A 47,963-nucleotide genomic window follows, 5' to 3' on the forward strand; every position below is an offset into this window, starting at 1 on the left:
CAGCGAGGCCTGACACACCCCTGTCGCCGCAGCCACAACAGGGCGCTGGTGGGTCCCCCAACCCCCGGTGTCCCACTCATAGCTCCATACGACGGGTGCCCGCCCCAACGGGTGCCATGCCTGTGACATGCGGGTTCGTCGTTCGATCGCGCTGGACTCCGCCGGGTCCAGCGCGATTTTTTTGTGCCCGGACAGGTGCGCAGGGCGACCTGGGGGTGCGCCCGCCGGGGCGCGGCAGGTGCCCGAACGGTGCGGGTGGCTGCCCGAACCAGCCGACGGGTCGGTTTGCGGGTGGGTTCGTGTGCGACTCCGGGCGGGCCTGTTCGGGGCTGTTCGCCCGGGTCCCGGATGCCGTGGGAGGGCTCGGGCGGAACGGTCCGGGATGTACGTCCAAGGCAGTGCAATTGCACATATTAAATTCGCCAGTTGTAGGAAGTGCGTAAGGTCCCCCCTGCGCAAAACTGATTCGGTGACTCCCGTCACACCGGCATGGTCTTGCCAACTACGAGCCTGCCACTGCATGGGGGCGCCCGGCTGCGGGAGATGGTCATGTCGCGGGAGGACTTTCGTCCCCGGGGCGGGCCTCCGGCCGGGCTTCGAGGAGGGTCTCGGGGCGGCCCGCGCGGCAGTCCGTTCCGGTCGCCCCGTCGCCCGCCGGCCGCCGAAGCGGGAGGGGTGCCGCCCCGGCGTCCGCTGCGGGGTCCCCGGCGCCCGTCTCCGGGGCGCGCGCCGCCTCCGTCGAGTTGCCGGGCTCCACGGGCGTACGAGGGGCCTGTGGGGCCGTCAGGGGCTCCATGGCGAGCCGCAGCAGGCGATGGCAGATCGGACAGTGCCGGGTGAGGTGGCGGTAGCCGGAGGCGGCCGCCAGGTGGGCGCGCAGCAGCGCGCGGGTCTCGTGCCTTTCCGTGGGCGCAGGCATGCGTGCGGCCTCCCGGTGGACCCGCCGCCCCGGGCCGAGGGAAACAGGGGCGGACTCCGTCCTACGGAGTTACCCGCGGCGGGAGCCGGCGTCAAGACGCACGAAAGCCCGGATCCAGGGGATCCGGGCTTTCGTCTACTGCGGTCCTGACGGGATTTGAACCCGCGGCCTCCACCTTGACAGGGTGGCGAGCACTCCAAACTGCTCCACAGGACCAGGTTTTCGCTTCCTGCCTTGCGGCGGGCTGCGAAGACAGACACTACAGGAGGTCCGAGGGCCAGGTCGAACTCACTCACCGTGCGGAGGCCGTCACCGCCCGGTGGGGGGTCGTTCCACGGTGCGGCCGCGCCGACTTCACGGTGCGGCCGCGTCGATCGCCTTCACGATCCGCTTGTCGGAGACGGGCTGTGCGGTGCCCAGCGCGTGCGCGAAATAGCTCACCCGGAGCTCCTCGATCATCCAGCTGATGTCCAGGACCTCCTGGGGCACGGGCCGTCCCTGCGGCAGCTGTTCGAGCAGCCAGGCGTACTCGTCCTGCATCTCGTGGACCTTCTCCATGCGCGTGGTGTCGCGCTGGACGTTCGTCGGCATCTGCTGCAGCCGGCGGTCCTCGGCGACGAGGTAGCGCATCAGGTCGGGCAGCCTGCGCAGCCCGGTCGCCGTGACGAACCCGGGAGGTACGAGGCGTGCCAGGTGGTCCCGTACGTCGGTGACGTTGTTGATCAGGACCAGGCTGTTCGTCGACTTCAGGCGGCGCTCGCAGGCCTGCCAGGCGGCCAGGATCTGCTGCACCTGGCCGATCGTGCGGACGGTGAGGTCCACCAGGTCGGCGCGCACCTTGTCGTAGAGCTTCCGGAAGGACGCCTCGTCCCAGGCCGGGCCTCCGTGCGCGGCGATCAGCCGGTCGGCAGCCGCGGTCGCGCAGTCGTCGAACAGCGCCTGGATGGAGCCGTGCGGATTGCGGGACAGGGCCAGCTTCTGCTGGTTGGTGAGCTTGTCCGAGGCGAACTTGGCCGGGTTCACCGGGATGTTCAGCAGGATCAGCTTCCGGGTGCCGCGCCACATCGCCTGCTGCTGCTCGGCCTCCGTGTCGAAGAGGCGTACGGCGACGGTCTCGCCCTGGTCGGCGAGGGCCGGATACGCCTTCACCGGCTGGCCCGCCCGCCGGGTCTCGAAGACGCGGTTCAGGGTGCCGATCGTCCAGTCGGTGAGGCCCGAGCGCTCGATGGACTCGCCCGACGGCCCCGCGGTCGCCGCGGCGGCCTGGGAGAGGGCCTGGCGGGCCTTGGGGCGCAGCTGGATCTTCAGCGCCTCCAGGTCCTTGTCCTCGGCGACCTTGCGGCGCCGTTCGTCGGTGATCCGGAAGGTGATCTTCAAGTGGTCCGGGATCCGGGACAGGTCGAAGTCGTCGGCCGTGACCGGGACACCGACCATCCGCTGGAGCTCGCGGGCGAGCGTGAACGGGAGCGGCTCCTGGAGCGGAACGGCCCGGTCGAGGAACTTGTCCGCGTAGTTCGGGGCGGGCACGTAGTGCCGGCGGATCGGCTTGGGCAGCGAGCGGATCAGCTCGGTGACCACCTCTTCGCGCAGGCCCGGGATCTGCCAGTCGAAGCCCTCGGAGGTGACCTGGTTGAGCACCTGGAGCGGGATGTGGACGGTCACCCCGTCGGCGTCCGCGCCCGGCTCGAACTGGTAGGTCACCCGGAACTTGAGCTTCCCCTGCCGCCAGGAGTCGGGGTAGTCGTCCTTGGTGACCGCCGAGGCCTTCTCGTTGATGAGCATGGAGCGCTCGAAGTCGAGCGTGTCCGGCTCGTCGCGGCGCTTGTGCTTCCACCAGGAGTCGAAGTGCGCCCCGGAGACGATGTGCTCCGGAATCCGCTGATCGTAGAAGTCGAAGAGCGTCTCGTCGTCCACGAGGATGTCGCGGCGCCGGGCGCGGTGCTCCAGCTCCTCCACCTCGCCCAGCAGTTTGCGGTTGTCGTGGAAGAACTGGTGGTGCGTGCGCCAGTCGCCCTCGACCAGGGCGTTGCGGATGAACAGATCGCGCGACGCCTCCTGGTCGATTCGGCCGAAATTGATCTTGCGCTGGGCGACGATCGGTACTCCGTAGAGCGTGACCCGCTCGTACGCCATCACCGCGGCCTGGTCCTTCTCCCAGTGCGGTTCGCTGTAGGTCCGCTTCAGCAGGTGCTGGGCGAGCGGCTCGATCCACTCCGGTTCGACCTTCGCGTTGACCCGGGCCCACAGCCGGGACGTCTCGACCAGCTCGGCCGACATCACGAAGCGCGGCTGCTTCTTGAAGAGCGCGGAGCCCGGGAAGATCGCGAACTTGGCGCTGCGCGCGCCGACGTACTCGTTCTTCTCGGTGTCCTTCAGCCCGATGTGCGACAGCAGCCCCGCCAGCAGCGAGGTGTGCACCGCCTGCTCGGGTACGCCCTCGTCGCCCCGGGGCTCCTCGACGGCGATGCCCATCTGCTTGGCGACCGTGCGCAGCTGCGCGTAGATGTCCTGCCACTCACGGATCCGCAGGAAGTTCAGGTACTCCTGCTTGCACATCCGGCGGAAGGAGGACGAGCCGCGCTCCTTCTGCTGCTCGCGGACGTAGCGCCAGAGATTCAGGTACGCCAGGAAGTCGGACGTCTCGTCCTTGAACCGGGCGTGGTTCTGGTCGGCCTGCGTCTGCTTCTCGGAAGGGCGCTCACGCGGGTCCTGGATGGAGAGCGCCGCGGCGATGACCATGACCTCACGGGCACAGCCGTTCTTGTCGGCCTCCAGGACCATGCGGGCCAGGCGGGGGTCCACGGGCAGCTGCGAGAGCTTGCGGCCCAGCGGGGTGAGCCGCTTCTTCGGATCCTTCTCCTCCGGGTCGAGCGCGCCGAGCTCCTGGAGCAGCTGGACGCCGTCGCGGATGTTGCGGTGGTCCGGCGGGTCGATGAAGGGGAACTTCTCGATGTCGCCGAGGCCGGCCGCGGTCATCTGGAGGATGACGGAGGCGAGGTTGGTCCGCAGGATCTCGGGGTCGGTGAACTCCGGGCGGGTCAGGAAGTCGTCCTCGGAGTACAGCCGGATGCAGATGCCGTCCGACGTACGGCCGCAGCGGCCCTTGCGCTGGTTGGCGCTGGCCTGCGAGATCCGCTCGATCGGCAGCCGCTGGACCTTGGTGCGGTGGCTGTAGCGGGAGATGCGGGCGTTGCCCGGGTCGATCACGTACTTGATGCCGGGGACGGTCAGGGAGGTCTCGGCGACGTTCGTCGCCAGAACGATCCTGCGCCCCGTGTGGCGCTGGAACACCCGGTGCTGCTCGGCGTGCGAGAGCCGGGCGTAGAGGGGGAGCACCTCGGTGTGTCTGAGGTTGCGTTTGTTCAGGGCGTCCGCGGTGTCACGGATCTCCCGCTCCCCGGAGAGGAAGACCAGGACGTCGCCGGGGGCCTCGCGGTCCAGCTCGTCGACGGCGTCGCAGATCGCGGTGATCTGGTCGCGGTCGGAGTCATCTGTGTCGTCCTCCAGGAGAGGCCGGTAGCGCACCTCCACCGGGTACGTGCGCCCGCTGACCTCCACGATCGGCGCCGCGCCGAAGTGCTTGGCGAAGCGCTCCGGGTCGATGGTCGCCGAGGTGATGACGACCTTCAGATCGGGGCGCTTGGGCAGCAGCCGGGCCAGATAGCCCAGCAGGAAGTCGATGTTCAGCGAACGCTCGTGGGCCTCGTCGATGATGATCGTGTCGTAGGCGAGGAGCTCGCGGTCCGTCTGGATCTCGGCCAGCAGGATGCCGTCCGTCATCAGCTTCACGAAGGTCGCGTCCGGATTCACCTGGTCGGTGAAGCGCACCTTCCAGCCGACGGCCTCGCCGAGCGGGGTCTTCAGCTCGTCCGCGACGCGCTCGGCGACGGTGCGGGCCGCGATCCGGCGGGGCTGGGTGTGCCCGATCATGCCCCGGACGCCGCGCCCCAGCTCCATGCAGATCTTGGGGATCTGCGTGGTCTTGCCCGAGCCGGTCTCACCCGCGACGATCACGACCTGGTGGTCGCGTATCGCCTCCAGGATCTCGTCCTTCTTCTGGCTGACCGGAAGCTGTTCCGGGTACGACAGGGCAGGCATCCGCGCGGCGCGTCCGGCGAGCCGCTCGGCTGCCTTCCCGGCCTCGGCCGAGATCTCGTCCACCACGGACTGACGGGCCTCGGGCTTGCGGATGCGGCGGGCACCCTCGAGACGACGGCCGAGCCGGTGCGCGTCGCGGAGCGAGAGCTGCCCGAGCTGGGTCTGGAGATCGGCGAAGGAAGTAGACATACGGATCCCAGGATCTCACCCGGGCGCGAGGAGTGGCGAACGTATTTCGCCCTGGCCGCGTCGCACCGCGTCCCCGACGGCTCCGCGAGTGCTCCGCGGACGACGGTGGTGACGGAGCGGCACCGAGGGTCACAGCACGTACCATTCCGGGCAACCGACCACCCGTCCCCTGCTGGGCGGCTCCACGTTCCGGGAGACGACCGCTGCCGCCGAACGCTCCGCGCCGGGGGCGCAGGCGGGCCCCACGTACCCGCAACGTCCTGCTCACCCCCCACGCACTCGCACGGAGCGCCGCATGACCATGCCTGCCCGCCGTCCCCCGCCCTCGGCGAAAGAACCGTCCTCCGTGAGGAAGCCGCTGCTCTACGGCCTCGTCGTCGCGGTCGCCGCCGGGCTGCTCGGCTTCGTCTCCTACCGGGCGACCGCCCCGGACGCGTCCCCCTCCGGCACCCCGGCCGCCGCCACGGCCACCGGGCCGGACCCGGACGTCTACCGGGAGCTGGCGGAGCTCGCCCGCCGCGACGCCGGCGACAAGCTGGCCCGGGGGAGCACCGACGCCCCGGTCGTCCTGATCGAGTACGCCGACTTCCAGTGCGGCTACTGCGGGAAGTTCGCCCGGGACACCGAACCCGAACTGATCAAGAGGTACGTCGACGACGGCACCCTGCGCATCGAGTGGCGGAACTTCCCGATCTTCGGCAAGGCCTCCGAGGCAGCCGCCCGTGCCTCCTGGGCCGCGGGGCGGCAGGACCGTTTCTGGGCCTTCCACCGGGCCGCCTACGCCGAGGACGCCAAGGAGAAGGGGTTCGGCGCGGACCGCCTCAGGGCCCTCGCCCGGCAGGCCGGAGTGAAGGACCTCGACCGCTTCGCACGCGACGCCGGCAGCGCGGCGGCCACCGCCGCGGTCGCCGAGGACAGGGAACAGGCGTACGGGATCGGGGCCACGTCCACCCCGTCCTTCCTGATCAACGGCCGCCCCCTGGCCGGGGCCCAGCCCATGGCGGTCTTCACCCAGGCCATCGAAGCGGCGGCCGCGGAGGAAGCGAACGTCGGCAGCGCCGGGGACCCGGCGAAGTGACCCCGGGCATCGGTTACTTCGCCGCCCTGCTCGGTGGCCTGCTCGCCCTGGTCAGCCCGTGCAGCGCCCTGCTGCTCCCGGCCTTCCTCGCCTACTCGGTGGACTCGGCCTCACGGCTCCTGGCGCGCACGTGCATCTTCTACACCGGTCTCGCCACCACCCTCGTCCCGCTCGGGGCCGCCGGCTCCTACGCAGGCCGGCTCTTCTACGGGCACCGGGACGCCCTCGTCCTGGGTGCGGGCTGGCTGATCATCGGGCTCGGTCTCGCCCAGATCGCGGGGCGGGGCTTCGCCTTCCGGCGGATGACGGAGCTCAGTGGCCGGATCCGGCCCACGACGGCGTTCTCCGTCTACGCCCTGGGCGCGGTCTACGGGCTGGCGGGCTTCTGCGCCGGTCCCGTCCTCGGCAGCGTCCTCACGGTGGCGGCCGTCAGCGGCAGCCCCGTCTACGGCGGTCTGCTGCTCGCCGTCTACGCCCTCGGCATGGCCGTCCCACTGTTCGTGCTCGCCCTGCTCTGGGAACGCTTCGACCTCGGCCGCAGGGCCTGGCTGCGCGGCAGGCCGCTGCGTGCCGGCCGCTTCGCGGTGCACAGCACCTCGCTGCTCTCGGGCCTCTTCTTCGCCGGGCTCGGTGTGCTCTTCCTCGTGTACGACGGGACGACCGCGCTCCCCGGACTCCTGGACGTGGACGATTCGTTCGCCGTCGAGCAGTGGGCCCGGCGCGTCGGCGAGCAGGTGTCGGACGGGGCGATGCTGGGGGCCGTGGTGGCAGTGGTGCTGCTGATTCTCGCGGTGCAGGTGTGGCGGAGGCGTACCGGCCGAAAGGAGGAAGGGGCGGCCTGAGCACGACGAAGGCCCCGTCCGTGGACGGGGCCTTCGGGTGGTGGCTGGGGCCGGGATCGAACCGGCGACCTATCGCTTTTCAGGCGATCGCTCGTACCAACTGAGCTACCCAGCCACGCAGCTCATACGGGCTGCAGCGGTCCTGACGGGATTTGAACCCGCGGCCTCCACCTTGACAGGGTGGCGAGCACTCCAAACTGCTCCACAGGACCTAGCTAGTGTGCGAGACAAGTCTCGCACACGGTAAAGCGTGCCCCCAACGGGATTCGAACCCGTGCTACCGCCTTGAAAGGGCGGCGTCCTGGGCCACTAGACGATGAGGGCTAAGGGCCCACCTGCGCGCTTTCCAGCGCGTCGGGGACGTGAGAAGCATATGGGATGCGGGGAGGTATCGCCAAAACGGTTTACGGGGAGGTCGTCGAGGCGCTCGGCGAAGGGGACGGGCTCTTCAGGTTCTCCTCCGGAAGATGGCGGCTGACCTCGGCCGTCGTCAGGCCGAGACCCCCGAGGGTGATCTCGTCCCAGGCCTGCAGATGCCGGGTGGAGCGGTCCAGATAGAGCACCGAGGCGCGCACCTTCTCGGGCTTCTCGTTCTGCACGGCGCGCAGTCCGCCACCGCCCGCGGAACCCTCGACCTTCAGCCGCGTCCCCAGCGGCAGCAGTTCGTTCACCCGGTGGTGCACATGGCCGGCCAGGACCAGCGGAACCGTTCCGTCCGTCTCCCGTGCCGCGTTCGGGTCGTGGGCGACCGCGATGTCCACCGGGGTGCCCGCCCGCCTCTGGTCGCGCAGCGCCGAGGCGAGGCGCATGCCGGCGAGCTGCTCGGCCGCCCTGCCGCCCGTGGGGCGCGTGCGGTCCGGCGTGAACTGGGGGTCCCCGGTGCCCGCGATACGCACACCGGCCACGGTCACCGCGGCCCCCTCGTCCAGGACGTGCACGTTCTTCATCTTCTCCAGGTAGGCCTGGGTCTCCTTCGAGTCGTGGTTGCCCCGCACCCAGACGTAGGGGGCGCCGAGGCTGCGGGCCGGGTCGAGGAAACCGTTCTCCGCGGCCGTCCCGTGGTCCATCGTGTCCCCGGAGTCGATGATCACGTCGATCTCGTACTGCTCGACGAGCGAGCCGATGATGTGCCAGGCGGCGGGGTTGAGATGGATGTCGGAGACCTGCAGGACCCGGATGGTCGCCGGATCGGGCTTGTACACGGGGAGCGTGGACGTGGCGTCGTACAGCTTGGTGACGTTGGTGACGAGCCGGGCCAGTTCCTGCTGGTAGACGTCGAATTCGGTGACGATCGAGCGGGCGTCCCCGACGACCGACGGGGCGCTGGAGAGCAGCCCCGAGAACTTCGGCTCCAGGACGGACTTCGGGTTCCAGGTGGCGTAGGCGCTGACGCCCGAGGCGGCCAGCAGCGCCAGGGCGAGGCCTCCGGCGGCCAGGGCGCGGCGCGGACGCCGGTAGACGACGAGGCCGAGGGCGGTGGCGCCGGAGACGACAGCCACGCAGGAACGGACGGCCAGCTCCCGGGTACCCGCGGCGACGTCCTCGGTGACCTCGTCCTGGAGACCGGAGATGCGCTCGGGGTGTTTGACCAGGGCCTGCGAACGCTCAGGGTCCAGCTGATCGACGTCCACGTCCAGGCGCACCGGGGCGTGGTGGGAGTCCAGCTCCAGGGCGCCGAGCGGTGACACGTTGATCTTGGTGCCGCCGCTCACGGACGGCCGCAGGGTCATGGTGGTGTCCATGGGCCCCACCGGCGTACGCACGCTGCCGACGACCAGGAGCCCGAGCCAGGCGCCCAGGACGACGACGGCCAGCAGGCCGAACGCGCGTCGCCAGGGGTGCGTGGCGGGGACGAGCCCGCCGGCGGGGGCGGTGGCGCGCGGGCGGCGGAGGCGGCGGACACGGGCGGCTGCGGCGTGGAACGGGCGTGCCATTGGGCGCGTATGCCCCGTTCGGGCGGCGGGCATGCGGGCGGACGTGCCGCTGTGGGCCGGGCGGGTGCCCCCGCGGTGGGTACGGCCCGCCCGTCCGGGCCGGGGGTGCGTGACAATGGCGGGGTGCTGGAGATGACGCGCGAGGAGTTCGAAGAGCTGGTGAGCCTGGCTCTTGACCGGGTCCCGCCGGAGCTGATGCGGCTGATGGACAACGTCGCGGTGTTCGTGGAGGAGGAGCCGGAGGACCCGGAGGACCGGGAGCTGCTCGGCCTCTACGAGGGCACACCGCTCACCGAACGCGGTGAGTGGTACGCGGGGGTCCTGCCGGACCGGATCACCATCTACCGGGGGCCGACGCTGCGGATGTGCGAGACCCGCGAGGACGTGGTCGCCGAGACCGAGATCACCGTGGTCCACGAGATCGCCCACCACTTCGGCATCGACGACGAGCGGCTGCACGAGCTGGGATACGGGTGAGCACCCAGGAGCCGCCGCCCGCCCGGCCGTCCGCCGGCCCCGACCTCTCCGTACCCGCCCGGCGTGCCGGGACCGCGGGCGCCGGGCGGTGGCGGGTCCTGGCCGTGATCGCCGCGGGCGGAGCCCTGGGGGCGACCGCGCGGTACGCGGCCTCCCTCGCCTGGCCGGCGGCCGAGGGCGGCTTCCCCTGGGCGGTCTTCGCCGTCAATGTCACGGGCTGTGCCCTGATCGGCGTACTGATGGTGCTGACCGCCGAACGGGGCGTGGTGAAGCATCCCCTGGCGCGGCCTTTCCTGGGGGTGGGCGTGCTCGGCGGGTTCACCACGTTCTCGGCGTACGCCGGTGACGTGTCCCGTCTGCTGGCGCGTCAGGAGGCGGCGACGGCCATGGCGTACGCGGCGGCGACCACCGTGGCGGCGCTCGGCGCGGTGTGGGGGGCGGCCGTGCTCACCCGGGCGCTGGTGGACAGGAGGGGGCGGACGTCGTGAACTGGCTGCTGGTCGTCCTCGGTGCCGCCGTCGGGGCCCCCTTGCGCTATCTGACGGACCGTGCGGTGCAGGCGCGGCACGGCGCCGGGCTGCCGTACGTCTTCCCGTGGGGGACCCTCACCGTCAACGCGGCGGGCAGTCTGCTGCTCGGGGTCCTCACCGGGGCCGCGGTGTCCACGCCTCTGTACGCGCTGCTGGGCACCGGCCTGTGCGGGGCGCTGACGACGTATTCGACGTTCTCCTACGAGACCCTGCGACTGGCCGAGACGGGCCGCGGCTTCCTCGCCGGGGCCAATGTGCTGGTGTCCCTGCTGGTGGGGCTCGGGGCGGTGTTCCTGGGAGCGGAGCTGGCGGGCGGGCCCGGAGGCGTCGGCGGGTGATCCGGACGGACGGCGCGTGTGCGGGTGTTGTGGGCGGGCGTGTCCCCGGCGGGTGCGGGGGAGTTGAACACATCGCTCTCCCGTCCGCCGTCTCTCCTCCCCGGAGGTGCCACCCCGTGCGCCAGTTGTCCGCCCGCGTCCGCTGGGCAGCCGTCACCGCGCTGACGATCGCCGCGTCCACAGGCTGTGTGAGTGTCGGCGACGACGCCGGGGAGCCTTCACCCTCGCGTTCCGCGGGCCGGGAGGGGGCCTCGGCCCGGCCGGACGGCACCACCGTGTCCGGCACCGGCCGGTCCGGTTCCGGCGGCGGCCGGGCCGAGGCGCAGTCCGACCGGGGCTCCTCCCGGAAGCCGGACGGCAAGGCCCCGGGGCGGGCTCCGTCCGCCGGCGCCGAGGACGCCCGGCCCGCGCCCGGCGGCCCCGGCACCCCGCGGCCGACCCTGGGCGGCCCTCTGCCCACCCCCGAGCCCAGCGCTCCGGGCCCCGGCGAGCCGCCGCCTCCGGCGGCCAGTCCCGAGCCGCCCCCGCCCTCGCCCGAGCCGGAGCCCTCGCCGCCGCCGGAGCAGCCCTCGGCCTCGCCGGCCGCGCAGCTCCGCACGGACGCGATGAGGGCTCCGGGGCGGGTCGAGGTGTGGCCCACCCCGCGGGTATCACCGCAGGTCGCGCCGGTGTGAGCGGGCTCCTGACCGGCCCGGTTTGCGCGAAGTGGGGGAGGGTGCGTATGGTAGTAGATCGTTTGATCCCATTGCCCGGCGCCGACACAGAAGAGCGCCGTGTGGCGCGTACTCTCCCTTGCCGTGGCTGGACCGCATTGAGGCGGTCGAAATTGCGAAAACACGGAGTTACGGGCGCGTGCCGAGACTCCGGAAGGTTTCGCATTTCGCATGTCAATTTCCAGTTCTGACAACACCGTCATGTCCGAGAACGACGTCGAGAACATCGAGGTCGTCGAGGCAGCCGAGGCCGTAGTGGCCCAGGCAACCGACGAGACCCCCGCCGCGGAGTCCCCCGCCGCGGAAACCTCCGTCGTGGAGACCCCCGCCGACGACACCTCCGTCGTGGAGACCTCCGAAGAGGTCGCCGAGGACGCCGAGCCGAGCGTCACGTTCGCCTCGCTCGGACTGCCCGAGGGCATCGTCCGCAAGCTCGCGCAGAACGGTGTGACGGCCCCCTTCCCGATCCAGGCCGCGACCATCCCGGACGCCCTGGCAGGCAAGGACATCCTGGGCCGTGGCCGTACCGGCTCCGGCAAGACGCTCTCCTTCGGTCTTCCGACCCTGGCCGCGCTGTCCGGCGGCCACACCGAGAAGAAGAAGCCCCGCGCGATCATCCTCACCCCGACCCGCGAGCTCGCGATGCAGGTCGCGGACGCGCTGCAGCCCTACGGCGACGTGCTCGGCCTCAAGATGAAGGTCGTCTGCGGCGGTACGTCGATGGGCAACCAGATCTACGCGCTGGAGCGCGGTGTCGACGTCCTCGTCGCCACCCCGGGCCGTCTGCGCGACATCATCAACCGTGGCGCCTGCTCCCTGGAGAACGTCCAGGTCGCGGTCCTCGACGAGGCCGACCAGATGTCGGACCTGGGCTTCCTGCCCGAGGTCACCGAGCTGCTCGACCAGATCCCCGGTGGCGGCCAGCGCATGCTCTTCTCCGCCACGATGGAGAACGAGATCGGCACGCTCGTCAAGCGCTACCTGAGCAACCCGGTCACCCACGAGGTCGACAGCGCCCAGGGCAACGTCTCGACCATGTCGCACCACGTCCTCGTCGTGAAGCCGAAGGACAAGGCGCCCGTCACGGCCGCCATCGCCGCCCGCAAGGGCCGCACGATCATCTTCGTCCGCACCCAGCTGGGCGCCGACCGCATCGCCGAGCAGCTCATCGAGTCCGGCGTGAAGGCCGACGCGCTGCACGGCGGCATGACGCAGGGCGCCCGTACCCGCGTCCTCGAGGACTTCAAGAAGGGCTACGTCAACGCCCTCGTCGCCACCGACGTCGCCGCCCGCGGCATCCACGTCGACGGCATCGACCTCGTCCTGAACGTGGACCCGGCCGGCGACCACAAGGACTACCTGCACCGCTCGGGCCGTACCGCCCGTGCCGGCAAGTCCGGTGTCGTCGTCTCGCTGGCGCTCCCGCACCAGCGCCGCCAGATCTTCCGCCTGATGGAGGACGCGGGCGTCGACGCCTCGCGCCACATCGTGCAGGGCGCGGGCGTCTTCGAGCCCGAGGTCGCCGAGATCACCGGTGCCCGTTCGCTGACCGAGGTCCAGGCCGACTCCGCGAACAACGCGGCCAAGCAGGCCGAGCGCGAGGCCGCCGACCTCACCAAGCAGCTGGAGCGCATCCAGCGCCGTGCCGTCGAGCTGCGCGAGGAGGCCGACCGCCTGGTCGCCCGTGCCGCCCGCGAGCGGGGCGACGACCCGGAGGCGGCGGTGGCCGAGGTGGCCGCCGAGGCCGAGGCCGCGCTGGTGGCCGCCGCGTCGGTGCCGGAGCAGCCGGCAGCCCGCGAGGACCGTCGTGACGAGCGTGGCAACTACGGCCGTCGTGACGACCGCGGTGGCGACCGGGGCGGCGACCGCGGTGGGTACCGCGGTGGCAACGACCGGGTCGGCGAGCGCAGTGGCCGTCCTGCCGGCAGCAACGGCTACCGCGGCAGCAGCGACCGTCCGTCGTTCCGCGGGAGCAACGACCGCCGCGAGGACCGTCCGGTGGGCGGTGGCTTCCGCTCCGGTGGCGGCGACCGTCGTGACGACCGGGGTGGCCGTCCGTTCGAGCGTCGTGACAACGACCGCCCGTCGTTCAACCGCGACCGTCGTGACGACCGTCCCTCCGGTGGCTTCCGCTCCGGTGGCGGCGACCGCCCGTTCAACCGTGACCGTCGTGACGACCGCCCCTCGGGTGGCTTCCGCTCCGGTGGCAGCGACCGCCCGACCGGCCGTCGTGACGACCACCGCGGTGGCACCGGCACGGGTACCGGCACCGGCACCTTCGGCCGCCGTGACGACAAGCCGCGCTGGAAGCGCAACGGCTGAGTCCTGCTGACTCACTGAACGGTCCTCGGGGCCCGTACAACACTTCGGTGGTGTACGGGCCCCGAGGCGTTTCCGGACAGTCCCCGAGGGCATCGCTGGGGGCATGACAAACGACGAAGCCGCTGTGGCGGCACCACCGCCGGACGCACACCCGGGCAGGCCCGCTCCGACGACGGACGAGGAGCGGCTGGCCGAACTCGGCTACACCCAGGTCCTCGCCCGCCGGATGTCCGCCTTCTCCAACTACGCGGTCTCGTTCACGATCATCTCGGTGCTCTCGGGCTGCCTGACGCTGTACCTGTTCGGCATGAACACCGGCGGTCCCGCCGTCATCACCTGGGGCTGGGTCGGCGTCGGACTGATGACGCTGTTCGTCGGCCTGGCGATGGCCGAGATCTGTTCGGCGTACCCGACGTCCGCGGGCCTGTACTTCTGGGCCCACCGTCTCGCCCCGCCACGCTCCGCCGCGGCGTGGGCCTGGTTCGCCGGCTGGTTCAACGTGCTCGGCCAGGTCGCCGTCACCGCCGGGATCGACTTCGGCGCGGCGTCCTTCCTCGGGGCGTACCTGAACCTCCAGTTCGGCTTCGAGGTCACACCCGGCCGCACGATCCTGCTCTTCGCGGCGATCCTGATCCTGCACGGCCTGCTCAACACCTTCGGTGTGGGCATCGTCGCCGTCCTCAACAACGTCAGCGTCTGGTGGCACGTGGTCGGGGTCGCCGTCATCGTGGGGGCGCTCACCTTCGTGCCGGACTCGCACCAGTCGGCGTCGTACGTCTTCACCGAGTTCGTCAACAACACCGGCTGGGGCAGCGGCTTCTACGTCGTGATGATCGGTCTGCTGATGGCGCAGTACACCTTCACCGGCTACGACGCCTCCGCCCACATGACGGAGGAGACCCACGACGCGGCCGTGGCCGGGCCGCGCGGCATCGTGCAGTCCATCTGGACGTCCTGGATCGCCGGCTTCGTCCTCCTGCTGGGCTTCACCTTCGCCATCCAGTCGTACGACGGCGCCCTGAACTCCCCGACCGGCGCCCCGCCCGCCCAGATCCTCCTGGACGCGCTCGGCGCCACCACGGGCAAGCTCCTGCTGCTCGTCGTGATCGGGGCCCAGCTCTTCTGCGGGATGGCGTCCGTGACCGCGAACAGCCGCATGATCTACGCCTTCTCGCGCGACGGGGCACTCCCCTTCTCCCGCGTCTGGCACACGGTCAGCCCCCGCACCCGCACGCCCGTCGCCGCGGTCTGGCTGGCCGCCCTCGGCGCCCTGGCGCTCGGCCTCCCGTATCTGATCAACGTCACCGCGTACGCCGCCGTGACGTCCATCGCCGTCATCGGCCTCTACATCGCCTACGTCATCCCCACGCTGCTCAGGCTGCGGCGGGGTGACGACTTCGTCCGAGGGCCGTGGCACCTGGGCCGCTGGTCCCGGCCCGTCGGCATCGTCGCCGTGACCTGGGTCGGGGTGATCACGGTGCTCTTCATGCTGCCCCAGGTCTCGCCGGTCACCTGGGAGAGCTTCAACTACGCCCCTCTGGCGGTCCTGGTGGTGCTCGGCTTCGCCGCGATCTGGTGGCTGGTGTCGGCACGCCACTGGTTCCTGAAGCCTGCCGCACCGGATCGCGAGGGCGCGGTCACGGACGATTCCACAGGCTGACCCGCCCCGCTCGGGGCGCGACGAGGCCCGGCACCCGATACCCGATCGGCTGCCGGGCCCGGTGCGGCTATGCTCGGGGGGTGATCCATCAGGGGCCGTTAGCTCAATTGGTCAGAGCAGCGGACTTTTAATCCGTTGGTTGTGGGTTCGAGTCCCACACGGCCTACCTGGTGCAGGGCGGAGCGTTCCTCCTCGACCTGCGGCTTTGCGCCTCGACCGGCTTCGGCCGGCCGGGGCGCTCTGCCGTTCGGGTCCTTCACGCGAAGGCGTGACGGACTCCGCGCACACGGGAGGGCGCCCCGGACCGGGGTGCCCCCTGCCGTGCGTCCGGCTCAGGGCCGCGGCCAGGGGCGGCCGCCGATCCGTTCGATGTCCGAGTTGAAGCGGCGCAGGTAGCCGGCGAAGGCGGAGATGTCCTCGTCGGGCCAGTCGGCCATGACCCGCTCCAGCGAGCCGACCATGCCCTCCCGCTCCGCGTCGAGGGTTCTGGCTCCCTCCTCGGTGATGCGGAACTTGCGGGCCATGCCCCCGTCCGGATCGGGGATGCGCTCCACGAATCCGGCGCGCATGACCGCGGCGGTCTGCCGGTTGAGGGTGGAGGCGTCGAGGTCGAAGGCGTCGCTGAGTTCACCGACCGACATGGGGCCCTGGACGCGGATGCGGCTGAGCAGGACGTATGCGCTGCGCTCCAGGAGGCCGTCCTTGCGGCGCCCCTTTCTGTGGGTCAGGAGCCCGTGACGGCTGAGGAGCATCTGCTCGTACTCGACCTCCTGCGTTGCCCTGCTCATGCTCGGGCACCTCCTGCTTCCTGCCGGGCGAGGCCGGTGTGTCGTCGTGCGTGCTTACTTCATCGTATGTTTACGAGGAAGTGCATAGGCCACATAGTGTGCATGATGCAATAGGCATGTACGATGCCAAGTCTTCCACCGACAGATAGCCGAGGACCCGCGATATGGACACCCCCCAGCCCACAGCCCGCGCAGGTGGTGTGATCACGACGCTGGCACTCGCCGGCACCGTCGCGGCGGTCATGCAGACCCTGGTGACCCCGCTCATCGCCGAGCTGCCGCGGATCCTGGACACCTCGTCCGCCAACGCCGCCTGGGTGGTCACCGTCACCCTCCTGGTCGCCGGCGTGTGCGTGCCGGTCACCGGCCGGCTCGGCGACCTGGTCGGCAAGCGCCGGATGCTGCTGGCCTGTTCGGTCCCGCTGGTCGTCGGCTCCGTGGTGTGCGCGCTCGCCTCGTCCGTCGTGCCCATGATCGTCGGCCGCGGTCTCCAGGGCATGGGCATGGGCATGGTGCCGCTGGGCATCGCACTGCTGCGTGACGTGGTCCCCGCCGAGAAGCTGAGCGGCTCGATCGCCCTCGTCAGCGCCTCCATGGGCATCGGTGGCGCCCTCGGCCTGCCGATCTCCGCCGCCGTCGCCGAATACACCAGCTGGCGCGTGCTGTTCTGGGGTTCCGCGGTCCTCGCGCTCATGATCGCCGTGCTCATCTGGTCCTTCGTCCCGGACGTCCCGGCCGGCGCCAAGGGGCAGCGCTTCGACGCTCCCGGCGCGATCGGGCTCGCCATCGGCCTGGTGTCCCTCCTGCTGGCCATCTCCAAGGGCGCCGACTGGGGCTGGGGCTCGGGCACCACGCTCGGCCTGTTCGCCGTGGCGGTGGTGGCCCTCGGCGCCTGGGGGTTCTACGAGCTGCGCACCCGTGACCCGCTGGTCGACCTGCGCACCACCGCACGCCCCCGCGTGCTGCTGACCAACATCTCCTCGATCCTCGTCGGAGTCGGCATGTACTCCTTCATGCTGATCGCCCCGCAGCTGCTCCAGTTCCCGGAGGCCACCGGCTACGGCCTCGGGCAGTCGATGCTGGCCGCCGGCCTGTGGATGGCTCCCGGCGGCGTGATGATGATGATCGTCTCCCCGCTCGGCGGGAAGCTGATCAACGCGCGCGGACCCAAGATCGCCCTCGTCCTCGGCGCGCTCGTGATCTCCCTGGGCTACGGACTCTCCCTGTTCCTCATGGGCTCCGCGTGGGGCCTGATGATCGTCGGGATCGTCATCAACAGCGGCGTCGGCCTCGCCTACGGCGCGATGCCCGCCCTGATCATGAGCTCCGTCCCGCTCTCGGAGACCGCCGCCGCCAACGGCTTCAACACCCTGATGCGCTCGCTGGGCACCACCATCGGATCCGCCGTCATCGGTGTGGTGCTGGCGCAGATGACCATCAACCTCGGGGGTTTCTCGCTCGCCTCCGAGGACGGATTCCGGGTCGGTCTCACCATCGGCTGCGCGGTGGCCCTCGTCGCCGCCGTCGTCGCCGCGTTCATCCCGGGCCTCGTCCGCCCCGCCGGGGCCGGCGACAAGACCGGTCCCGCCACGGCGGACAAGGTCACGGTCGAAGCCTGATCACGACCGTCCCGAGCGCCCCGACCGGTTCGACCGGGCCGGGGCGCTTTCGCGTTCCCGTCCGGTGCCGCGCCCGTCCTGTACGGTGCCGCGCCCGTCCTGTACGGGGCACTTCGGCGTGTCCGGGCCCAAGAACTTTCTGCTGCACGGGCATTGACCGTGGGTGTGGGCCGACTTACGTTCTTCGCGTTGCCCTTCGTATGTCATATATGAGACGCGATATGAGAGCCGAGCACCGAATGCAGTCAGCACCGAGCCCTCTCCCCTGCCGCCCCCGGCGTCGCAGGAGACGCTGAGGCCCCCTCCGCCCGGACACGCCCCGGCCCGCCGGCCCCGGCCCGCCGGCCCGGGCTCGGCGGGCCCACCGGCCTCCTCCGCCCCTCCCGAAGCACCCCACCCCGTACGGCTTCACGCTGCGGCGCCCGTTTTCCGGCGCCCGCCGGTGAGCACTCAGAGAAGAGAGCCGACCATGATCAAGCCCCGCAACAGCCGTCTCGCCGCCGCGATATCCCTGGTCTCGGCCCTGGCCCTCACCGCCACCGCCTGCGGTGACGACGGCAGCGGCATCGCCGGCGCGAAGGGCGCCGAGGGCTCGGGTGCCGGGAAGATCGTGTTCTGGGACGAGAACGGGGGCGTCCGCACGGCGATCTGGAAGGAGATCATCGCCGACTTCGAGAAGGCGAACCCGGACATCGACGTGCAGTACGTGGGCATCGCCTCGACCGAGGCGCAGTCCAAGTACGACACCGCCATCCAGGGCGGCGGCCTGCCGGACGTCGGCGGTGTGGGCGCCGCGATGGTCGCCGGGATCACCGCGCAGGACGCGCTGGAGCCGCTGGACGACCGGATCGCGGACAGCTCGCTCAAGGGCAAGCTCAACGAGGCGATGCTCGAGAACGTGAAGAGCGCGGCCGGCCGGGACGAGACGTACACGGTGCCGATCTCCGCCACCAACGGCGTCCTCTACTACCGGACGGACCTGTTCGAGAAGGCCGGGCTGGGCGAGCCGGACTCCTGGGACGAGTTCTACAGCGCGGCGGCGAAGCTGACGGACAAGCAGAAGAACCGGTTCGGCTACACCATCCGCGGCGGACCGGGCTCCATCGCCCAGGCGCTGGACGCGATGTACGGGCAGTCGGGCATCGAGTCCTTCTGGAACAAGTCGGGGACGCGGACGACGGTCAACGATCCGAAGAACGTCGCGGCCCTGGAGAAGTACGCCGGCCTGTACAGGAAGGCCACCCCGGAGGCCGACCTCAACAACGACTTCACCAAGATGGTCGCCCAGTTCGACTCCGGCAGCATCGCCATGCTCAACCACAACCTGGGCTCCTACCAGGACCACGTGAGCTCGCTTGGCGCCGACAAGTTCCGCGGGATCCCGCAGCCCGAACTGGCCGACGGCACCCGGGTGATGGTCTCCAACCCGGTCTCCGGCCTCGGCCTGCTCAAGTCGTCCGAGCACAAGGCGGCGGCCTGGAAGTTCATCGAGTTCGCAGCCTCCCACGCCTCGAACTCCAAGTTCAGCGAGTCCGCGGGCCTGATCCCGGCCAACAAGGAGGCCGCCGAGGACCCCTGGCTGGACAAGGCGGAGACCACCAGGCTCGGTGCCGAGGCGCTGTTCTCCGGCGACACCAGGATCGTCCAGCTCCCCTACTACCTGCCGGACTGGAACACCCTGTCCAAGGCCGACAGCGAGTCGGGCTTCCAGAAGGTCCTGCTCGGCAAGACGAGCGCGAAGGACTTCCTGGACTCGTTCGCCGAGGACCTCGACGAGGCCCAGGCGGAGTGGAAGGAACAGCAGGGCTGAGGGGCCGGATCCCACGCGTGCGCCCGCCCCGGACCGCCGGTCCGGGGCGGCCGGGCACGCAGGGCCGGGTCCGTGGACCTCAGTCCAGGCCCTGCTCCCGCAGTTCGTACATCAGGAGGAACGTCCGGTAGGTCTCCGCCGACACGTCCAGGCAGATCTCCGGCCGGTTGGTCCACGTCGACGTGTTGTCGAGGGCCCTCCGGCAGGCCGCCTCGGTCTCGGCCCCGGACGGGATGTTCGAGAGGAACGCGGCGATCAGCAGGACCACTGCGAGGACGATCACGCCGATACGGATGCGCATGGTCTCCCAACGACGGTGCGCCCGCGGCGGTCACTCGGGACCGGTCACGGGCCGCCCGGTCATTCGGGTTCGTCGGTGACCGGCGGCAGGTCGGGCTCGATGAACAGGCCCGCGTACTGCGGCGTGGGCAGCGGGGAGGCGAGGCCCGTGTCGTGGGCCGTGGCCGCGGAGGTGCTGTCGGGGCGCCGCGTGGTCGTGCGGGCAGGCATGTCGGTCATCTCAGGTGTCCTGTACGTAGGTGTGCGGTGAGAGCCCCGTGACCGAGCCGCTGCGGTAAATGCCGGACTGGTCCCGACCGGTGGGGCTACGAGGTGCCGCCACCGGTGCCGCGCCGCTCCGGGGGCGTCCGGATCATCGTGCGGTGCATGCAGACTGTAACCCTCCCAGCACGGCTTTCCCCCGGTATTGCGAGCCCGGCGTGACGGTCAGCGCGGCGGGGCGGGCTCGATGTTCTGGTTTGCGTGGAAGAGGTTGTGCGGGTCGTAGGCCTGCTTGACCTGCGCGAGCCGGTCGTAGTGGCCGCCGTAGGTGGCCCGTACACGGTCCTGGGACTCGCCGGTGCCGAGAAAGTTCACGTAGCCCCCGCCCATCGAGTGCGGGTGCAGTGCCTCCCAGTAGGCGACGGCCCACTCCCGCAGTGCCGCCGCGTTGGCCGGGTCGGGGTCGATGCCGGCGATGACGCCTGACCAGACCGCGTCGCGGTAGGCCCACGCCGTGTCGTCGGGTCCGACACGCCCCGCGGCCCCGTCGACCGGGTACAGGTGCATGGTCGACAGTCCGGTGGGGAGCTTCTCCGCGAAGGAGGCGTGCACGTCCACGGCGTCGTCCGTGACCCGGTCGAAGAAGTCTCCGCGCCAGTACCACTGGAGGCCGGCCGGCATCAGCGCGTCGAACATGGACTGCAGGGCCGGGTAGGGCATGGGCGCCGTGAAGTGGAACGCGGGCGGCCCGGGCTCGTTCACCGCGGCGAGGGTCTCGCCCAGGGAGTCGGGGTCCCCCGTCGAGGACCAGATGACGCCGCACATCTTCTGCCCGTGGATCTCCTCGGGGAAGGGCGGCCCCGGGGGGACGGTCAGCGAGGCGAAGAAGCCGTACAGATCGTCCGGTGCCTGCGGCAGGAACGCGCGGTACCAGCGCAGCACGTCCTTGAAGCGGTCCAGCGGCCACACGGTGATGGCGACCCCCACCGTGTCCACGGGGTGCAGCTCGAAGTCGAAGGACGTGACGATGCCGAAGTTCCCGCCGCCGCCGCGCAGCGCCCAGAACAGGTCGGGGTGCTCGCTCGGGTTCGTGGCGACGAAACTGCCGTCCGCCAGGACCACGTCGGCGGAGACCAGGTTGTCGGCCGTGAGGCCGTACTTGCGGGTGAGGTAGCCGTGACCGCCGCCGAGGGCGAGCCCGCCGATGCCCGTCGTGGACATGATTCCCGCCGGGGTGGCGAGGCCGAACGCGTGGGTGGCGTGGTCGAAGTCGCCCAGCGTCGCCCCGCCGTCGGCCTGGGCGGTCTGGATGGCCGGGTCGACCCGTACGCCGCGCATGGGGGAGAGGTCGATCGTCACTGCGTCGTCGGCGAGGCCCAGGCCGGGCCCGCTGTGCCCACCGCCCCGGACGGCCACGTCGAGGCCGTGCTCGCGGACGAAGTCGACGGCCGCCATGACGTCGGCCGTGTCGTGGCACATGACCACGGCGGCGGGCTTCTTGTCGATCATGGCGTTGTAGACCGTACGGGCCTGCCCGTACGTGGAGTCGTCCGGGCCGATGACCGGGCCTCGCAGCTCGGTCCGCATCGTCTCGAGGAGGGTGCCGTCCATGATCGTCTCCTAGTGCGCGTGCGCCCGGCCTCCCCTGGCTCCATCGCATCGGGTGAGGCTGCTGGGCCGACGCCGGCACCTGAGCATGCCGCGCAGACGGGACCGAACACCGAAAAACCTGCCCCTCCAGCGTCCCGCCGCTCCGCACGCCGCGCAATCGCGGGACGCCGTGCCCCGGCCGCTCCGGGCCGGGGCACGGCGTGGTGTCAGCCCCGGCCCACGACCGTGGCGTCGCCCTCGGGGGCCAGGGGAGCGGGCTGCCCCTGTCTGCCGCGCAGATGCACCATGAGGCCGATGAAGCCGGCGGCGAATCCGCTGAACAGTCCTGATATCCCGTGGTTGAGCGCGTTCACCGGGGCGCTGTCCGGCACCCCGATGACCAGGTAGTTGACGGCGGCGCTGATCACCGAGCCGAACGCGGCGCCGATCAGTCCGCTGAGGAGGGACACGCGCAGAGCCGACGGTGCGGCCGGCGGGATCGGGGCAGGTCTGTGCGGTGTGGACATGGTGGAAGGCCCTCCAGGCAGGCGAGACACGGGATCGGGGGGTGCGGCAACACCCCTGAGTACGTCACTGTGCCTGGCAACTCCGCCTTCTGCACGGCTTGTTGGAGCATTGCGTCGGGGGCGGCCGGCACCCCGGAGGGGCCCCCGGTGGGGAGGCGGCGCGAAAAGTGGTCGGAGCACCGTCCCGGATGGCGTAGAGTTGCAATCACAACGACGCGGGGTGGAGCAGCTCGGTAGCTCGCTGGGCTCATAACCCAGAGGTCGCAGGTTCAAATCCTGTCCCCGCTACTGAAAGACAGAGGCCCGGATCCTTCCAAGGATCCGGGCCTCTGTCGTATGCCGTCCCCCGGCCGCGGACGCACGGGCTTGACCTTGACGCTGCGTAAAGATCTAGCGTTTCCGGCATGGAGTGGTCCATCCAGGAAATCGCCAGGCGAGCCGGCACCACGAGCCGCACGCTCCGGCACTACGGAGACATCGGTCTCCTGGCGCCGAGCCGTACGGGTGCCAACGGCTACCGCTACTACGACCAGGAGGCACTGGTCCGGCTCCAGCGCATTCTGCTGCTGCGGGAGCTGGGGCTGTCGCTGCCCGCGATCAAGGACGTGCTGGAGGGGCAGCGGGACACCTCCGCCGCGCTCCGGACGCATCTGCGCCTGCTGGAGCGGGAGCGGGAGCGCATCGGCCGGCAGATCGCCTCGGTACGGACCACTCTCCACAGGACCGGGCAAGGGGAGGAACTCATGGCGTCGGAAGCGCTCGACGGCTTCGATCACACGGAGTACGAGCAGGAGGTCACCGAGCGGTGGGGCCGGGAGGCGTACGAGCGGGGCGGCCGGTGGTGGCGCGGACTGGACGAGGACGAGCGCGCCCGTTTCCAGGGAGTGCACGATGCCGTCGCCCGGGACTACGGGGAGGCCAGGGCCGCGGGCCTGGAGGCGGGCAGCGAGCAGGTGCAGGACATCGCACGGCGGCACTGCGAGTGGCTGTCGGTCACCATGGAGCCCACGCGTGCCTACGTGTCCGGCCTCGCGGAGATGTACGCCGCCGATCCCCGCTTCGGGAGGAACTACGATCGTTACGGAGACGGAACCGCCGTCTTCGTACGGGATGCACTGACGATCTACGCGCAGCACCGGCTCTCCGACTGACCTCCGGAGGACGGGGCTCCGGCGCGCTCCTCCCTTTGGCCGATGACGAGTCGCCGCTCGGCGCGGCTCCGGCCAGCCTGGGTGGGGCGCGGTACCGTCCGCAGCCGTGGGTGGACCGGGCAGGAGTGCACAGGTGGGCAAGCGGGACGGACGGCGACGGGGCGCTCCCAGGAGCTTCCGTTCGCGACGGTTCGTGCGTGCGCTGCCCGCCCTGCTGATCTGTGCCGGGGTGGCCTTCGACCTCGGTACGCCGTCCGAGGTCACCGCCGTCCCGCTCTTCGCCGCCGCCGCGCTCGTCGCCGCCCCGTTCTTCTCGCTGAGCAGCACCGTCCGCATCGGGCTCGCCGCGGTCCTGATCGTGCTCGCCATCCGGCTCTCGGACGGTGTGCTGTTCAGGGTCGCGCCGGTCACCGACCTGCTCACGCTGATGACCGTCGTGGCCCTGTCCCTCGTGATCAACCGCGTCGTGCACCGCGGCAACGAGCAGCTCGCCTCGGCCCGGTTCGTCGCCGAGACCGCGATGCGTGCGGTGCTCCCGGTCCCGGAGTCCCGGATCGGCGGGCTGCACATCGCGGCGCGGTACGAGGCCGCGCAGGCGGACGAGTTCGTCGGCGGTGACCTCTTCGCCGTCGCGGACACGCCCTTCGGTGTCCGCCTGGTGGTCGGGGACGTGCGGGGCAAGGGGCTGGACGCCGTGGCGGCCGTGGCCGTCGTGATCGGCGCCTTCCGGGAGGCCGCCGAGCAGGAGCTGTCGCTGGAGGGCGTGGTCCAGCGGCTGGAGCGGGCGCTGGCCCGTGAGGGCTCCCGGCGGGGCGGCCTCGATTCCATGGAGGGGTTCGTCACCGCCGTCCTCGCGGAGATCCCTGCCGGTTCGGACACCCTGCGGGTCGTCAACCGCGGCCATCCGGAGCCGCTCGTGCTGCACGCGGACGGGGCGCTCGACGTGCTGGCTCCGACCGCGCCCGCGCTGCCGCTGGGTATGGGGCTGGACGCGTGGCCGGACCGGTCGGACGAGTGGGCGCTTCCGGCGGGGGCGACGTTCCTGGCGTTCACCGACGGCCTCTCCGAGGCGCGGGACGCGAACGGCGTCTTCTACGACCCGGCGGCCCGGCTGCGCGGCCGGCTCTTCCCCGGGCCCGAGGAACTGCTGTCCGCACTCACCGACGACGTACGGCTGCACACCGGCGGCCGCTCGACCGACGACCTGGCGCTCCTCGCCGTCGGCCGACCTTCCCGGGGGCAGCAGGAGCGGCGGACGACGGTGAAGATTGTGGGGCGGGACAGTGAATGACCGGTTGCGACCGTCCGTAGTCGAAGGACCCCGCTCCGCATAACATTTGACGCACAGTCAGAAAGTGCTGGCCGAATCAGGTGGGCTCAAGTCGCCCGTTTGCGCCCGTTTGACCCCTGAAAGTCCAGGCCGGAGTCGTGAACGATCTGTGGGAACAGCTTGGAATCGGGCCCGGGTGTCTATTAACGTTCGATAACGCAGCGCGGTTGTACCTGCCGTCGCAAGAGACGGCACCGTGCGCAGCGCCGAATTCCGCAAGGGAACCGGGGAACCACCTACATGGGGTGAATCGGGCACCTGTGTCTCGCGAGAGACGAAGGGGCCCGTAGGAGACCTTCCTGCTCCGAACCCGTCAGCTAACCCGGTAGGCGAGAAGGAAGGAAAGGAGCGCGCCCACGTGGCGTCCAACCAGCCTGCCCCCGAGGCCCCGTCATCCTTCAGGACCGGAAGCTTCGGTGATGAGGACAGGACTTGGGAGGAATGGAACCCCACAGAGGAGTCCATCCGTCCCGTACGCGGCCGGCATCGCGTAGCCAAGCAGCGCGGTCTGGCCCGTAGCTCCACCGTCCTCGGCGTCGGCGTCATCGCGGCCGTCGGTGCGGGCGGCATGGCCACCGCGCAGAGCAAGCCGCCGGTCTCCATCTCTCTTCCCGATTCCATCGCGGACAATCTCCCCGACGCCAAGTCCCTTCCCGGCGTGGGTGCCTTCATGGCCGGCGACTCCGACTCGGACCACGGGACGGTCGCGGCGTCCTCCCCGCTCACCACGGCCGGTATCACCGCCGCCGAGGCCGAGCAGGGCACCACCGACGCGGGCGAGGCCCTGCGCGCACGCATCCTCCAGCAGGCCGAGCAGCAGTCGGCCGGAGCCGAGGCCGAGGCCAAGGCCGCCCAGGAGCAGGCGGCGGCCGAAGCGGCCGCGGCCCAGGCCGCGAAGCAGCAGAGCGACGCCGAGGCCGAGGTCGCCGCGGAGAAGAAGGCGGCGGAGGAGGCGGCGAAGAAGAAGGCTGAGGCCGAGCGCCTCGCCAAGCTCGCCGCCAGCTACGCCGTCCCGACCTCCTCGTACACCATCACCTCGACCTTCGGGCAGTCCGGTTCGATGTGGTCCTCCGGCCACCACACCGGCCTGGACTTCGCGGCTCCGACCGGCACGCCGGTCAAGGCCGTGCACAGCGGCACGGTGAAGTCGGCGGGCTGGTCCGGCTCGTACGGCTACCGCACGGTCCTGGAGCTCGATGACGGCACGGAGGTCTGGTACTGCCACCAGTCCTCGATGGATGTCACCGCCGGACAGAAGGTCAGCACCGGCGACACCATCGGCCGCGTCGGTGCCACCGGCAACGTGACCGGCCCGCACCTCCACCTGGAGATCCACACCGCGGACGGCTCGGGCGTCGACCCGATGAGCTGGCTCCGCGGCAAGGGCCTCTCGATCTGATCCAGGCACCGGAACCCCGGCGGCCCTGACGCACGACCCCCCGACGTCAGGGCCGCCGGTCTCTCCGGCCGGCGGGGCTCTCCGGACCCGGGCACGTGCGGGAAGCGGCCCGCGAAGCGGAATAGGCACCTCCGTCCGCTGGTTGATCCCGGGTATGACTTCTCTGCGCCCGCTCGGCACTTCGAGCCTCAAGGTCTTCCCTCTCGCTCTCGGCGGCAACGTCTTCGGCTGGACGGCCGACGAGGACCGGACCTTCGCCGTCCTCGACGCGTACGCGGCGGCCGGCGGCAACTTCATCGACACCGCCGACTCCTACTCCGCCTGGATCCCGGGCAACGAGGGCGGCGAGTCCGAGACCCTCATCGGCAAGTGGCTGAAGGCACGCTCCCGCCGCGACGACATCGTCGTCGCCACCAAGGTCGGCGCCCATCCGGCGTACAAGGGGCTGTCGCCCACCACGATCAAGGCGGCGGCCGAGGCCTCGCTGCGCAGGCTCGGCACCGACCACATCGATCTCTACTACACGCACTTCGACGACGAGAACGTCCCCGTCGAGGAGATCATCACCGCCCTCGACCAGCTGGTGAAGGCCGGCACGGTGCGGGAGATCGCCGCCTCCAACATCAGCCCCGAGCGGCTCAGGGCGTCCCTGGACTTCTCCGAGCGCGAGGGCCTGGCCCGCTACGTGGCACTGCAGCCGCACTACAACCTCGTCTCGCGCGACACCTACGAGGGCGCGCTCCAGGACACGGCGGCCGGGGCCGGTCTCGCCGCCGTCCCGTACTTCGCGCTCGCCTCGGGCTTCCTGACCGGCAAGTACCGTGCGGGAGCATCCGTCGAGAGCGCGCGGGCCGAAGGCGCGGCCAAGCACCTGGAGACCGAGCGCGGGCAGAAGGTGCTCGTGGCGCTCGACAGGATCGCCCAGGAGCACGACGCGGAGATCGCCACGGTCGCCCTGGCCTGGCTGGCCTCCCGGCCGACCGTGGCCGCACCGATCGCCTCCGCCCGCACGGTGGAGCAGCTGCCCGCGCTGGTGGCGGTCGCCGGTCTGCGGCTGACCGAGGCGCAGCTGGCGGAGCTGACCGAAGCGTCCGCCTGACCCCGGCCCGGCGGGAGCCCGGCGCGGGAGCCGCCGGGCATCCGCGCCGGAGCCCCTAGCGGTCCTCCAGGTACGGGTTGTGGCCGCCGTAGTGCCGGTGCGGAGCGGGGAGTTGCTGCGGAAGTCCGTCGCCGTGGGGGACCTGGCGGGGGAACGGAGGCGGCCGGTGCGCCCGCGGCAGCCGGCCCGTCGCATGGGCGGCGTACGTCAGGGCCGGGCCCGCGATGTCCCTGCGGTGCCAGAGGTGGTGCAGCAACTCCTGCTCGCGGAGGGCGAAGTCCCGGCCGGCCCCGTCGTGACGGGCTCTGCGGCGGAGCATGGCCAGGGACGTCGCGAAGGACTCGTACTCGGCGACGGCGCGTGCCGCTGCCCTGCCCCGCGCGGGGTCCGGGTGGCTGTTCCAGTGCCTGGCCATGTCGCGGGCCATGCCCCGTGCCCGCATGGAGGCCAGCGCGAGGGGTTCGGCAGGGGTCAGCCAGCCGGCCGCCGCGTAGACCGGCAGTTCGGTGGAGAGCGTGCGCAGCTCCCGTTGGCGCGACCAGACGGCCAGCCAGGTCACCAGGCCGAAGGACGGCACCATGAAGGCGCCGTACACCGCGTAGAAGCCGTACGGCCCGAAGGACGACGAGCCGTTCCACAGGGCGTGCATGCCTATGGCCAGGGCGAGACCGAGCAGCGGCAGGACGACCCGCCGCACCCGGTGACGCGCGCCGCCGAGCGCCGCGATGCCGAAGCCGATACCGGACAGCACCGTGAACAGGGGGTGCGCGAACGGCGACATCACCACGCGGACGAAGAACGTCCCCACCGTCACGGAGGCGAAGCCGGTGGTCCCCAGCTGCTGGTCCTCGCCGAAGGCATTGCCCAGGTACAGGATGTTCTCGGTGAAGGCGAAGCCGGTCGCGGTGAAGCCGGCGACCACGATGCCGTCGACGATTCCGGCGAACTGCCGTCTGCGGAACAGGAAGATCAGCAGGACCGCGATGGCTTTGGCGCTCTCCTCGACCACCGGTGCGACCACCGTGGCCCCGAGGGTGTCGGCGCCCGCCGGATCCGCGGTGGCCGTCGCTATCCAGCGCGTCGCGAAGGAGTTGGCGATGATCGCCACGAGCGCGGCGGCACACGCACCCCAGGCGAAGGCGAAGAGCAGATTCCGCCACGGGCCCGGTTCGACCCGGTCGAGCCAGCGGAACGCCGCCATCAGCAGGGGCACCGGAAGAACGGCCAGCCCCAGTCCCACGAGGAAGCCCTCGGTGCCCGTCTGCTGACGGACCAGCGCCAGGATCACCAGCCCGCAGAGCGCGAGCACCGTGATCACCGCACCGGCGCGGAACGCCTTGCTGCGCCAGACCATGCCGACGCGGCGGGGCCGGTAACGCCACTGGCCTCGCTCCGGGACGGCGCCCAGGAACTCGTCGAGCTGCTGCTCCTCGAGCACCGGGACGGCCGGCTGCTGATGCTGTACGGACCCCTCGGACACCTGACGACCCTAACGAGGGTGACTGACACCTGGCCACGGGGCGGTGGCCGGGGAGCCCGCCGGTGGCCGGTCAGCGACGGGTGAACAGCACGTCGTGCACGACGTGCCCCTTGTCCAGGCCCTGGCCCTCGAAGCGGGTCAGCGGCCGGAACGCGGGACGGGGCGCGTAGCCGCCGTCCGCCCGGGTGTTCTCGAACAGGGGGTGCGCCGTCAGGACTTCCAGCATCTGCTCCGCGTACGGCTCCCAGTCCGTCGCGCAGTGGACGACCGCGCCCGGCCTCAGCCTCTTCGCCACCAGGTCGAGGAAGTCCGGCTGGATCAGCCGCCGCTTGTGGTGCCGCTTCTTGGGCCAGGGGTCGGGGAAGTACACCCGGAGGCCGTCCAGCGCGGCCGGCTCCAGCATCTCGCGGAGCAGGATGATCGCGTCACCGTTGGCGACGCGGACGTTGGACAGCCCCGCCCGGTCGGCGAGACCCAGCAGATTGCCCTGGCCGGGGGTGTGCACGTCGACGGCCAGAATTCCGGTGTCCGGGTCGTCGGCCGCCATCTGCGCCGTGGCCTCGCCCATGCCGAAACCGATCTCCAGGACCACCGGGAGGCCGTCGAAGAGAGTGGGGAGGTCGAGGACGCCCAGGCCGTCGATGTCGAGGCCCCACTTGGGCCACAGCCGCTGGAGGGCGTCCTCCTGGCCGACGGTCACCCGGCTGCGGCGCGGCTGGAAGCTCCGGATCCGGCGCTCGTGGTGCGAGCCGGCGGGGTCGGCGGCCGGGCCACCGGGGAAGCGTGGCTCCTGGCGCAGCCTGCGCTGGCGCTCGAAGGAGGCGGCGCGGCGCGCCGCCGCGTCCGCGTCGGTCTCCGGGGCGGGGCCGGGCGTGGTCTCCGGGACGACGGCGTCCGTCTCCGGGGCGGGGCCGGGCGTCTCTGGGGTGGGGTTCACAGGCTCAGACACAATGACCCGATTCTACGGCGGGCGGTGTCCATCCCGTCGTGCGAGCCCGAAGCAGGGCCCGTCGCGCCACCTCCCTCCCGATGGGCAGTGACGCGGTCGCCGCGGGCGACGGGGCGTTCAGCACGTGGACGGTGTGCGGCGCGTCCCGGATCAGGAAGTCGTCCACCAGCGTGCCGTCCCTCAGGACGGCCTGGGCCCGTACTCCGGCCGGGGACGGCCTCAGATCGGCCTCCGTCACCTCCGGCAGCAGTCGCTGGACGGCCCGGGTGAACGCGCGCTTCGACAGCGATCTGTGCACCTCGCCGGCCCCGTACCGCCAGTGCCGCCGGGCGACCCGCCAGGAGCCCGGCCAGGCCAGTGTGGCGGCCAGCTCGCGCGGGTGGACGACCGCCCGGCCGTATCCCTCGCGGGCCAGTGCCGGCACCGCGTTCGGCCCGACGTGGACCGTTCCGTCGACGCCCCGGGTCAGATGGACACCGAGGAAGGGGAACGCAGGGTCCGGCACGGGATAGACCAGCCCGCGCACCAGCTCCGGCCTGGCCAGCTCGTAGTACTCCCCGCGGAACGGCACGATGCGCGCCCCGGGGTCGTCGCCCGCGAGCCGCGCCACCCGGTCGCTGTGCAGTCCCGCGCAGTTGACCAGCACCCGGGCCCGGACGACCTGGCCGTCGGCCGTGCGGACGGCGACACCCCAGGGGCGCCGGTCGACGGCGACGACCTCGGCCCCGTAGCGGATGTGGCCGCCCGCCGTGTCGACCTCGGCGGCGAAGCGGGAGGCCACCGCCGCGAAGTCGCACACCCCCGTCGTCCCGACCCGGATCGCCGCGAGGCCGCGGACCCTGGGTTCGTACTCCGAGATCTGGGCGGGGCCGAGCTCCCGGACCGGCAGGCCGTGCGCCCGGCCACGCTGCACCAGGGCGTGCAGCCGGGGCAGCTCACCGCTGCCGGTCGCCACGATCAGCTTGCCCGTCACCGCGTGGGCGATCCCGTGTTCCGAGCAGAAGTCGACCAGCTCGGCGGCGCCCCGCACCGCGTAGCGCGCCTTCAGCGAGCCCGGCGGGTAGTAGATGCCGCTGTGGATCACGCCGCTGTTGCGCCCGGTCTGGTGCCGGGCGGGACCCCACTCCTTCTCCAGCACCGTGACCCGGGTGCCGGGCGCGGTGCGCGTGATCGCGTACGCGGTCGACAGACCGACGATTCCGCCACCGATCACCAGCACATCGCAGTCGTACGCCGCGTGCGTCATCATCACGCCACCTCCCACCCCGATAGTGCACTGACCCACTGACAACGGGCTCAAACCCGGGTCGGCGCGTGCGTGGCGGGCAGTTCCGCCTCCGGACCGGGCGATACCGGGGCGTACCGGAGGGCTCTACACCGGGGCGACGAGAAGCGGACGGGCCCGCTCCCGCAGCTCCGCCACGCGGGGCTCGTCCCCGTACGGCTCCAGGCGGTGCAGGAGGTCGCGGACGTACTCGGTGGTGCGCGCCGAGGAGATGCGTCCCGCCACCTCCACCGCGCGCGTCCCCGCCGCGCAGGCCGCGTCGAGGTTGCCCGACTCCAGCTCGGCGACCGCCGAGACGACGAGCCGCAGTCCGTGTGAGCGGACGAACTCGTCGGTGGGCTTCGACAGGGCCTGCTCGGTGAAGCGCCGCACCTGGCGGGGCGCCTTGAGGTCCCGGTAGCACTCGGCGGCGTCGGCGGCGAACCTGTCGTACGAGTAGAAACCGAGCCACGTGGGGTCGGAGTCGCCGGTCCGGGAGCGCTCCAGCCAGCTCTCGGCGGCCCGGAGCGCGGCCCCCGCCGCCGGTGCGTCGCCGGCCTTCGCGTGGGCGCGCGCCTCCACCAGCCGGAAGAAGCTCATGGTCCGTGCGGTGGCCAGCCCGCGATTGCGTTCGACCGCGGCCTGCGCGAGGTCCACACCCTCGTCGGCGAAGCCCCGGTACGTCGCCTGCAGGGACATCGACGCCAGGACGTATCCGCCCAGCGGTACGTCGGCGGCGGCGCGGGCCAGGCGCAGCGCCTGGATGTAGTAGCGCTGGGCGGCCTCCTGCTGGCCGGTGTCGAAGGCCATCCACCCCGCGAGCCTCGTCAGCTCGGCCGATGCGCCGAAGAGCGCCCGGCCGACCTCGTCGCTGTACGACCCCAGGAGGAGCGGCGCGGCGTCGACCCGTAAGCACTCGGGGACCATGGACGAGCGCCAGTCGCCACCGCCGTACTTGGAGTCCCAGCGGCGGGCGTCCTGGGCGGCCTCGCGCAGTTTGGTCACGTCGCTGTGGCCCACGCGCAGCAGCGGTCCGTCCACGCCGCCGGCGGGACCGGCGGTGTCCGGGCCCGGTTGGAGGGGGATGCCACCCTGCGCCCCGGGTGCGCCCTCGGGGCGCAGGATCGCGGTCTGGGCGGCGCCCGGGTCCCGGGCGACCGACGGGTCGGCGGGCGTTATGAGCCAGCGGGACGCGGGGGTCGCATAGGCGCTCACCGCGAAGGAACCCGCCAGCGACTGCCAGATGCCACCACCGCCACGCCGGCCCGCCAGATCCAGCCGGTACAGATCGGTCGCCGACCGCACCGCCTCCCCGATGTCACGGGGGAAGGCCAGACCGACCTCGGGCGCCGGATCGGCGTCGGCGAGCCCGATCTCGTGCAGCGGGACCGGACGGCCGAGTTTGGCCCCTATCGCCGCCGCGATGAGATGGGGCGCGGCGCCCTGCGGCACCATGCCCTTGGCGACCCACCGGGCCACCGACGTCTTGTCGTAACGAAGTGTCAGACCGCGCTGCGCTCCGAGGTCGTTGACCCGCCGGGCGAGCCCGGCGTTGCTGATTCCCGCGAGGGCGAGAACCGTGCCGAGCTTCTCGTTCGGCCCGCGTTGCTCTCTGGACATGCGTCACCCCTCGACACACAGACGGCCGCCGCGTCACCGTCAAGCGCGCGGCATTCGTACCGTGTTCTCCCCAGGTCCGGTCCCGGGCACTCCGGCCGCACACGCATTTGGCCGAGCCCCGTGGAATATGCCCCCCTGCTGAGAACATCGGTAAACCCAGCGTAGTTCGCCGCATCCCCACCGTTAAGGGGCAGACCTCCGTATGGCGGGAATGTTGTCCGTGCGCGGCGGGGCGTGGGGATCGTGCTCCGGACGTGTGGCCGTGCGCCCGGCCGTGCGCTCTGGCCCGGCCGATGTGCAAACGCTTCGATGGGTCCTGCGTGGGTCGGCCCGCCGAACTGGACTCGGTGGGCTGGGGGAGACCGCCGCCCCAATCCCCGCGGGCGGCGAACCGGTCCGGGAGGTGACGAACACCTCCCGGACTGTGCGCCGCACGGGCGGGTTCCAGGGGAAGAGGACGTGCCGGCCGGCGCGCCGGGGGGATGCGCCGGCCGGCACGTCCTCGCAGATCCGCAGGGTGTCCCAGGGGGCTGCCGCGGGTCTGCGGGGACCCGGTCCGCGCCTTCCGCCCATGCCCCTCCGCACAGCGGCCTCGGACGAAACGCGCGGTTCCTTCGCGAGCCGAGAATGGCCGAATAGCGCCGGTCGGGCCGTGCGGACCGAGGTGGTCCGACTATGGCCTGATTGCGTCTGGTCCGTGGCCCGGCCGAGGCGGGGACCGCTTCCGGGGCATCCCGCCGCAACTCCCGGAAGGTCCACTCCTGTTGCCGGGGAGCCTGCGGTGCCGTGGCCAGGCTTTTGCCAGGGGCGCATGCTCATCCGGTGTGCGCCGCCCGTACCCCCTCCCGGGCGCCGTTGTCGTGGCAGCATGTCCCGCAACGGCGTCCCGTACCTGGTGCGCCGGTTCGTCCACAGCCTGTGGAGGCGGCGATGCGTTGGTTGGTGGGGTGGAGCACTGCCGCCGCGAGCTTCGGCACCGTGGGCGCGGTCGGCCACCACGGGGAGGGGCGCACCGTCCAGCCGGTGGGCTCCCAGCCCCTGTGGGGCGACCCGGATCCGCTCTGGGCCGTGGGCGACTGGCGCCCCGACGAGATCCGCGTCATCACGGTCGCGACACCCGAGGGCGCCCCCACCACCCGCCTCGCCGTCCTCGGCTGCTGCGGGGCCACCGACGAACAGCTCCGCGTCGGGCTGCTCGCCGCCCGCGGCGGGGCGCTGCGCCATCTCACCTCCTGGCCGGGCAGTTACACGGCCGTCGTGCAGATCGGCCGCCGCGTCACCGTCGCCGGAGACCTCGCCGGTGCACGCCCCGTCTTCCACACGCCCACGCCCTGGGGCAACGGCACCGCGTACGCCACCGCCGCCCTCCCGCTCGCCGACCTCATCGAGGCGCAGCTCGACATCGGCCACCTCGCCGCTCTGCTGGCCTGTCCCGAGACCCCGGAGGCGCTGGGCGACGGCACGCCGTACGCGGGAGTGAGACGGATCCCGCCGGGGCACGCGCTGATCCTCCGCGAGGGCTCGCGCGAGATCACCGGGTACGAGGCGGTGGCCTCGCTCGCCGTGGCGGCTCCCCAGGCCGATCCGGTGAGCGCGGTCGAAGGCGTACGGGACGCGCTGGTCGAAGCCGTACGCGCCCGGCTCACGGCGCCCCGCCACGCACCGGAGACCCTGCCGCCCGACCCCGGGCCCGTACCCGGCATGGGGCCCGCCGAACGCCGCGCGGCCCGCGGGGCGCCCGTCCCCGGAATCGGCTCGGACCTCTCCGGCGGCAGCGCCTCCGCCACCCTCGCCCTGCTGGCCGCAGGCCTGCCCGGGCTGCCCGGCACGGTGCTGGGCCACGGCACGGGGGCGGGCGAGCGCCTCCTCGCCGTCACGTTCAACGACCTCTCGGCCCAGGGCCGCGAGGACGAGCTGGAGCGCGCCCGGGTCATCGCGGCCAACCCGCGTCTGCACCACGTGGTCGTCGCGGCGGGCGAGGAGGCCCTGCCCTACGCGTCCTTGGAGAGCGGCCCGCTCACCGACGAACCCGCCCCTTCCCTCGTCGTCGCCGAACGCCACCGCCGCCGGCTGGCCGCGGGCAGCGCGGACCACTTCGTCGGGCACGGCGCCCGACAGGTCCTGGACGCCCACCCCGCCCGGCTCGCCGACCTGCTCATGGACCGGCGCAGACGCCACCTCCTGCGGCCCGTCGCCGCGCTCGCCAGGGCCGAAGGGCCCTCCACGCACTCCCTGTTCGTCCCGCTGGCCGTCTACCGCGCCGCGCGCCGGCTGGCCCGTACGTCGTACCGCACCGGTCTGGAGACGGCGGCGTCCCTGCTGCCCGAGGCCAACCGCGACGCCCCCGGCCTCGACACCCCGGCGGACGCCTCGCTCGCCTCCCTCGCCTGGTCCCGGCCCGGTCCGGCCGCGCGCTGGCTCACCGGGGAGGCACTCGCGGAAGTATCGGTTCGGCTCCAGGAGGCGGCGATCCGGCCCGGGTCGGTCCAGCGCCCGGGAGAGGCCCGCGCCCGCGCGGCGCTGGCCCGGCACGCGGCCGACCAGCGGATCCTGGAACAGGCGGCGGAGATCCGCAGCCAGCGGCTGCACGCCCCGTTCCTCGACAACCAGGTCGTGCGGGCCGCCCGCGCACTCCCGGAATCGCTCCGGGTCCAGCCGGGAGCCCGGGCCGCGATCCTGCGCCGGGTCCTCGCGGGCGCCGGCATCCACGACCTGCCGCCCGGCTGGGGTGCCCCCTCGCAGGCCACCTCGACCGCGGCCGGCCGCATCGGCCTGCGCACCGCCCTCCCGGAGCTGATCGCGCTCTTCGACGCCCCGCTGCTCGCCGACGCCGGCCTGGTCGAGGCGCGTGTCGTACGCAAGGCGCTGCGCGCGGCGTCCGAGGGCGAGCCCCTCCCCCTGGACGGCCTGGCCGAGCTGGCGTCCACGGAACTCTGGCTCCGGCGCCTGGTCACCCGCCGGGGCACCTGCTGGACCGGCACGGCGGCCCCGCGGCAACGGGCTGTCGCGGGAGGAGTGGTCCCCGCCCGCCGCACGCTCCAGCCGTGACACGTCCCGGGACCACCGTCCCCCGCCTCTGACCGCACCCGTACGGGCGCCCACCGGGTCACAATGGCCGCGTGCGGTACCTGATCCTGGGCGTCACCGAGGCGCGAGACGAACACGGCGGTGTGCTGCCCGTCGGCGGTGCACGGCTGCGCACCCTGCTCGCCGCGCTCGCCCTGCGCGCGGGCCGCCCCGTGCCCGTCGCCGTGCTCATCGACGACGTGTGGTCCGACGACCCCCCGCAGGACGCCCCCGCCGCCCTCCAGGCGCTCGTGGGCCGACTGCGCCGCGTGCTCGGCCGGGACGCGGTCGTGGGAGGTCCGGGCGGCTACCGCCTCGCCGCCGGACCCGACGACATCGACCTGTACGTCTTCGAACGGCTCGCCCGCCGAGGGGCCGCCGAACTCGACTCCGGAAGCCCCGAGGCCGCCGCCCGCACCCTGCGCACCGCACTCGCCCTGTGGCGCGGCCCCGCCGTCGCCGACCTCCCCGGGCGCGGACACGGCCTCCAGGCCGAGGCCCACCGGCTCCGGGCACACCAGCAGCGCATCGAGGCCGACCTGCGGCTCGGGGCCACCGCCGGCCTCGTGCCCGAGCTCGGGGAACTCACGTCCGCCCACCCGTACCACGAGCCGCTGCGCGCCCAACTGCTGCGAGCTCTGCGTGCCGAGGGCCGGCGGGCCGACGCACTCGTCGCGTACGAGGAGGCCCGGCGGACACTCGCCGACGGCCTGGGCACCGATCCGGGACCGGAGCTCGCCGCACTCCACCGGGAACTCCTCGCGGCCGCGGAGCCCACCGGGCGTCCCGTGGAGCCCGCCAGGCGTCCCGGGGAGTCCACCGCGCGGCCCGCGGGCGATCCGTTCCCCGCCGAGGGCAACATCCGGCCCCGGCTCACCTCCTTCGTCGGGCGCGAGTCCGAACTCCGCCTCATCGGCTCCGACCTGTCCCGCGCCCGCCTGGTCACCCTCACCGGCCCCGGCGGCTCCGGCAAGACCAGGCTGGCCGAGGAGTCCGCGGCGGGACAGGGCGCCTGGATCGCGGAACTCGCCCCGCTCGACGACCCCTCCGCCGTACCCGGGGCCGTGATCTCCGCCCTGGGCCTCCGCGAGACGACCCTCCGTCAGGGCGGCCCCCGCGACGGGCACCGCCTGACCGCGGACCCGGCGGGGCGGCTGGTCGAGCACCTCAACCACCGGTCGCGCCACAGCCCGTTCCTCCTGGTGCTCGACAACTGCGAGCACGTCGTCGGGGCGGCGGCGGCCCTCGCCGAGACCCTCCTCAGGCACTGCCCGCGGCTGCGGATCCTCGCCACCAGCCGTGAGCCCCTCGGCGTGCCCGGCGAGGCCGTCCGTCCCGTCGGCCCGCTGCCGCCGGACCCCGCGCACCGGCTGTTCGCCGAGCGCGCCCGAGCCGTGCGGCCGGACTTCGGCGCGGGGGCGGAGGCGGGCGACGACCCGCAGGCCGTCGAAGAGATCTGCCGCAGGCTCGACGGGCTCCCCCTCGCCATCGAGCTGGCCGCCGCCCGGCTCCGGCTGCTCACCCCGCGTCAGATCGCCGACCGCCTCGACGACCGCTTCCGGCTGCTCACCAGCGGAAGCCGCACCGTGCTGCCCCGCCAGCAGACGCTCCGGGCGGTCGTCGACTGGTCCTGGGACCTGCTGTCCCCGCAGGAGCGGACCGTGCTGCGGCAGGTCTCCGTCTTCGCGGGTGACTGGGACCTGACCGCGGCCGAGGCGGTGACCGGGCCGGACGCGGCGGACCTGCTCGGCGCGCTCGTCGACAAGTCCCTCGTGGTCGCGGCTCCCACGGACGGCTCGCAGATGCGGTACCGCCTCCTGGAGACCATCCACGAGTACGCCTCCGAGCGGGCCGCCGAGGCCCCGGACGTCCTGACGGCCACGTGCGCGGCCCACACCGCGTACTTCACCGCGCTGGCCGAGGAAGCCGATCCGCAACTGCGCTCCGGCGGGCAGCTGCCGTGGATCCGGCGCCTGGAGACCGACCTCGACAACATCCGCGCCGCCCTGCACCGCACGGTCGTCGCCCGCCCCTCGGAGGAGGAGGCGCTGCGTCTGGTGCTCGCCATGGGGTGGTTCTGGTGGCTGCGCAACTTCCGCACCGAAGGCGCGGTCTGGGCGGACCGCACGGCCGCCCTCGGCCAGGATCCGCCGGACCCGGCAGACCCCCGCCACTGGCCCCGCATGCACCTGCACATGCTGCGGTTCTTCCTCGCCGTGGAGAGCCGGCCGACGGAGAACATCTACGAGGACGAAGGGCTCCAGGACCTCATCACCAAGGTCGCCGGAGCCTTCGGTTCGGGCGGCCCCGAATCCGCCCGCTTCCCCGGACTGCTCTGGCCGATGACCTCGTACATGCGCCGTGAGGAGACCCCCGACGTCCAGGCGCACTTCGACGCGGCCGTCGTCAACACCCGCACGCACGGAGGTGACTGGGAGTACGGCGTCACCCTGATGACGCGTACCCACATGCTGGTGGACACCCCCGAGGGCATGGACGGCATCGACGAGGACATCGCCGAGCTGCGCGCCCTGAGCAGCCGGGTCGGGGACCGCTATCTGCGCGCCCAGGTGGCGAGCGCCGTCGCGGAGGCGGGGATGACGCGCGGGAGGTACGAGGAGTCACGCGTGGCCTACCAGGAGGCGCTCGGGCTCGCCCGGGAGGTCGGCGCCCACGGGGAGGAGCCCTTCCTCCTCGGCCGCCTCGCCGAACTCTCCTACCGGGCCGGGGACCTGGACGCGGCAACGAAGGGGCTGGACGAGGCGGAGGCCGAGGCGGAGCGCCGGCACATGCCCGACGCCTACGCCTACGTGTACTACCTGCGGGCCGCCGTCGCGCTGGCGGCCGGCGAGGTCCCGAAGGCACGCCGGTACGCCGACTCCGCGCGCTCCGCCCGGCCCTACGGCAGCAGGCCGCCCCAGTTCGCGGCGGCGGTCCTCGGGCTCTCGGCCCGCATCAGCGTCCGCGAACCGTCCGGCGGGCCCGCCGAGGGCCTGCGCGGGATGGTCGAGGCGCTGACCCTCGCGGTGGAGGCCCGGTGCGTGGAGGTCACCACCGCACACCTGGCGGAGGTCGCCGCGATCGTCCTGGTGGAGCTGGACCGGTTCGTGGCGTCCGCCCGCGTCCTCGGTGCCTGCGAGCGCTGGCGGGTGAGGGGGCCCCGCTCGGCGGTGGAGGAGGCCGACGTGACCGCCGCGGTGGAACGGCTGCGCGAGGAGCTCGGCCCCCGCCGGTACGACGAGGAGAGCGCCTCGGGGCGCGGCCTGACACCGGAGGAGGTCGTCACCCTCCTGGCCGGCGTGGCCGGGGAGCTCAGCGGCAGCTGATCCTGGACTCGGCCCAGTCGGCGAGCGCGACTCCGCCGAGGGCCCCCGACGGTTCCACGACGAGCCGGATCGTCCGGCTGCCCTCGATGCCCACGCTCACCGGGACCGCCGGCTCGCCGCCCCGCACCACGGGGGACCGCCAGAGCCGGGCCCCGTCACCGTCGTACACGGAGAACCGCACGGCGCCGAGCCCCAGCGTCATGTCGTCGACCCCGGCCATCGCTTCGTACCGCGTGCAGGTGCGGTTGAGCTGGACGGCGACGGACGAGCGGGAGGGGGCGGTCACGCCGTGGGCGTACACCGTGGTGGCGATCGACAGTCCCTGGCGCTGCCAGAACACACCCCTGCTCCCGGCGAGCATGATCTCGGGCCCGGTGTGGTCACCGGCGACCGAGTACTCCAGCTCGTTCACCTGGTAGATCTCCGGCGCCGGAGGCGGGGGTGGCTCCGGAGAGGGCGTCGGTGCGGGTTCCGGCACGGTGGGCTCGGGCGTGGGGTCCGGGGCGGGCGGCGTCGGTGACGGCGTGGGGGTCGGCGTCGGGGCGGGTGTCGTCTCCGGGGCGGGTGGTGCTTCGGAGACGGGCGGGGCGGGCGGGGCCGGTGGCTGCGGGGCAGGCGCCGGCTCCGGCGGGGGAGTGGGCGTGGGTGCGGGCGTGGCCGGAGCAGCCGCCGGAGGCTTGGCCACCGGCTTCTCCGCGGGCGCCGGCCGGTCGTCTCCGACCAGGGCCCACACGAGCCCGGCGGCGGCCGCCACGGCCACCGCTGCGGCGATGCCGGCCTTCAGCGGAGCGCCGAGCCCCTCCGACGCCGCGGCCCCACCCGCCGTGCCGCCCCCTGAGGACGCGCTGCCGGTGGCCGCGGCGGCGGCTCCGGCACCGGCCGCTCCGGCCGCACCGCCCGCCACGATGCCGGCCGCCTTGACCGCGTAGCCGGCGGCGAACCAGCCGATGACGGCGACCGGGAGCAGGGCCGGGATGCCGGCGTTCACACGGTCCAGCTCACCGGCGGCGATGCGGCACCTCGCGCACTCGTCCAGATGCTTGCGCAGGCCGCGTTCGGCCCGGGTCCGCAGGCCGCCCCGGGCATGGGCGCCGAGCCGGTCGGCGTACTGGGCGCAGTCGCCGCCGGACGTCAGCGACTGGCTCACATGGGCCTGCAGATAGGCCTGCTTGAGCCCTTCGCGGGCCCGGACGGCCAGGACCGCCGTGGCGTTGGCGGTCAGGCCGAAGAGCGGGGCGACCTCGCTCGGCGACTCCTCCTCCACGGTGGTGTGCCACAGCACGGCCTGCCAGCGCTCCGGCAGGCTGCGGAACGCCTGCATGGCCATCGAACGGTCCGCCTCGTGCATGGCCAGTACATCGGCGCCGAGATCGAGGGTGTCGGCCTCCGACAGCTCCGAGGAGCGAGTGGCCTGCGCCGCGAACACGGCGAAGTCGTCGACCAGATGCTCGCGCTTCGCACTCCTGGTCCACGCGGCGGCGACATGCCGGACGGCCGTCATGAGGTAGGCCCGGACCGCTTCCTCCGGCCCCTTTCCGCCGCGCACCGCCTGCAGGGTCCGTGCGAAGACCTCTGCCGTCAGGTCGTCGGCGGTGTGCGCGTCGCGGCAGCAGGTACGGGCGTAGCGGCGCACCGCTCCCGAATGGCGCCGGAAGAGCTCCTCGTACGCCTGGTCGTCGCCCGCGCGCATGCCCTGGATCAACTGGGCGTCGGACGGGCCCGGACCGGCGGATCCGGCGCGCCCCTCGCGCTGCAGGGGGACGGCGTACGTGGCACCGTCCGCCGGACCGGGATCCGACCGCACACCGTCGTCGGCGAGCGCCGGCCAGGGACCGGGCAGGACGGTGCCGCCCTCGGCGTGGACGGGCGGCTGCTCCGGCTCCGGACGGCCCGGCGGCACCTCGCCCGGTGTCACCTGACCTGACGGCACCTGATTCGGCGTCACTCGATCCGGTGCCACCTGGCCGGGAGGCCGGGCCTGCGCGGGCATCCGTGCGGCTGCCGCGCCACCGGTCTGCGTCTCCGTGCCGCTGCCCCTGCCCGCGGCAGCGACACCGTCGGCCGGTTCTTCCTGCTGCGCGTCACCGCTCATCGCGGAAGCCCCCGTATGCACCCTCGGACCCGAATACGGGGCAAGGTTGCCACAGAGCCACGCCGCGACGAACCCCGAACAGCGGCAACCACTCGTCCGGGGTGTCTTCCCCCGTCCGGGGGGCGTGACATCACCCCCGCGGGGAAGGAGCGACGCCCTTCTCCGTCCAGGCGTCCGGCCGGCGGGAGCGGTCCCGCCGACCGGCACACCTACGCGGTCCGGCTACACGGGACGGGAGCGCAGGCCTTCCAGCAGGATGTCCAGCAGCCGGGCCGAAGCGGCGGCCTGATGAGCGGGATCCGGCAGTGCCGGTGCCGCCGTGGCGATGACGAGCAGCACATCGGCCACCGTCACATCGCCCCGCAGCTCACCCGACTCACGGGCCCGGTCCACCAGCCGGCCCACGACCTCGAGCAGCTCGGCCGCCCCCGGACCGTCGTCGAGCCCTTCCTCGGAGTCGGGGCGCGCCCCGCCCGACTGGAGACCGGACGCCTCCACGCCCTGCCGCTGGTGCGGGACGCGTGTGTCGCCGTCGGGTCCCACCGCGGCGGCCTGCTCGTCCTGCTCCGCCCCGACCCGCAGCACCTGCGGCGGCAACAGCCGTCCCGCACCCGATGCCACGGAGGTCCGCAGGAAGCGGGAGAGCGCCGACCACGGCTCCTCCTCCTGTCCGAGGGCCGAGCGCGCCTGATCGGTCAGCCGCGCGGTCTCCTCCTCGGCTATCCGGCGCACCAGCACGTCCTTGCTGGGGAACCGCCGGTAGACCGTGCCGACGCCGACCCGTGCGCGGCGCGCCACGTCCTCCATCGGTGCTCCGTAGCCGAGCTCCCCGAACACCTCGCGCGCGGCGCGCAGGACGTGTTCGAGATTGCGCTGTGCGTCCACGCGGAGCGGAGCGGAGCGTGCCGCGTTCCCCACTGGTCCGACCGCCGCGACCGTCCCGACCGCTCCCATGGGGCTCAGCCGCCCATGGCCCTCCACAGCAGAGGTGAGAGCGCTCGGCCCATGCAGATCCTGAGTGTGCATAACTTTCCCCCGGTTATGACGTCTCCCCCCGGAGACTTCCCCGCCCTGTCAGTCGGCGTGTGGACCTCAGTCCGAATCCGACACCCCGACGGGGTACGAACATAGTTGAGCCCGCCTCAATTCAGAAGGGGGTAGTTCCGCACGGAGCGCCCCCCGATCGGAGCAAGGACCGGTTGAGCCCCGATTCGACCGCTGCGTACCCGGCCTTCCGCCACACCTGACCTGCGCAGCTCCGCACCGACACGGTGGCCGCGGGCGGCCGGATGATCGAAGAACTCCGGTCACACAATTTGCCAGGCCTGTGGACAAACACCGGACTCCGTTGCGTCATGGGAAGGTGATGGCACCAGATTCCCGGGGGGCGTCCCCCGATACCCGGCCACGTGTGCGCATTCTCGTCGTCGGCGGCGGCTACGTAGGGATGTACACCGCGCTGCGTCTCCAGCGGAAGCTGCGGCAGAGACTGAGAAGCGGCGAGGCCGAGATCGTGGTGGTCACGCCCGAGCCCTACATGACCTATCAGCCGTTCCTGCCCGAGGCCGCCGCGGGCTCGATCTCGCCGCGTCACGTCGTCGTGCCCCTGCGCCGGGTCCTGAAGCACTGCACGATCGTCATCGGCGAGGCGGAGCGCGTCGACCACGCCAAGCGCACCGCCACGGTCACGACGCTCGCCACCGCGGAGGACGGCACCGGCGCGCTCGAGATCCCGTACGACGAGCTGGTACTCGCTCCCGGATCCGTGTCCCGCACCCTCCCGGTTCCCGGCCTGGCCGACTTCGGCATCGGCTTCAAGACCGTGGAGGAAGCGATCGGCCTCCGCAACCACGTGATCGAACAGATGGACATCGCCTCCGCCACGAGGGACCCGGACATCCGTGACGCGGCGCTCACCTTCGTCTTCGTCGGCGGTGGATACGCGGGCGTGGAGGCGCTCGCGGAGCTCGAGGACATGGCCCGCTACACCTCGCGGTACTACCACAACATCAAACCCGCGGACATGCGGTGGATCCTGGTCGAAGCGACCGGACGCATCCTGCCGGAGGTCGGCGAGGCGATGGGGAAGTACGCGGTCAGGGAGCTGAGGGGCCGCAACATCGACGTACGGCTCGACACCCGGCTGGACAGCTGTGAGGGCCGGGTCGCGGTCCTCAGTGACGGTTCACGCTTCCCGACCCGCACCCTGGTGTGGACCGCCGGCGTGAAGCCCGCGCCGATCCTCGCGGCCAGCGGCCTGCCGCTCACGGAGCGCGGCCGGATCCGCTGCACCGCCACGCTCGCCGTCGACGGCGCCCCGCACGCCTGGGCCGCCGGTGACGCGGCTGCCGTCCCGGACCTCACCTCGTCCGAGCCGGGCACGGAGACCGCGCCGAACGCGCAGCACGCGGTGCGTCAGGCCAAGGTCCTCGCCGACAACATCCTGGCCACCCTCGCCGGCCGTCCGGCCCGGGACTACCGGCACTCCTACGCCGGATCCGTCGCCTCGCTCGGCCTGCACAAGGGCGTCGCACACGTGTACGGGCGCAAGCTCAAGGGGTATCCGGCGTGGCTCATGCACCGCGTCTACCACCTGAGCCGGGTGCCCACGTTCAACCGGAAGGCGCGTGTCCTTGCCGAGTGGACCCTGGCCGGGCTCTTCAAACGAGAGATCGTCTCCCTCGGCTCCCTCGAACACCCGCGTGCCGAATTCGCCCTCGCCGCCCGTGGACACGTACACCCCGGGCCTCCCGAAGAGACTCCGCCGAAGGACGACAGGCCACCGGACACGTCCGGCTGAGCACCGGTACGCTCCGCAGCGCCATGCCCGTGGAACGGCCGCAGTTCAGCGGCCGGACCCCCTGCCGTACGCCAACTGTCAGTACGGTCGGTCACACTGGGCGTGTGACCATAGGTGGGCTCACACCTGCGCAGAGTCACCCGGCAGGCAGTCACCTACAGTGACCGGAAGCGACGACCGACAGCACGAAGTGGCCCGGCTGCGCGTTCCCGGAAGCCTGGCCCCGGCACCCCGATCCGGTGATGAGGACCGGCGGGGAGCCGGCACAGGACCAGCAGAAGAAGCTCGCCCGAGCGGACCAGACCGACACACGAGGCCAGAAATTCCGTGAACTTCACGCGCTGGAGCGCCCGCCTTCCCGGAACGCAGCGTCGAGCCGCCGCGCGGGACGACCACAGTTCCGTACCCGCCGCCCGCGCCGAGTCCGTACGGCCGAAGCCCGAGGCCACGCCGCCGGCCGGGACGCCGGAAGCCTCCGACGCCACGGCGGGCCCCTGCCTGGAAGGCCTGTCGGCCCTCGAGATCCTCGGCCGTCTCCCCGCCCCCGTCGCGCTGCTCCACGGCCCCGAGCACCGCATCACCTACGTCAACACCGCCTACACATCGGCCTTCGGCCCACGCCCCTGCGGCACTCCCGCGGCCGAAGCCATGCCCGAGCTCGCCGAGCTCAGCCTGCTGCCCCTGATGGACCAGGTCCTGCGCAGCGGCACTCCCCGTACGGTCAAGTCCCGCAAGGTCCGGGCCGGCAGCTCCTACACGGTGACCTGCACCCCGGTGGCCGCCGCAGGCCCGGACACGGAGGACGGCGAGGCGGGTGTCCTCGTCTACGCCACCGATGTCACGGACCACGCCGAGGCGGCGGAGCGGCTGCGCGCCAGCGAACGCCGCCACCGCGAAACGGCCGTCACCCTCCAGCGCTCCCTGCTCCCCCAGGAGCTCGAACAGCCGGACGACCTGCGCATCGCCGCCACCTATCAGCCGGGAGGCACGGACGCGGCGGTCGGCGGCGACTGGTACGACGTCATCACCCTGGGCGCCGGCCGCACCGCCCTCGTCATCGGAGACGTGATGGGGCGCGGCGTGCGTGCCGCGGCCGTCATGGGCCAACTGCGCACCGCGGTCCGCGCCTACGCCCGTCTCGACCTCCCGCCGCACGAGGTGCTCCAGCTCCTCGACGTGCTCGCCGCCGAGATCGACGCGAGCCAGATCGCCACCTGCGCCTACGCCGTCCACGACCCCAACGAGGGCCACCTCGTCTACGCCTCCGCCGGGCACCTCCCGATCCTCGTGTGCGAGGAGGACGGCACGGTGCACCGCGCCGAGGAGCCGCCGGGCCCGCCCCTCGGCACGGGCGGCTGGGTCCACACCTCCGGGACGATCGCCCTGCCGCCCGGCTCCACGGCGGTGCTCTACACCGACGGTCTGGTCGAACGGCGCAGCGAGGACATCGACGAGGGAGTCGCCTCTCTGGAGCGCGCCCTGTCCGGCGCCAAGGGGTCGCCCCAGGTGGTCTGCGACCGGCTCATCCGCTCCCTGGGCGTCACCGCGGAGCACGACGACGACGTTGCGGTCCTCGTGGTCCAGCACCCCGCGCGCACGGGATCGAGCGCGGAGCTCTTCCACAACGCCTCGCTCGAGCTGCTCGGCGGCATCGAGGCGGCGCCCAGGGCCCGCGCCTTCGCCACCGGCGTCCTGGCGTCCTGGCGCTTCCCGGTGGAGCTCTGCGACCTGGGAGTCCTGGCCGCGAGCGAGCTCGTGGCGAACTCCCTCCAGCACGGCACCCCGCCCATGCGCCTCGGCCTGCGCCGAACCGACCGCCGCCTGATCATCGAGGTGACGGACGGGGACGACCACCTGCCGCGCCGCCGCCGGGCCGAGCCCGCCGACGAGGCGGGACGCGGCATCTCCATCGTCGCGACGATCGCCACTTCCTGGGGCAGCCGCCGCACTCCCGGCGGCGGCAAGGCGGTCTGGTGCGAATTCGCCCTTCCCGGCTGATCCGCGTCAGCGCACGGCGCCGGGCGCGGTGACCGGCTCGCTCTCCGGCAGCGACACGGCGACCACTCGGGACGGCACCGCCACGAGGGACGGCTTGTCCTGTACGGGCGTGAGCTGACGGCCCAGCTTGAGCGCCAGCACGGTGATGCCCAGCGAGAACAGCACGAAGGTCACGATGTAGGGCCCGGGCAGTGCCGCTCCCATGGGCCCGCCGACGGCAGGACCGACGGCCAGGGCCAGCTGCTTCACCAGGGCGAACGCCGAGTTGTACTGTCCGATCCTGGCCTCCGGGGCCAGGTCGGCGACGAGCGGGGCCACCGTCGGCGAGAGCATCGCCTCACCGAGCCCGAACAGGGCGTACGTCGAGATCATCGCGGCTGTCGCCATGGTCTGGCTGCCGTGCCCGAGGCCGGCGTAGCCCGCCACGATCCAGGCGAAGGCCCAGATCAGACCGACCCAGGCGATGACCCGGCTGCGCCGCCGCCGCTCCACCAGACGGAGCACGACGAACTGCGCGACGACGATGACCGCCGTGTTGGCCGCGAGCGCGATACCCAGGGTGGACGGATCGATTCCCGCGGCCTCGGTGCCGTAGGCGGCGAGACCGGACTCGAACTGCCCGTAGCAGGCGAAGAAGATCACGAAGCCGAGCACGCACAGCTGCACCATGGCCCTGTGCGAGAGCAGCATCCGCAGTCCGGCTTTGGGCTCCGAGCCGTCGGCGGGCACCGCGTCCGCGAGTGACGGGACCCGGGGCATGCGCACCGTGGCCGCGACCACACCGAGCACCAGGAACATCGCCGCCTCGATCAGGAACAGCAGGGTGAAGCTCGACGGACGGTCGACGTCCACCAGCTGGCCCCCCACCAGGCCCCCGATGCCGAGCCCGAGGTTCTGCAGGAAGAACTGCATGGCGAAGGCACGGGTACGGGTCGCGGCGCTGGAGCACCACACCAGCATCGTCGCGAGCGCCGGCTGCATGACGGCGGTGCCCGCGCCGAGGACGGCGGCGGAGAGGACGGTGGAGGTCACACCGTCGGCCACGCCCAGGGCGCCGGCGCCCACCGCCGCCGCCGCGGCGGCGACGATCAGTACGGGCAGTGGACCGCGCCGGTCGATGGCCCTGCCGGTGAACGGCAGTACCGCCAACGCCGCCATGGCGAAGACAGCCAGCACGACACCTGCCGTACCGGCACCGAGATCCCGGACCTGCGCCACGTAGACGTACAGATACGGGACGGTGAACCCGAGGCCGAACGCGCTCAGCGCGCTCCCCACCTGAATCCGCCGCAGCGCTGCACCCATCTCCCTGGTCACACTCACCTACCTCAAGACATGAAGAACTCTGAAGAACACAGACTCGTAGACTTTAACACTAAAGTTAGAAGCTGAACTCTTCACTCTGAAGGACTTCGAAGGCGATGGAGAGCGTGCGATACTGCCCGCCATGTCTGACACCACCGAGCAGCCCGAGCTCCAGGAGCCGAGCCTCGACGAGCAGATCGCGGCCTACCAGCGCGAGTTCCGGGACCTCGACCCGCAGGTCGAGCAGATCGTCTCCGCACTGGGCCGACTGAACCGCCGGATGAACGTGGCCTACGGCAGACAGGTCGCAGCCCTCGGCATCAGCAACGCCGAATGGGAGGTCCTCAAGACCCTGGTCCTGTCCGGCACCCCCTACAGGCTGGGGCCGGGCGAACTGGCGAAGCGCCTAGGACTCACCCCGGCCGCGATGACCCACCGCATCGACCGCATGGCGGGCGAGGGCCTGGTCACCCGCGACCGGGACGAGAACAACCGGGTGCGTGTCATCGTCGAGCTGACCGACGAGGGCCGCACGAAGTGGCTCGAGGCGATGCGCATGGCCACCACCTTCGAGGAGGACCTTCTCCAGGACCTCTCCGGCGACGAGCGCGGCGCGCTGGGGGAAATCCTGATCCGGCTCCTGCGCCGGGTGGAGCACGAGCAGCCGGACGCCGGCGGCCGGCTCACCGACCTGGACTGATGGGGTGGGAAGGGGGCGAGGAGCAGGGTTGACACACCCCCCTCGCTTCCGTAAGGTTCTTCGAGTTGTCACGGAGCCGGTACGGTCCGGCGGCAACCGATCCCGCCGCGAATGCGGCAACCAAACTCAGCACGATCTCCCACCGGGGAGAATTTCGGCATGCCGGAATTCAATTCGAAGACTCGATTATGAGTCGCCGGGAGAATCCGCTAGAGTTTGAGCGTCGGAACGGCCCAAGGGCCGGGAAGGCGACTCCCGCTGACTGGGAATCAGGCCCGAAAGGATCTGATAGAGTCGGACTCGCCGGAAAGGGAAACGCGAAAGCGAAGAACTGGAAAGCGAAACCCGCTTCGACCGGGAATCGGACACGAAAGAGTCTGATAGAGTCGGAAACGCAAGAACGAAGGGAAGCGCCCGGAGGGGCCCGGTGAAACGGGACCGAAGGAAGC

At 72.1% G+C, this 47,963-nt stretch carries 35 protein-coding genes, 6 tRNA genes and 1 riboswitch (1 of these 42 only partly in view); of the genes, 22 read left to right on the forward strand and 19 right to left on the reverse strand.

Features of this window, described 5'->3' with window-relative positions:
• Positions 1-13, forward strand: partial view of a developmental transcriptional regulator BldC gene (gene bldC / locus ACFUNE_RS18510; RefSeq protein ID WP_003949541.1) — the final stretch only. 194 nt of this gene lie to the left of the window's left edge; 13 of the gene's 207 nt are visible here — the last part of the coding sequence; its start codon lies off the left edge, out of view; its stop codon occupies positions 11-13.
• Between the two features lie 534 nt (positions 14-547).
• On the opposite strand, the gene ACFUNE_RS18515 is transcribed toward bldC, so the two are convergent.
• The 3 genes from ACFUNE_RS18515 to hrpA all read right to left on the reverse strand — a co-directional run bounded on the left by ACFUNE_RS18515 (position 548) and on the right by hrpA (position 5,206).
• Positions 548-919 (reverse strand): DUF6274 family protein, encoded by a 372-nt coding sequence (locus tag ACFUNE_RS18515; protein WP_383568567.1) that lies wholly within the window; start codon positions 917-919, stop codon positions 548-550.
• A gap of 141 nt (positions 920-1,060) precedes the next feature.
• Positions 1,061-1,135, reverse strand: a tRNA-Asp gene (locus tag ACFUNE_RS18520).
• Between the two features lie 138 nt (positions 1,136-1,273).
• Complete coding sequence (gene hrpA, locus ACFUNE_RS18525; RefSeq protein ID WP_383568570.1) at positions 1,274-5,206, reverse strand: ATP-dependent RNA helicase HrpA; 3,933 nt, start codon at positions 5,204-5,206, stop codon at positions 1,274-1,276.
• 301 nt (positions 5,207-5,507) lie between these two features.
• On the opposite strand from hrpA, the gene ACFUNE_RS18530 reads away from it, so the two are divergent.
• Together ACFUNE_RS18530 and ACFUNE_RS18535 are read left to right on the forward strand one after the other, a co-directional pair.
• Complete coding sequence (locus tag ACFUNE_RS18530; RefSeq protein WP_383568688.1) at positions 5,508-6,284, forward strand: DsbA family protein; 777 nt, start codon at positions 5,508-5,510, stop codon at positions 6,282-6,284.
• Complete coding sequence (locus tag ACFUNE_RS18535) at positions 6,281-7,126, forward strand: cytochrome c biogenesis CcdA family protein (protein WP_383568573.1); 846 nt, start codon at positions 6,281-6,283, stop codon at positions 7,124-7,126. Before ACFUNE_RS18530 ends, ACFUNE_RS18535 begins: the two co-directional genes overlap by 4 nt.
• A 38-nt stretch (positions 7,127-7,164) precedes the next feature.
• Here the strand turns inward: ACFUNE_RS18535 and ACFUNE_RS18540 are convergent.
• From ACFUNE_RS18540 to ACFUNE_RS18555, 4 genes are all read right to left on the reverse strand, one after another.
• Positions 7,165-7,241, reverse strand: a tRNA-Phe gene (locus ACFUNE_RS18540).
• 22 nt (positions 7,242-7,263) lie between these two features.
• A tRNA-Asp gene (locus ACFUNE_RS18545) sits at positions 7,264-7,338 on the reverse strand.
• 39 nt (positions 7,339-7,377) lie between these two features.
• Positions 7,378-7,450: transfer RNA gene (locus ACFUNE_RS18550), tRNA-Glu, on the reverse strand.
• A gap of 80 nt (positions 7,451-7,530) precedes the next feature.
• Positions 7,531-9,060, reverse strand: a complete 1,530-nt coding sequence (locus ACFUNE_RS18555) for a metallophosphoesterase (RefSeq protein ID WP_383568576.1) — start codon at positions 9,058-9,060, stop codon at positions 7,531-7,533.
• 123 nt (positions 9,061-9,183) lie between these two features.
• Here ACFUNE_RS18555 and ACFUNE_RS18560 point away from each other — a divergent pair, with 123 nt between their 5' ends.
• The 7 genes from ACFUNE_RS18560 (at position 9,184) to ACFUNE_RS18590 (ending at position 15,266) form a co-directional block, all read left to right on the forward strand.
• On the forward strand, positions 9,184-9,537 hold the full coding sequence (locus tag ACFUNE_RS18560; protein ID WP_015578045.1) for a metallopeptidase family protein: 354 nt from the start codon (positions 9,184-9,186) through the stop codon (positions 9,535-9,537).
• Complete coding sequence (locus ACFUNE_RS18565; RefSeq protein ID WP_383568579.1) at positions 9,534-10,025, forward strand: CrcB family protein; 492 nt, start codon at positions 9,534-9,536, stop codon at positions 10,023-10,025. Before ACFUNE_RS18560 ends, ACFUNE_RS18565 begins: the two co-directional genes overlap by 4 nt.
• Positions 10,022-10,405: a fluoride efflux transporter FluC gene (locus tag ACFUNE_RS18570; RefSeq protein ID WP_383568581.1), complete on the forward strand. Its 384-nt coding sequence runs from the start codon at positions 10,022-10,024 to the stop codon at positions 10,403-10,405. Before ACFUNE_RS18565 ends, ACFUNE_RS18570 begins: the two co-directional genes overlap by 4 nt.
• 116 nt (positions 10,406-10,521) lie before the next feature.
• The gene (locus ACFUNE_RS18575; RefSeq protein ID WP_383568584.1) at positions 10,522-11,079 is read left to right on the forward strand and encodes a hypothetical protein; all 558 of its coding nucleotides are present in this window, start codon (positions 10,522-10,524) and stop codon (positions 11,077-11,079) included.
• Between the two features lie 240 nt (positions 11,080-11,319).
• Positions 11,320-13,440 carry a DEAD/DEAH box helicase gene (locus tag ACFUNE_RS18580; RefSeq protein ID WP_383568587.1) on the forward strand — a complete coding sequence of 707 codons (2,121 nt, stop codon included), beginning with the start codon at positions 11,320-11,322 and terminating at the stop codon, positions 13,438-13,440.
• Positions 13,441-13,543: 103 nt separating this feature from the next.
• Complete coding sequence (locus ACFUNE_RS18585; protein ID WP_383568590.1) at positions 13,544-15,100, forward strand: amino acid permease; 1,557 nt, start codon at positions 13,544-13,546, stop codon at positions 15,098-15,100.
• Positions 15,101-15,192: 92 nt separating this feature from the next.
• A tRNA-Lys gene (locus tag ACFUNE_RS18590) sits at positions 15,193-15,266 on the forward strand.
• A gap of 166 nt (positions 15,267-15,432) precedes the next feature.
• Here ACFUNE_RS18590 and ACFUNE_RS18595 read toward each other — a convergent pair.
• Complete coding sequence (locus tag ACFUNE_RS18595) at positions 15,433-15,888, reverse strand: MarR family winged helix-turn-helix transcriptional regulator (protein ID WP_383568593.1); 456 nt, start codon at positions 15,886-15,888, stop codon at positions 15,433-15,435.
• A gap of 164 nt (positions 15,889-16,052) precedes the next feature.
• Here ACFUNE_RS18595 and ACFUNE_RS18600 point away from each other — a divergent pair, with 164 nt between their 5' ends.
• Together ACFUNE_RS18600 and ACFUNE_RS18605 are read left to right on the forward strand one after the other, a co-directional pair.
• A complete protein-coding gene (locus tag ACFUNE_RS18600; protein WP_383568596.1) occupies positions 16,053-17,507 on the forward strand; it encodes an MFS transporter in 1,455 nt (484 codons plus the stop codon).
• A gap of 469 nt (positions 17,508-17,976) precedes the next feature.
• Positions 17,977-19,317, forward strand: a complete 1,341-nt coding sequence (locus tag ACFUNE_RS18605) for an ABC transporter substrate-binding protein (protein WP_383568599.1) — start codon at positions 17,977-17,979, stop codon at positions 19,315-19,317.
• A 79-nt stretch (positions 19,318-19,396) separates the two neighbouring features.
• Here the strand turns inward: ACFUNE_RS18605 and ACFUNE_RS18610 are convergent, their stop codons facing one another.
• From ACFUNE_RS18610 to ACFUNE_RS18625, 4 genes are all read right to left on the reverse strand, one after another.
• Positions 19,397-19,618, reverse strand: a complete 222-nt coding sequence (locus ACFUNE_RS18610) for a hypothetical protein (protein ID WP_383568602.1) — start codon at positions 19,616-19,618, stop codon at positions 19,397-19,399.
• Positions 19,619-19,677: 59 nt separating this feature from the next.
• Entirely contained in the window at positions 19,678-19,836 is a 159-nt protein-coding gene (locus ACFUNE_RS18615; RefSeq protein WP_383568605.1) for a hypothetical protein, read from the reverse strand.
• 207 nt (positions 19,837-20,043) lie between these two features.
• On the reverse strand, positions 20,044-21,429 hold the full coding sequence (locus ACFUNE_RS18620) for an FAD-binding oxidoreductase (protein ID WP_383568608.1): 1,386 nt from the start codon (positions 21,427-21,429) through the stop codon (positions 20,044-20,046).
• A gap of 206 nt (positions 21,430-21,635) precedes the next feature.
• A complete protein-coding gene (locus ACFUNE_RS18625; RefSeq protein WP_383568611.1) occupies positions 21,636-21,935 on the reverse strand; it encodes a hypothetical protein in 300 nt (99 codons plus the stop codon).
• A 214-nt stretch (positions 21,936-22,149) separates the two neighbouring features.
• On the opposite strand from ACFUNE_RS18625, the gene ACFUNE_RS18630 reads away from it, so the two are divergent.
• The 5 genes from ACFUNE_RS18630 (at position 22,150) to ACFUNE_RS18650 (ending at position 26,914) form a co-directional block, all read left to right on the forward strand.
• Positions 22,150-22,223, forward strand: a tRNA-Met gene (locus ACFUNE_RS18630).
• Between the two features lie 116 nt (positions 22,224-22,339).
• Positions 22,340-23,086 carry a MerR family transcriptional regulator gene (locus ACFUNE_RS18635; protein ID WP_383568614.1) on the forward strand — a complete coding sequence of 249 codons (747 nt, stop codon included), beginning with the start codon at positions 22,340-22,342 and terminating at the stop codon, positions 23,084-23,086.
• A 106-nt stretch (positions 23,087-23,192) separates the two neighbouring features.
• Positions 23,193-24,377 (forward strand): PP2C family protein-serine/threonine phosphatase, encoded by a 1,185-nt coding sequence (locus tag ACFUNE_RS18640; protein ID WP_383568617.1) that lies wholly within the window; start codon positions 23,193-23,195, stop codon positions 24,375-24,377.
• Positions 24,378-24,610: 233 nt separating this feature from the next.
• A riboswitch (cyclic di-AMP (ydaO/yuaA leader) is annotated at positions 24,611-24,763 on the forward strand.
• Positions 24,764-24,774: 11 nt separating this feature from the next.
• Positions 24,775-25,815 (forward strand): M23 family metallopeptidase, encoded by a 1,041-nt coding sequence (locus tag ACFUNE_RS18645; protein ID WP_383568620.1) that lies wholly within the window; start codon positions 24,775-24,777, stop codon positions 25,813-25,815.
• A 154-nt stretch (positions 25,816-25,969) separates the two neighbouring features.
• Positions 25,970-26,914 carry an aldo/keto reductase gene (locus ACFUNE_RS18650; protein ID WP_383568623.1) on the forward strand — a complete coding sequence of 315 codons (945 nt, stop codon included), beginning with the start codon at positions 25,970-25,972 and terminating at the stop codon, positions 26,912-26,914.
• Positions 26,915-26,969: 55 nt separating this feature from the next.
• Here the strand turns inward: ACFUNE_RS18650 and ACFUNE_RS18655 are convergent, their stop codons facing one another.
• The 4 genes from ACFUNE_RS18655 to ACFUNE_RS18670 all read right to left on the reverse strand — a co-directional run bounded on the left by ACFUNE_RS18655 (position 26,970) and on the right by ACFUNE_RS18670 (position 32,227).
• Positions 26,970-28,394, reverse strand: a complete 1,425-nt coding sequence (locus tag ACFUNE_RS18655; RefSeq protein WP_383568626.1) for a PrsW family intramembrane metalloprotease — start codon at positions 28,392-28,394, stop codon at positions 26,970-26,972.
• 70 nt (positions 28,395-28,464) lie between these two features.
• On the reverse strand, positions 28,465-29,343 hold the full coding sequence (gene trmB, locus ACFUNE_RS18660) for a tRNA (guanosine(46)-N7)-methyltransferase TrmB (RefSeq protein WP_383568629.1): 879 nt from the start codon (positions 29,341-29,343) through the stop codon (positions 28,465-28,467).
• Positions 29,336-30,592 carry an L-2-hydroxyglutarate oxidase gene (lhgO, locus tag ACFUNE_RS18665; RefSeq protein ID WP_383568632.1) on the reverse strand — a complete coding sequence of 419 codons (1,257 nt, stop codon included), beginning with the start codon at positions 30,590-30,592 and terminating at the stop codon, positions 29,336-29,338. The genes trmB and lhgO overlap by 8 nt, the downstream gene beginning before the upstream one ends.
• A 123-nt stretch (positions 30,593-30,715) precedes the next feature.
• Positions 30,716-32,227 carry a sporulation protein gene (locus tag ACFUNE_RS18670; protein WP_383568635.1) on the reverse strand — a complete coding sequence of 504 codons (1,512 nt, stop codon included), beginning with the start codon at positions 32,225-32,227 and terminating at the stop codon, positions 30,716-30,718.
• Positions 32,228-33,157: 930 nt separating this feature from the next.
• Here ACFUNE_RS18670 and ACFUNE_RS18675 point away from each other — a divergent pair.
• On the forward strand, positions 33,158-35,275 hold the full coding sequence (locus ACFUNE_RS18675) for an asparagine synthase-related protein (RefSeq protein ID WP_383568638.1): 2,118 nt from the start codon (positions 33,158-33,160) through the stop codon (positions 35,273-35,275).
• A gap of 71 nt (positions 35,276-35,346) precedes the next feature.
• On the forward strand, positions 35,347-38,619 hold the full coding sequence (locus ACFUNE_RS18680) for an ATP-binding protein (protein ID WP_383568640.1): 3,273 nt from the start codon (positions 35,347-35,349) through the stop codon (positions 38,617-38,619).
• Here the strand turns inward: ACFUNE_RS18680 and ACFUNE_RS18685 are convergent.
• Both ACFUNE_RS18685 and ACFUNE_RS18690 read right to left on the reverse strand, forming a co-directional pair.
• Entirely contained in the window at positions 38,606-40,711 is a 2,106-nt protein-coding gene (locus ACFUNE_RS18685; RefSeq protein ID WP_383568643.1) for a sigma-70 family RNA polymerase sigma factor, read from the reverse strand. The genes ACFUNE_RS18680 and ACFUNE_RS18685 overlap by 14 nt on opposite strands.
• 222 nt (positions 40,712-40,933) lie before the next feature.
• Positions 40,934-41,737 (reverse strand): TetR/AcrR family transcriptional regulator, encoded by an 804-nt coding sequence (locus tag ACFUNE_RS18690; protein WP_383568646.1) that lies wholly within the window; start codon positions 41,735-41,737, stop codon positions 40,934-40,936.
• A 340-nt stretch (positions 41,738-42,077) separates the two neighbouring features.
• On the opposite strand from ACFUNE_RS18690, the gene ACFUNE_RS18695 reads away from it, so the two are divergent.
• Both ACFUNE_RS18695 and ACFUNE_RS18700 read left to right on the forward strand, forming a co-directional pair.
• Positions 42,078-43,511: an NAD(P)/FAD-dependent oxidoreductase gene (locus tag ACFUNE_RS18695; protein WP_383568649.1), complete on the forward strand. Its 1,434-nt coding sequence runs from the start codon at positions 42,078-42,080 to the stop codon at positions 43,509-43,511.
• 327 nt (positions 43,512-43,838) lie between these two features.
• Positions 43,839-45,509: a SpoIIE family protein phosphatase gene (locus tag ACFUNE_RS18700; RefSeq protein WP_383568652.1), complete on the forward strand. Its 1,671-nt coding sequence runs from the start codon at positions 43,839-43,841 to the stop codon at positions 45,507-45,509.
• A 6-nt stretch (positions 45,510-45,515) separates the two neighbouring features.
• Here the strand turns inward: ACFUNE_RS18700 and ACFUNE_RS18705 are convergent, their stop codons facing one another.
• Complete coding sequence (locus tag ACFUNE_RS18705) at positions 45,516-46,814, reverse strand: MFS transporter (protein ID WP_383568691.1); 1,299 nt, start codon at positions 46,812-46,814, stop codon at positions 45,516-45,518.
• 142 nt (positions 46,815-46,956) lie between these two features.
• Between ACFUNE_RS18705 and ACFUNE_RS18710 the strand changes: the two genes are divergently transcribed.
• Complete coding sequence (locus ACFUNE_RS18710; protein WP_099173040.1) at positions 46,957-47,514, forward strand: MarR family winged helix-turn-helix transcriptional regulator; 558 nt, start codon at positions 46,957-46,959, stop codon at positions 47,512-47,514.
• The last annotated feature ends 449 nt before the right edge of the window (positions 47,515-47,963 follow it).

It is taken from the genome of Streptomyces sp. NPDC057287, from assembly GCF_042667905.1.
GTDB lineage: Bacteria > Actinomycetota > Actinomycetes > Streptomycetales > Streptomycetaceae > Streptomyces.

What these genes read in the sequence shown, in the direction of transcription:
- ACFUNE_RS18515 (WP_383568567.1), bottom strand. Translation starts at nt 919, where the DNA reads ATGCCTGCGCCCACGGAAAGGCACGAGACCCGCGCGCTGCTGCGCGCC.
- hrpA (WP_383568570.1), bottom strand. Translation starts at nt 5,206, where the DNA reads ATGTCTACTTCCTTCGCCGATCTCCAGACCCAGCTCGGGCAGCTCTCG.
- ACFUNE_RS18530 (WP_383568688.1), top strand. Translation starts at nt 5,508, where the DNA reads ATGCCTGCCCGCCGTCCCCCGCCCTCGGCGAAAGAACCGTCCTCCGTG.
- ACFUNE_RS18555 (WP_383568576.1), bottom strand. Translation starts at nt 9,060, where the DNA reads ATGGCACGCCCGTTCCACGCCGCAGCCGCCCGTGTCCGCCGCCTCCGC.
- ACFUNE_RS18580 (WP_383568587.1), top strand. Translation starts at nt 11,320, where the DNA reads ATGTCCGAGAACGACGTCGAGAACATCGAGGTCGTCGAGGCAGCCGAG.
- ACFUNE_RS18585 (WP_383568590.1), top strand. Translation starts at nt 13,544, where the DNA reads ATGACAAACGACGAAGCCGCTGTGGCGGCACCACCGCCGGACGCACAC.
- ACFUNE_RS18595 (WP_383568593.1), bottom strand. Translation starts at nt 15,888, where the DNA reads ATGAGCAGGGCAACGCAGGAGGTCGAGTACGAGCAGATGCTCCTCAGC.
- ACFUNE_RS18600 (WP_383568596.1), top strand. Translation starts at nt 16,053, where the DNA reads ATGGACACCCCCCAGCCCACAGCCCGCGCAGGTGGTGTGATCACGACG.
- ACFUNE_RS18605 (WP_383568599.1), top strand. Translation starts at nt 17,977, where the DNA reads ATGATCAAGCCCCGCAACAGCCGTCTCGCCGCCGCGATATCCCTGGTC.
- ACFUNE_RS18610 (WP_383568602.1), bottom strand. Translation starts at nt 19,618, where the DNA reads ATGCGCATCCGTATCGGCGTGATCGTCCTCGCAGTGGTCCTGCTGATC.
- ACFUNE_RS18615 (WP_383568605.1), bottom strand. Translation starts at nt 19,836, where the DNA reads ATGACCGACATGCCTGCCCGCACGACCACGCGGCGCCCCGACAGCACC.
- ACFUNE_RS18620 (WP_383568608.1), bottom strand. Translation starts at nt 21,429, where the DNA reads ATGGACGGCACCCTCCTCGAGACGATGCGGACCGAGCTGCGAGGCCCG.
- ACFUNE_RS18625 (WP_383568611.1), bottom strand. Translation starts at nt 21,935, where the DNA reads ATGTCCACACCGCACAGACCTGCCCCGATCCCGCCGGCCGCACCGTCG.
- ACFUNE_RS18635 (WP_383568614.1), top strand. Translation starts at nt 22,340, where the DNA reads ATGGAGTGGTCCATCCAGGAAATCGCCAGGCGAGCCGGCACCACGAGC.
- ACFUNE_RS18650 (WP_383568623.1), top strand. Translation starts at nt 25,970, where the DNA reads ATGACTTCTCTGCGCCCGCTCGGCACTTCGAGCCTCAAGGTCTTCCCT.
- lhgO (WP_383568632.1), bottom strand. Translation starts at nt 30,592, where the DNA reads ATGATGACGCACGCGGCGTACGACTGCGATGTGCTGGTGATCGGTGGC.
- ACFUNE_RS18670 (WP_383568635.1), bottom strand. Translation starts at nt 32,227, where the DNA reads ATGTCCAGAGAGCAACGCGGGCCGAACGAGAAGCTCGGCACGGTTCTC.
- ACFUNE_RS18675 (WP_383568638.1), top strand. Translation starts at nt 33,158, where the DNA reads ATGCGTTGGTTGGTGGGGTGGAGCACTGCCGCCGCGAGCTTCGGCACC.
- ACFUNE_RS18685 (WP_383568643.1), bottom strand. Translation starts at nt 40,711, where the DNA reads ATGAGCGGTGACGCGCAGCAGGAAGAACCGGCCGACGGTGTCGCTGCC.
- ACFUNE_RS18690 (WP_383568646.1), bottom strand. Translation starts at nt 41,737, where the DNA reads ATGCACACTCAGGATCTGCATGGGCCGAGCGCTCTCACCTCTGCTGTG.
- ACFUNE_RS18695 (WP_383568649.1), top strand. Translation starts at nt 42,078, where the DNA reads ATGGCACCAGATTCCCGGGGGGCGTCCCCCGATACCCGGCCACGTGTG.
- ACFUNE_RS18705 (WP_383568691.1), bottom strand. Translation starts at nt 46,814, where the DNA reads ATGGGTGCAGCGCTGCGGCGGATTCAGGTGGGGAGCGCGCTGAGCGCG.
- ACFUNE_RS18710 (WP_099173040.1), top strand. Translation starts at nt 46,957, where the DNA reads ATGTCTGACACCACCGAGCAGCCCGAGCTCCAGGAGCCGAGCCTCGAC.